At 56.4% G+C, this 40,527-nt stretch carries 35 protein-coding genes; 34 read left to right on the top strand and 1 reads right to left on the bottom strand.

Translation table 11 applies throughout. The annotated features are described in order from the left end of the window. The 19 genes from ACTTKG_RS00645 to ACTTKG_RS00735 all read left to right on the top strand — a co-directional run. Positions 1-1,138 (top strand): ArsB/NhaD family transporter (locus ACTTKG_RS00645; RefSeq protein ID WP_442672330.1); only part of this gene is annotated, 1,138 nt, incomplete at its 5' end. Positions 1,139-1,204: 66 nt separating this feature from the next. Beyond that, positions 1,205-3,679: a leucine--tRNA ligase gene (leuS, locus tag ACTTKG_RS00650; RefSeq protein ID WP_442672331.1), complete on the top strand. Its 2,475-nt coding sequence runs from the start codon at positions 1,205-1,207 to the stop codon at positions 3,677-3,679. Positions 3,680-3,796: 117 nt separating this feature from the next. Further along, a complete protein-coding gene (gene mfd / locus ACTTKG_RS00655; protein ID WP_442672332.1) occupies positions 3,797-7,150 on the top strand; it encodes a transcription-repair coupling factor in 3,354 nt (1,117 codons plus the stop codon). After that, on the top strand, positions 7,151-7,846 hold the full coding sequence (locus tag ACTTKG_RS00660; RefSeq protein WP_442672333.1) for an SAM-dependent methyltransferase: 696 nt from the start codon (positions 7,151-7,153) through the stop codon (positions 7,844-7,846). 120 nt (positions 7,847-7,966) lie between these two features. Then, complete coding sequence (locus ACTTKG_RS00665; protein ID WP_442672334.1) at positions 7,967-8,245, top strand: HU family DNA-binding protein; 279 nt, start codon at positions 7,967-7,969, stop codon at positions 8,243-8,245. A gap of 116 nt (positions 8,246-8,361) precedes the next feature. After that, positions 8,362-9,117 carry an SDR family NAD(P)-dependent oxidoreductase gene (locus ACTTKG_RS00670; RefSeq protein ID WP_442672335.1) on the top strand — a complete coding sequence of 252 codons (756 nt, stop codon included), beginning with the start codon at positions 8,362-8,364 and terminating at the stop codon, positions 9,115-9,117. 120 nt (positions 9,118-9,237) lie between these two features. Then, positions 9,238-10,368, top strand: a complete 1,131-nt coding sequence (locus tag ACTTKG_RS00675; protein ID WP_442672336.1) for an MGDG synthase family glycosyltransferase — start codon at positions 9,238-9,240, stop codon at positions 10,366-10,368. Between the two features lie 26 nt (positions 10,369-10,394). Next, positions 10,395-10,850: a hypothetical protein gene (locus ACTTKG_RS00680; protein ID WP_442672337.1), complete on the top strand. Its 456-nt coding sequence runs from the start codon at positions 10,395-10,397 to the stop codon at positions 10,848-10,850. Between the two features lie 47 nt (positions 10,851-10,897). Continuing rightward, the gene (locus tag ACTTKG_RS00685; protein WP_442672338.1) at positions 10,898-11,215 is read left to right on the top strand and encodes an FtsB family cell division protein; all 318 of its coding nucleotides are present in this window, start codon (positions 10,898-10,900) and stop codon (positions 11,213-11,215) included. A gap of 192 nt (positions 11,216-11,407) precedes the next feature. Further along, positions 11,408-11,863 (top strand): S1 domain-containing RNA-binding protein, encoded by a 456-nt coding sequence (locus ACTTKG_RS00690; protein ID WP_442672339.1) that lies wholly within the window; start codon positions 11,408-11,410, stop codon positions 11,861-11,863. A gap of 92 nt (positions 11,864-11,955) precedes the next feature. Next, positions 11,956-13,446: a tRNA lysidine(34) synthetase TilS gene (gene tilS, locus ACTTKG_RS00695; protein ID WP_442672340.1), complete on the top strand. Its 1,491-nt coding sequence runs from the start codon at positions 11,956-11,958 to the stop codon at positions 13,444-13,446. Then, positions 13,415-13,954, top strand: a complete 540-nt coding sequence (gene hpt, locus ACTTKG_RS00700) for a hypoxanthine phosphoribosyltransferase (protein ID WP_442672341.1) — start codon at positions 13,415-13,417, stop codon at positions 13,952-13,954. Before tilS ends, hpt begins: the two co-directional genes overlap by 32 nt. 384 nt (positions 13,955-14,338) lie before the next feature. Then, positions 14,339-16,330, top strand: coding sequence for an ATP-dependent zinc metalloprotease FtsH (gene ftsH / locus ACTTKG_RS00705; RefSeq protein WP_442672342.1), 1,992 nt, complete (start codon positions 14,339-14,341; stop codon positions 16,328-16,330). A gap of 79 nt (positions 16,331-16,409) precedes the next feature. Then, positions 16,410-17,390, top strand: coding sequence for a biotin--[acetyl-CoA-carboxylase] ligase (locus tag ACTTKG_RS00710; protein ID WP_442672343.1), 981 nt, complete (start codon positions 16,410-16,412; stop codon positions 17,388-17,390). A 61-nt stretch (positions 17,391-17,451) separates the two neighbouring features. Further along, positions 17,452-18,222 carry a type III pantothenate kinase gene (locus ACTTKG_RS00715; RefSeq protein ID WP_442672344.1) on the top strand — a complete coding sequence of 257 codons (771 nt, stop codon included), beginning with the start codon at positions 17,452-17,454 and terminating at the stop codon, positions 18,220-18,222. Then, complete coding sequence (gene dusB / locus ACTTKG_RS00720) at positions 18,219-19,175, top strand: tRNA dihydrouridine synthase DusB (protein ID WP_442672345.1); 957 nt, start codon at positions 18,219-18,221, stop codon at positions 19,173-19,175. Before ACTTKG_RS00715 ends, dusB begins: the two co-directional genes overlap by 4 nt. Before the next feature lie 38 nt (positions 19,176-19,213). Further along, positions 19,214-20,611, top strand: coding sequence for an aminopeptidase (locus tag ACTTKG_RS00725; protein WP_442672346.1), 1,398 nt, complete (start codon positions 19,214-19,216; stop codon positions 20,609-20,611). A 6-nt stretch (positions 20,612-20,617) separates the two neighbouring features. Continuing rightward, positions 20,618-21,787 carry a cation diffusion facilitator family transporter gene (locus ACTTKG_RS00730; protein WP_442672347.1) on the top strand — a complete coding sequence of 390 codons (1,170 nt, stop codon included), beginning with the start codon at positions 20,618-20,620 and terminating at the stop codon, positions 21,785-21,787. 121 nt (positions 21,788-21,908) lie between these two features. After that, on the top strand, positions 21,909-22,538 hold the full coding sequence (locus tag ACTTKG_RS00735) for a hypothetical protein (protein ID WP_442672348.1): 630 nt from the start codon (positions 21,909-21,911) through the stop codon (positions 22,536-22,538). Between the two features lie 65 nt (positions 22,539-22,603). Here ACTTKG_RS00735 and ACTTKG_RS00740 read toward each other — a convergent pair whose 3' ends face one another. Beyond that, complete coding sequence (locus ACTTKG_RS00740) at positions 22,604-24,862, bottom strand: EAL domain-containing protein (protein WP_442672349.1); 2,259 nt, start codon at positions 24,860-24,862, stop codon at positions 22,604-22,606. 335 nt (positions 24,863-25,197) lie between these two features. Here ACTTKG_RS00740 and ACTTKG_RS00745 point away from each other — a divergent pair, with 335 nt between their 5' ends. From ACTTKG_RS00745 to ACTTKG_RS00815, 15 genes are all read left to right on the top strand, one after another. Then, complete coding sequence (locus ACTTKG_RS00745; protein WP_442672350.1) at positions 25,198-25,974, top strand: isoprenyl transferase; 777 nt, start codon at positions 25,198-25,200, stop codon at positions 25,972-25,974. Between the two features lie 31 nt (positions 25,975-26,005). After that, positions 26,006-26,836, top strand: a complete 831-nt coding sequence (locus ACTTKG_RS00750) for a phosphatidate cytidylyltransferase (protein ID WP_442672351.1) — start codon at positions 26,006-26,008, stop codon at positions 26,834-26,836. A 3-nt stretch (positions 26,837-26,839) separates the two neighbouring features. Continuing rightward, positions 26,840-27,997 (top strand): 1-deoxy-D-xylulose-5-phosphate reductoisomerase, encoded by a 1,158-nt coding sequence (locus tag ACTTKG_RS00755; RefSeq protein ID WP_442672352.1) that lies wholly within the window; start codon positions 26,840-26,842, stop codon positions 27,995-27,997. Between the two features lies 1 nt (position 27,998). Beyond that, the gene (rseP, locus tag ACTTKG_RS00760) at positions 27,999-29,036 is read left to right on the top strand and encodes an RIP metalloprotease RseP (RefSeq protein WP_442672353.1); all 1,038 of its coding nucleotides are present in this window, start codon (positions 27,999-28,001) and stop codon (positions 29,034-29,036) included. A gap of 36 nt (positions 29,037-29,072) precedes the next feature. After that, positions 29,073-30,140: a flavodoxin-dependent (E)-4-hydroxy-3-methylbut-2-enyl-diphosphate synthase gene (gene ispG, locus ACTTKG_RS00765; protein WP_442672354.1), complete on the top strand. Its 1,068-nt coding sequence runs from the start codon at positions 29,073-29,075 to the stop codon at positions 30,138-30,140. 58 nt (positions 30,141-30,198) lie between these two features. Then, positions 30,199-31,923: a proline--tRNA ligase gene (locus ACTTKG_RS00770; RefSeq protein WP_442672355.1), complete on the top strand. Its 1,725-nt coding sequence runs from the start codon at positions 30,199-30,201 to the stop codon at positions 31,921-31,923. Positions 31,924-31,977: 54 nt separating this feature from the next. Then, positions 31,978-32,199, top strand: coding sequence for a DUF5348 domain-containing protein (locus ACTTKG_RS00775; RefSeq protein WP_442672356.1), 222 nt, complete (start codon positions 31,978-31,980; stop codon positions 32,197-32,199). Between the two features lie 15 nt (positions 32,200-32,214). After that, positions 32,215-33,165, top strand: a complete 951-nt coding sequence (locus tag ACTTKG_RS00780; RefSeq protein WP_442672357.1) for a patatin-like phospholipase family protein — start codon at positions 32,215-32,217, stop codon at positions 33,163-33,165. 79 nt (positions 33,166-33,244) lie between these two features. Further along, positions 33,245-34,381 carry a cupin domain-containing protein gene (locus ACTTKG_RS00785; protein ID WP_442672358.1) on the top strand — a complete coding sequence of 379 codons (1,137 nt, stop codon included), beginning with the start codon at positions 33,245-33,247 and terminating at the stop codon, positions 34,379-34,381. Next, on the top strand, positions 34,374-34,856 hold the full coding sequence (locus ACTTKG_RS00790) for a hypothetical protein (protein WP_442672359.1): 483 nt from the start codon (positions 34,374-34,376) through the stop codon (positions 34,854-34,856). Before ACTTKG_RS00785 ends, ACTTKG_RS00790 begins: the two co-directional genes overlap by 8 nt. A gap of 49 nt (positions 34,857-34,905) precedes the next feature. Next, a complete protein-coding gene (locus ACTTKG_RS00795) occupies positions 34,906-35,349 on the top strand; it encodes a DUF1934 domain-containing protein (RefSeq protein WP_442672360.1) in 444 nt (147 codons plus the stop codon). A 25-nt stretch (positions 35,350-35,374) separates the two neighbouring features. After that, entirely contained in the window at positions 35,375-37,030 is a 1,656-nt protein-coding gene (gene argS, locus ACTTKG_RS00800; RefSeq protein ID WP_442672361.1) for an arginine--tRNA ligase, read from the top strand. 32 nt (positions 37,031-37,062) lie between these two features. Beyond that, complete coding sequence (rpoE, locus tag ACTTKG_RS00805) at positions 37,063-37,389, top strand: DNA-directed RNA polymerase subunit delta (RefSeq protein ID WP_442672364.1); 327 nt, start codon at positions 37,063-37,065, stop codon at positions 37,387-37,389. A 26-nt stretch (positions 37,390-37,415) separates the two neighbouring features. Continuing rightward, the gene (locus ACTTKG_RS00810) at positions 37,416-39,020 is read left to right on the top strand and encodes a CTP synthase (protein ID WP_442672362.1); all 1,605 of its coding nucleotides are present in this window, start codon (positions 37,416-37,418) and stop codon (positions 39,018-39,020) included. Further along, positions 39,017-40,516, top strand: a complete 1,500-nt coding sequence (locus tag ACTTKG_RS00815; RefSeq protein ID WP_442672363.1) for a protein O-GlcNAcase — start codon at positions 39,017-39,019, stop codon at positions 40,514-40,516. Before ACTTKG_RS00810 ends, ACTTKG_RS00815 begins: the two co-directional genes overlap by 4 nt. Positions 40,517-40,527: the final 11 nt, after the last annotated feature.

Below are 40,527 nucleotides of genomic sequence, written 5' to 3' on the forward strand. Positions count from 1 at the left end.
TCATCACATTGACTTCAACACGCTCGGACTCCTCATGGGCATGATGGTCATCGTAAACATCACGAGCGAGACCGGACTCTTCAACTACCTCGCTATCTGGGCGGCGAAGAAGGTCAAGGCGAAGCCGATCTCGCTGCTCGTCGCATTGTCGATCCTCACCGCCGTTTGCTCGGCGCTTCTTGACAACGTGACGACGGTGCTTCTGACGGTGCCGATCACGTTCAGCATCACGAAGCAGCTCAACGTCGACGTCAAGCCGTTCCTCATCGCGCAGATCCTGTCGTCGAACATCGGCGGCACGGCGACGCTCATCGGCGATCCGCCGAACATCATGATCGGCAGCGCCGTCGGTCTGCAGTTCATGGACTTCATCACGAACCTTGCAGGGATCTGCGTCCTGATCTTCATCATCACGATCGGCATTTTGATCGTGCTCTACGGCAACAAGCTGCACACGACGGATGAGCTTCGCGCGAAGGTCATGCAGCTCGATGAAAAGAGCCAGATCGTCGAGCCGCGCCTCTTGAAGAAGTGCCTGTTCGCACTTGCCGTCACGATCAGCCTCTTCGTGCTGCACGGACAGCTTCACCTCGACACGGCGACAGCCGCCATGACGGGCGCGGGTCTCTTGCTCCTCATCAGCTTCCCGCAGAAGGAAGCGATGATTGCGAAGGTTTTGTCGAAAGTCGAATGGCTCGCCATCTTCTTCTTCGCAGGTCTTTTCATCCTCGTCGGCGCGCTCGTTGAAACGGGCGTCATCAAGATGCTTGCGGAAGAGGCGATCAAGATCACGAACGGCGATCTCACGGCGACCTCGATGCTCATTCTTTGGATGAGCGCTTACGCTTCGGCATTCATCGACAATATCCCGTTCGTCGCGACGCTCATCCCGCTGATTCAGGACATGGGGCAGATGGGCATGACGAACCTCGAACCCGTATGGTGGTCGCTCGCCTTGGGCGCTTGCCTTGGCGGCAACGGCACCCTGATCGGCGCCTCGGCGAACGTCGTCGTCGCTTCGATGGCGGCGCAGCGCGGCAAGCCGATCTCCTTCATCAGCTTCATGAAGATCGCTCTGCCGATGATGACGCTGTCGATTGCGATTTCGAGCGTCTACGTCTGGCTCAGATATTTGTAAAAAAGCAATTTTTGGGGCGCACGGGGATACCCGCACGCCCCTATTTCTCTAGGAGGACTTTGTTGTATGGAGAGATATGCTCCGCAGGAAATCGAAAAAAAGTGGCAGGAAAAGTGGCAGAAGGACGATGTCTACAAGACAGAGATCGACCGCACGCAGCCCGAATATTATGTGCTGGAGATGTTCCCCTATCCATCGGGCAATCTGCACATGGGGCATGTGCGCAACTACTCAATCGGCGATGTCATCGCCCGCTTCAAGAAGATGCAGGGCTGCAACGTGCTGCATCCGATGGGCTTCGACGCCTTTGGTATGCCGGCGGAGAACGCGGCGATCAAGCACGGTGTGAAGCCCGCCGATTGGACGTATTCCAACATCGAGAACATGAAGCGCCAGCAGATGAGCATGGGGCTTTCCTACGATTGGAGCCGCGAGGCGGTGACCTGTCGCCCCGAGTACTACCGCTGGACGCAGTGGCTCTTTGAGCTTTTCTACAAGAAGGGGCTTGCCTATAAGAAGGAAGCGTCGGTCAACTGGTGTGATACGTGCGGCACGGTGCTTGCGAATGAACAGGTCATCGACGGCAAATGCTGGCGCTGTGACTCCGAGGTGCACAAGAAGGATCTCTCGCAGTGGTTCTTGAAGATCACGGACTATGCGGACGAGCTTCTCGCCGACCTCGACAAGCTCAAGGGCTGGCCCGAGCGCGTCAAGACGATGCAGGAGAATTGGATCGGCCGCTCCGAGGGCTTGGAATTCGACATCGACGTGCCCGCGCTCGGCGAGAAGATCGCCGTCTATACGACGCGTGCCGATACGGCGTACGGCGTGACCTTCGTGGCGCTCGCGGCGGAGCATCCCTTGATGGAGAAGATTCTGAGGGATAATCCGAAGGCGGCGGAGCTTCGCGCTTTCGCCGACAAGGTCAAGGCGCAGTCGGAGCTTGAGCGCACGTCGGGCGAGTCGGAGAAAGAGGGCATGTTCACGGGGTTTTACGCCGTCAATCCCTTCAACGGCAGGAAGGTCGAGCTTTGGGTCACGAACTACGTCCTCGCCGAGTACGGCACGGGCGCTGTCATGGGCGTACCGTCGGAGGATCAGCGCGACTGGATGTTTGCGAAGAAGTACGACCTGCCGATCATCGTCACGCTGCGCCCGAAGGATCGTGAGCTGAAGCTTGAAGAAATGACGGAAGCCTACACGGACAAGGACGGCGTCCTCGTGAATTCGGCAGAGTTCGACGGCATGGAGATGCACGAGGCGCTTGCGGCAATCGTCGAAAAGGCGGTCAAGGAAGGCTTCGGCAGGCGCAGGGTCAACTATCGCCTGCGCGACTGGCTCATCTCGCGCCAGCGCTACTGGGGTGCGCCGATTCCCGTCATCTACTGCGACAAATGCGGCGAACAGCTCGTGCCCGAAGAGGAATTGCCCGTCCGTCTGCCCGAGGATGTGAACTTCGAGCAGGGGACCGTTTCTCCTTTGGCGCAGAGCGAATCCTTCGTGCATTGCACATGCCCGAAGTGCGGCGGTCCCGCAAGGCGCGAGACGGATACGATGGACACCTTCATTTGCTCGTCGTGGTACTACATGCGCTACACCGATCCGCACAACACGCACAAGCCGTTTGCGGCGGACAAGGTGAACTATTGGGCGCCTGTCGATCAGTATATCGGCGGCATTGAACATGCGATTTTGCACCTTCTCTACTCGCGCTTCTTCACGAAGGTGCTGCGCGACGAGAAGCTTTTGGATTTCGATGAACCGTTCCAAAATCTTCTGACGCAGGGCATGGTCATCAAGGACGGCGCGAAGATGTCGAAGTCGAAGGGCAACGTCGTCTCCCCCGAGGAGATCATCCAGAAGTACGGCGCTGATACGGCTCGTCTCTTCATCCTCTTCGCAGCGCCCGTCGAGCGTGACTTGGAGTGGAGCGATCAGGGCGTCGAGGGGGCGTTCCGCTTTTTGAACCGCGTCTGGCGCATCGTCGCGCATTTCGAGGACGCGATCCGAGAGGGTATCGATGATTACGACCACTCGACATTGACGGCTGAGGAGAAGGCGCTGCGCCGCACGCTGCACCAGACGATCAAGAAGGTCACGGGCGACATTGGCGAGCGCTTCATGTTCAACACGGCGATCAGCGCCGTCATGGAACTCGTCAACGCCTTCTACGGATTCCAGGACAAGGCGGTTCATCCGGGACTCGTGCGAGAACTCTCGTTTGCGCTTGTGAAGATGCTCGCGCCCTTTGCGCCGCACATTGCGGAGGAGCTTTGGAGCCGCATGGAGGGCAAGGGAAGCGTCCACGACGCCAGATGGCCGAAGTTTGACAGTGCGGCTGTCGTCGAGGACGAGATCGAGATCGTCCTGCAGATCAACGGCAAGGTGCGCGACAAGCTGACGGTATCGGCGGATATGAAGCCGCAGGAGATGGAAAAGCTGGCGCTCGCACAGCCGAAGGTCAAAGAGCTTACGGCGGGCAAGACGGTCGTCAAGGTGATATGCGTGCCGAAGAAGCTCGTCAACATTGTCGTCAAATGATGTTTGAGAACAATAAAAGCGTTTGCACGCGCATGGGGGATAGTGCTCCCTGTGCGCTGCGCAGAGGGGCTGGCGATTCGCCAAGCTCCTTTTCGCGCTTTGCTGGATGGTGAGATCATGAAAGCACTTTTTGAACAAATGGCACGCGGCGCTTCGGTTCGAAAGATCGTCGAGAAGTTTTCGCGCCGAGGCGGCAAGACGCTCGTCTACGGTCTCAGCGGTTCGCAAAAACATGCGCTCTTTGCCGCTTCATGCGATGCTTCTTCGCAGCCTGTGGTCATCGTCACGCACAGCCGCGAGGCGATTGACGCATGGCGCACCGATCTGGCGGCGCTTCTGCCTGCGCGAGAGATCTTAGAATTGCCGGAAGTCGATATGATGACGGTGGAAGCGACGGCGAAGGGTATGGAGCGTACGGCGCTTCGCATGGGCGTCTTGGGCAGACTTCTCAAGAAGGAGCCTGTCATCGTGCTTGCCGAGGCTGCCGCCGCTATGCAGAAGGGCATTTCGCGTCAAGATTTTGAGCGCATGAGTCTGCACCTTGCGGTCGGCGCGACCCTCTCGCGGGAGGTTTTGCTTTCGCGCCTTGTCGAGCTGGGCTATGAGGCGGCGAGTGAGATCGATGGTCTTGGACAGTTCAGTGCGCGCGGCGGCATCGTTGACGTCTACCCGCTCAATGCGTCCTTGCCGCTTCGCTTGGAGTTCTTCGACGATGAGATCGACTCTTTGCGCGAGTTTGATCCCGAGACGCGCCGTTCCATACGCAATGTTCCCAGCGCTGTTGTGCTGCCCGCCGCGCCAAGCGAAAGGGCGGGCGAGGGCGCGGCAGTCCTTTCCTATTTGGCGGGCGAGGGGGTCGTCATCTTTGACGAGCCTTTGCGCACGCGTGAGAACATGCAAAAGCTCGTCAAGGAGACGCCGGAGATTAAGTCTCAGGTATTCTCATGGGATGAGCTTGTAGCGAGCGCTGAAGGAAATGCGACGTTTTTTGCTGCGCTCATGCTGCAGAAGATTTATGGCGCGGAGCCGGATGAGCTTGTGAGCCTTGCTGTGCAGGCGGTAGCTCCTTTTCAGCGCCAGATGGATCTCTTGAAGACCGAGACGCGAAATTGGCTTTCCAACAAGCAGCATGTCGTCATCTTTGTCGGCAATGCAGAAAAGGCGGCGTCGCTTCGCGAGTTTTTCGCAAAATCGCGCATACCGTCCGCCGTGGCGAAGGACGGCGAGCCGCTGAGTGACGCCTATCTGAACATTCTCGTGGGTACGCTTGCAAACGGCTTTGAGATGCCGGATGCGCGGCTCGTCGTCGTCGCCGAAAGGGATGTCTTTGGCAGGCAGAAGAAGAAGATCGTCCAAAAAGCGCCGAAGGAAGAGCGCATCGCACACTTTCGTGAGATCAATGTCGGCGATTACGTCGTTCATGTGAACCACGGCGTCGGCAAGTATCTCGGCGTTGAAACGCTCGACGTGGGCGGCGTCAAGAAGGACTATCTGCACATCAAGTACGGCGGCGACGACAAACTCTTCGTGCCGACCGACCAAGTGGGACTCTTGCAGAAGTATATCGGCTCGGAAGGCTCCGTGCCGCGCCTGCACCGCATGGGCGGCACGGAGTGGATCAAGGCAAAGGCGCGCGCACGCGCTTCTGTCGAGGACATCGCCGATGAACTTATCGCGCTTTATGCGAAGCGCCGCGCGGCGAAAGGCTTCGCCTTTTCGCCCGATACGCCGTGGCAGCGCGAGTTTGAGGACGCCTTTCCTTACGAGGAGACGCCCGATCAGCGCCGCGCCATTGAGGAGATCAAGGCGGATATGGAAAAGCCCGAGCCGATGGACCGCCTGCTTTGCGGCGACGTCGGTTTCGGCAAGACGGAAGTGGCGATCCGCGCCGCTTACAAAGCGGTCATGGATCATAAGCAGGTCGCTGTGCTTGTGCCGACGACCGTTCTTGCCCAGCAGCATTTCCAGACCTTTTCTGCACGCTTCGCTGATTTTGGCGTCAGCGTCGATGTCATCTGCCGCTTTCGTTCGGCGAAGGATCAGAAGGCGACAATCGAGCGATTGGAGGCGAATCGCGTCGATGTGCTCATCGGTACGCACGCCATTTTGAATCAGAATCGGGTGCATTTTTCCGATCTGGGGCTTTTGATCGTCGATGAAGAGCAGCGTTTTGGCGTCAAGCAGAAGGAGAAGATCAAGAAGCTTGCGGCAGGCGTCGATGTGCTGACGCTTTCGGCGACGCCGATTCCGCGGACGCTCCACATGTCGCTTGTCGGGGCGCGTGACATGAGCATCATCGAGACGCCGCCCGCCGAGCGCTTCCCCGTGCAAAGCTACGTTGTCGAGGAAAACGATGCCGTCTTGAAGAATGCCATTCGCCGCGAACTTCGGCGCGGCGGGCAGATTTACTTCGTTTACAACCGTGTCGAGAGCATCGACATCATGCGCCAGCGGCTTGAAGATCTTGTGCCCGAGGCGCGTATCCAGACGGGGCACGGGCAGATGGCAGAAGAGCTTCTAGAGCGCGTCATGGTCGATTTCTACGAGGGACGCTACGACATCCTGCTCGCGACGAGCATCGTGGAAAATGGTCTCGACGTGGCGAATGCGAATACGATCATCGTCTACAACGCCGACTACTTTGGCTTATCGCAGCTCTATCAAATGCGCGGCCGCGTCGGCAGGTCAAATCACATGGCGTTCGCCTATTTCGTTTACCAAGCCGACAAGGTCTTATCCGAAACGGCGGAAAAGCGTCTGCAGGCGATGAAGGAGTTCGCCGAGCTTGGCGCGGGCTTCAAGATCGCCATGCGCGACCTTGAAATTCGCGGCGCGGGCAATCTTTTGGGCGCGGAGCAGCACGGACACATCGCGAGTGTCGGTTTCGAGATGTACTCGAAGCTGCTCGATGAAGCGATGCAGGAAAAGCGCACGGGCAAACCAAGGGAAGAGAAGGCTGAACCCGTCGTCGATATTGAGGCGGAAGCCTATATCGACGGTGAATACATCAATGACCCCATGCACAAGATCGAGATCTATCAGCGCATTGCGGCGATTCGGAAAAAGGAAGAGATACAAGAGCTTCTCGACGAGCTCATCGACCGCTTCGGCGAGCCGAAACCCGCTGTACTGCGCCTCTTAGAAGTCGCGCGCATACGAAACTACGCGCGCTCTCTCGGTATTCGCGCCATCGTAGAAAAGCCGCTGTTTCTGGAAATTTCCTTCATTGAAAAACCTACGTTCGATCCCGATGGAATGCTGAAACTTCTCGGACTTTTCGGCAGGAACGCCAAGATGCTGCCGATGCCGCAGCAGATGCTTCGCATACGGCTTGCCGCACAGTACAAGAAGAATATCACGAACTTCATCACGCGCATCTTGATGCTTTTGTCAGGTGAACAAGAGGCGCTTACGACGAAAAACGGGGTGAATAAAGCGCCGCAGGGCAAGGCGGGAAGGAGACAGGCGTAGATGAAGGAAGCGGGAAGCATTACGGTGGTGGGGCTGGGGCCCGGACGCTTCGGGCTTATCACGCTGGAAAGCATGGCGGCGATGACGAGCGGCAAGAGTATTCTCCTGCGCACGGCGATTCATCCGTCCGTGGCTGAAATCCGGCGGCGCGGCATCGCTTTCACGAGCTATGACGCATGGTACGAAAAGGCTGCGAGTTTCGAAGAACTTTATCATGCGATTGCAGAAGATCTTGCCGCAAGAGTGCGCGCAGGCGAGGCGGTCGTCTATGCCGTTCCCGGCAGTCCGTTCGTAGCGGAACGCACGGTACTCTTTTTGCGCGATTTGTGTATAAAGGAAGGTCTGGCGATTTCCATTCTTCCGGGTATGAGCTTTGTAGAAACGCTCTACGGCGTACTTGGCATCGATCCCGTCGCAGGGCTTTTGATCCTCGATGCGGCGGATGCCGCGCACCTGCCTCTGAACCCTTCGACGAGCGTGCTCTTCACGCAGGTCTACAGCCGTGAGATCGCTTCCGAGCTAAAACTTGCACTGATGGATCGCCTGCGTGACGAAGCGGAAGTCATCTATTTGCACAACATCGCGCTGCCCGATGAATCCGTGCGACCGATACCCCTTTACGAGCTGGATCGGCAGAGGGATACGGATCATCTGACGAGTCTTTTCATCGCGCGTACTACATTTCAAAATGATTAAAAATCCTCGTGAAGGGCGGTTTTTCAAGTTTTTTTGAACTTTTTTGCTGCAGGAAAGAGGATTCTAACGAAGTACAGCGAATAAAGGTAGCGTAACAAATTTGAAAAGGAGGCTACAAACGTGAACAAAACGGAATTAGTGGCTAATGTAGCGGAAAAAGCAGGTCTGACGAAGAAGGATGCCGAGAAGGCTCTGGGCGCAGTCATTGAGAGCATTGAAGAAGCTCTCGTCGAGGGCGACAAGATTCAGCTCATCGGTTTCGGTACATTTGAGGTGAAGGATCGCGCTGCTCGTACCGGCCGCAACCCGCAGACGGGCAAGGAAATTAAGATTGCCGCTTCGAAGAATCCTGTATTCAAGGCAGGCAAGGCTTTGAAGGACGCCGTCAACAAGAAGTGAGCACGGCGGCTCTTTGGGGGCTGGGTTTTTTTACCCAGCCTTTTTTCGTAGCATGTTGGAAGCGCCGCTAAAAGGAAGCTCATGGTTTTATCTGCGATTTCTTGGGAGGAAGGTTGATGGAGCGCGTAGTTCTCATCACGGGAGGTACGTCGGGCATCGGTCTTGCGGCGGCGCATCGCTTTTTGCAGGCGGGGTGCTTTGTTGCCTTGGCAGGACGGTCGAGGGAACGCGGCGAGGCGGCTCTCGCATCCCTGGGCGGTTTGGCGGCGGATGGACACGCCGTATTTTTTGCCGCGGATATTCGATGCGCAAAAGAAGCGAAGCGGCTTGTTGCTGACGTGTATACGCATTTTTCACGGCTTGATGTGCTCGTGAACTCGGCGGGCGTCTATCGGGAGCGTGCGCTTGAAGATCTGACGGAAGAAGAGTACGAGGACATCATGGACACGAATGTCAAAGGCATGTTCTTCACGACACAGGCGGCTCTTGCGTCCTTGAAGGAGAGCGGCGGCAATATCGTCAACCTTTCTTCTGATGCGGGACTGCACGGCAACTTTCTCTGCACGGCGTACTGTGCGTCCAAGGGCGCGGTGACGCTCTTCACGAAGGCTTTGGCATTAGAGCTTGCACCCTTCGGCGTGCGCGTGAATTGCGTGTGCCCCGGTGACGTTGCGACGCCGATGACGGAGATGCAGCTTCAAGCGGCGCCTGACCGTGATGAGGCTCTGCGGCAAATGGCAGGAGTCTATCCGCTCGGCAGGATAGCGACGGCGGAAGAGGTCGCCGCTGTTATTTTTTTTCTCGCATCGGATGCCGCATCGTTCGTGACGGGCGCTGCATGGAGCGTGGATGGCGGTCTTACGGCAGGATGAGGTGAAGTTGCGGAGAACACGCGTTTTGTTGTAACCGTGCTTTTCTTGTGCTAAAATAGAAATCATGGCAAGGAGAAGTTGTTTGACTATTTCATTTTCGAGGGTGAGGAAAGGGCGTTCATGTCGTCTCGCAGCTATCTTATTGTAACCGCATCGATCGGCTCGGGTCACATGAAGGCGGCGCAGGCGCTGGCGGCGGCTCTTTTGGACGAGGAGCCGCAGGCGCGTGTGACAGTCGTCGATTTTACGCGGCGCGATACGGCATGGGTCACATGGTTTATGAAGGCGGTCTATTTGAAGATGCTGCACTTCGTGCCGAACCTTTACCAGCTTCTCTACCGTTTTACGGGATATCGGCAGGGTGCGTCGCCGGTGCAGAAGCTCATCGCCGCCTTGACGAAGCGCAATATGCGCGCTCTCGTGCGCCGCTATGCGGCGGATGTCGTGATCTGTACGCACCCATTTCCCGAGGGGGCGGCTTCGTGCCTCAAGGAGAGCGGTGAGGAGCAGTTTTTTTTCGCTACTGTGCTCACGGATTACAGCGTGCATCGCATGTGGTTCTATCCCGGCGTCGACGCCTTTTTTGTCGCGACGGAAAGGATGCGCCGCAGCCTGTTGAAGGAGGGCTGTGCGGCGGCGGCGGTTCATTCGACAGGCATCCCGATATTGCCGCTCGCATCCGCGCTTTTTGATCGTGCGGCAATCCGTAAGAACTTTTGTCTCAGCGATGTGCTGCCGACCATCCTCGTCATGGGCGGTGGGCTGGGTCTGGGCGATGTGGCGCACTCTCTGGAAAAGTTGGAGGATGTCGCGGAAGAGCTTCAGATTCTTGTTGTCGCAGGGAAGAATGAACGCCTGCTCGCTTGGGTCGAAACCTATGCCGCACGGTCGCATCATGTAATCCGCGCATGGGGCTACACCGATGAGGTGCCCGAACTCATGGCGGTCGCCGCGCTTCTCATATCGAAGCCCGGCGCCTTGACGATCAGCGAGGCGTGGGCGATGGGAGTGCCGTTGATCCTGCACGAGCCGATTCCGGGACCGGAGCTTGAAAATGCGATGATCGCCAGCGAGCGCGGCACGGCGGTCTGGCTCGGTAAGGGTGAAAATCTTGCGGCGCTCGTCACAGGACTGTTGGGTGATGAGTCACGCCTTCGCGCTATGCGCGAGGCGGCGTGTCGGGCAAGCCGTCCGGATGCAGCGAAAGAGATCGCACTTTTTTTGCAGACGGCAGCCGCAAGGGCTGATTGATATGAGTTTTCTAGTTTTTTGCGGAGATGGTTTTTGTGGCGGTATCGAAATTGGAAAAGGATGCGAGCGGCGCATTTCTCTGTCCGCAGTGCGGCAGACCGCTTCGTACGGTTGAGGGCGGTACGGTCAGAATCCGCGGCGGCAAAGCAGATCTTGACAGCGTGAAACCGCGCTACGAGTGTGACAGCTGCAATGTTTTTTACCGTGAGCTTTTGAACTCGGGCTATTATGATGCATTCGACATGCCAAAGCTCAAGGCGGTCGGCGACCTTGCGCCGACGATTTTGCGCGCCGACGCCAATGGACATGCGCCGTGTCCGCGCTGCGGCGGGCAGCTTGACCTCGTCGAGTGGACGCCCGTCAAGCTCGTGGACGGCAAGGCCGATATGGAAAACGTCTCGTCGCATTTCCGATGTGCGAGTTGTGATTCCATATTCCGACGCATAGCGACGACGGAATACTTCCAGTGGTCGGAGAAATAGTGGTTCTTCAAATGCTGCACATGCGCTGAAGGTGTGCAGCGGATGGTTTGCAGAAGGTCGTGATCAAGATGGCAGCGGAAAACAAGCGCAGGGGCAAGGGGCACCGACTCGATTGGTTCGTTGTCGTCGTCCTTTGTGTTCTTGGTTATTTCGCCTACACGATGATCGACCAGCAAATCCACTTGAACGAACTCGACCGCGACTACATCGCAGCGCAGCAGCGCTTGGAAACGGCGCAGCGTGAAAATGCCGCCTTGAAGGAACTCAAGGAAAATCTTGATGATCCCGTCTATATTGAAAAAACAGCGAGAGAAGAACTCGGTATGACGCATGAAGGCGAGCTGCCGTATATCGCGAAGAAATGAAAAGATGCTGCCTAAAAGGCTAAGAACTCATAGGCAGCATCTTTTCTTTTTCTCGTTTCGTGCTGGGATTTTCTTGACAGCGCAAAAGGCGCAAGAGTATAATAAGGAAGCACGCTTGGCGCGGGAGAAGGCGCTGAGAGGTGGGAGCCGACGGCGTCGGTGTTTCCACAGTATAACTAAGGAGGAAATAATTTGTCCATTGAAGTAGGCAGTATTGTTGAGGGTGTGGTGACGGGCATCACGAATTTCGGGGCGTTCGTCGAACTGCCTGAGGGGAAGGTCGGTCTTGTCCATATCTCTGAGGTCGCTGATGAGTATGTGAGGGACGTGCATGATTTCCTCAAGGAGAAGGACAAGGTGAAGGTCAAGGTCTTGACGGTCGATGATCGCGGTAAGATCGGACTTTCCATCAAACAACTGCAGGAAAAGAAGCCGGTGGAAAAGAAGGTCGGGGAAGTTCCGCGCCGTCCGATGCCGCCGCGCCGCAATGCGGGTGGGGACTTTAAGCGGCAGGGGCGGTTCAGTCCTGGCAGCGCCTCCTTTGAAGACAAATTGTCGCGGTTCCTCAAGGACAGCGATGAAAGGCTGACGGATTTGCGCCGCAAGACGGATTCCAAGCGCGGCGGTCGAGGTTCGCGCAGGGATTAACCGCATAAGAAAAGCACTCTTTCCGGGAGTGCTTTTCCTGTTTATGGTCTGGCGAGCGCGATGACTTTTGTGTGCCGGAGGATGTATATGTGATGCGGGGAGTTATGCAAAAAAAGGTCTTGGCTTTTTGCGAGGAGCATGGGCTTCTGGCGCATGGCTCTTCCGTTGTTGTCGCTGTTTCGGGCGGCGTGGATTCGCTGGCGCTGCTCGATTTGCTGCTGCGCTTGCGTGAGGCGCAGGGGCTTTTGGTGTATGCGGCGCACTTCGAGCATGGGATTCGTGGTGCGGCGTCGTGTGAGGATGCGCGCTGTGTCGCGCACTTTTGCCGTATGCGCGGCGTCCCTTGTACGGTTGAGGCGGCAGATGTGCCGCAGTATGCGCGTGAACACAGGCTTTCGCTGGAGACGGCGGCACGCGGTCTGCGCTATGCGTTTTTGCGCCGTGTCAAGGAGCAGGTCGGCGCACGGTCGATCGCCGTTGCGCATCATGCGGATGATCAGGCGGAGACGGTGCTGATGCATATTTTGCGCGGCTCAGGTCTGCACGGTCTTTCCGGTATGCTGCCGCGTGCAGGAGATGTCATCCGCCCGCTTCTGTGCTGTACGAAAGCGGAGCTTACGGCTTATTGCAGGGAGCGCGGCATCGAGGCGCGCCATGATGCGACGAACGATGTGGCGGATGCGCGGCGCAATTATTTGCGATTGGAGATCATGCCGCGCCTTGCCTCGCACATCAATGCTTCGGTGAGCGCGGCGCTCGTGCGTCTTGCCGATGCGGTGCAGGCGGACGAGGCGCTGCTCGATGCGCTGGCGCGTGAGGCCTTCGCGCGTGTGGTGCGGCGCGGGGAAGCGGCGGGAAAGATGACGGAGGGAAAGAGTCTTGCGCTTTCACGGGCGGCGTTTCGCGATGAACCGCTTGCTTTGCAGCGCCGTATTGTGCGCCTTGCCATGTGTGCTTTCGTTGATGAGACGCACGATTGGGGCTATCGGCAGGTCGAGCAAGTGCGCTGCATGATGCTGGGGAGGCGCGGCGGACTTTTTTGGGATCTGCCCGGCAACGTGCGCTTTTTCCTCGACTGGGATCAGGGGGTGTTCACTTCTGGTTCCGTGCGATCCGTTCGTGGGGGAGACGGTGCAGGCGGGCAGGCGCAAAATGCGTCGAACGACGCGGCGCTCGTCGTGCCGCTTCAGACGCCGGGGGTGACGCGCCTGCCTTCGCTCGGCGTCACGCTTGTCGCAGATTTCGTGAAGGAACGCACGACGACAGACGGGCGCACGGAGATTTATTGTGCGGCGCGTGCTCTGGCGGGCGCCCATGTGCGCACGCGCCGTACGGGTGACCGTGTGCAGTTTGCGCAGGGCACGAAAAAGCTCAAAGCGTTTTTTATCGACGAGCATATACCGCGCACCGCGCGTGATCGCGTGCCGCTTGTCGTCTGTGCGGAGGGAATTGCCTGGGCGGTTGGCATACGGCGCTTTTCGCCCGCGATGGCGGAGGATGGAGAGCCGATGGTGCGGCTCGTCGCTGTTTTTGAGAAAGGAGCATACGATCATGCACAACGATTTGGAGAAGATTCTTTTTGATGAAGCTGCGCTTGCTGAGATGGTAGCGCGGCTCGGGCGCGAGATTACACGCGACTATGCGGGCGAGGAGATTTACGCCGTCGGCATTTTGAAGGGCGCAGTGATCTTTTATGCCGATCTCGTGCGCACGATAGATTTGCCTGTGACGCTCGATTTTATGCAGCTTTCGAGCTATGGCGGCGGTACGAGTTCGACGGGAGAGGTGCAGATCCTCCTTGACCTTGCCAAGAGCGTTGCGGGGCGCAATATTCTGCTCATCGAGGACATTGTGGATTCGGGGCTTTCCATGCACTATTTGATGGACAATTTCCGCCACCGAAAGGCGAAGAGCGTCAAACTTTGCTCGCTTCTGAGCAAGCCGTCGCGCCGCAAGGTGGATGTGAAGGTCGATTACTGCGGCGCGGAAGTGCCCGACGCTTTCCTCGTCGGCTATGGGCTTGACTACGATCAGAAATATAGGAATTTGCCGTATCTCGGCGTCTTGAAGCCCGAGATATACAGAAAATGATGCTCTCGCATCTTCCGTGAAATATCTCGAATATCGTGCGAAAGGGTTTGTATAACACCTGTTTTAATGCTATAATGAAACGCTGTAGAGGTTTTTTGTTTTATGAGCCAAAAGGTGCTTCCATTGCCTTTTGCTGAAACATGATATGGGGACTTTGGCGAAATGCCGTGACTTTTCGGCGTTTCCTTAAGGAAACACGGATAGATTCAGTCACCCATCTTCACACATCTGCACTGTCCTCTCGTCGTCAACAAATCCTCGACGTAGCACCGCTACGCCTGCGGTTTGTCTCCTAGATAGGAACAGTGCATCTGTGCAAATCTGGGCGACTTCATTTTATCAGCGTTTCCTTAAAGCATTATTTTGGAACAGGAGGATGACCGATTGAATAAACTTTTTCGCAGCGTGGTGTTCTATCTGCTGATCATCTTGATCGCCATCTCCGCGATTGATTATTTTCAGACGCGCGAGGTCGTGACGAACGAGGTCAACTACTCGGATTTTCTGCAGCAGGTACAAAAGGGTGAGGTCGCGAAGGTCACGCTTGAGCACAATATCGTCAAGGGAACACTCGCAGACGGTACGGAGTTTTTGACGATCACGCCCGATGCGCCGAATCAGGATACAAACTTCCTTAAGACGCTGCAGGAGAAGAATGTTGAGATCAAGGCGGAGCGGCCGGCGGAAGCGCCGTGGTGGTCGACGATGTTTTCGTCGATTTTGCCGATCCTGCTCCTCATCGGCGTCTGGTTCTTCATCATGCAGCAGACGCAGGGCGGAGGCGGACGAGTGATGTCGTTCGGCAAGAGCCGTGCGCGCATGACGGCGAGCGATAAGATGAAGGTCACATTCGAGGATGTGGCGGGCGCCGATGAGGCGAAGCAGGAGCTTGAAGAGGTCGTCGAATTCCTCAAGCATCCGAAGAAGTTCAACGATCTAGGCGCGCGCATTCCGAAGGGGGTGCTGCTCTACGGACCGCCGGGTACAGGAAAGACGCTTCTTGCGCGTGCCGTTGCCGGTGAGGCGGGCGTCCCGTTCTTCACGATCAGCGGCTCCGACTTCGTTGAGATGTTCGTCGGCGTCGGCGCTTCGCGTGTGCGGGATCTCTTCGATCAAGCGAAGAAGAATGCGCCGTGTATCGTATTTATCGACGAGATCGACGCCGTTGGCCGCCAGCGCGGCGCAGGCGTCGGCGGCGGTCACGACGAGCGCGAGCAGACGCTCAACCAGCTGCTTGTCGAGATGGACGGCTTCGCGGCGAACGAGGGCATCATCATCATGGCGGCGACGAACCGCCCCGACATTCTCGATCCTGCACTTCTGCGTCCCGGCCGCTTCGATCGGCAGATCGTCGTCGATAAGCCCGACGTGCGCGGCAGGCTCGCGATTCTGAAGGTGCATTCAAAAGGCAAACCTTTGACGGGCGACGTCGACCTTGATATTCTCGCGCGGCGCACGCCGGGTTTTACGGGCGCGGATTTGTCGAACCTCGTGAATGAGGCGGCTCTTCTGACGGCGCGGCGCGATAAGAAGCGCATCGGCATGAATGAGCTGGAAGAGTCCATCGAGCGCGTCATGGCAGGTCCCGAGCGCCGCTCGAAGGTCATGACGGACAAGGAAAAGGAGCTGACAGCGTATCATGAGGGCGGTCATACGCTCGTCGGTATGCTCTTGCCGAACGCCGATCCCGTACACAAGGTCACGATCATTCCGCGCGGCAGAGCGGGCGGCTACACGCTGATGCTGCCCAAGGAAGATCGCTCTTACGCGACGCGCTCGGAACTCATGGATAAGCTCAAGGTCGCGATGGGCGGCCGCGTCGCCGAAGAGGTCGTCTTGAAGGAGATCTCGACGGGCGCTTCGCAGGACATCCAGCATGCCTCGCGCATCGTGCGCAGCATGATTACGCAGTACGGCATGAGCGACGTCTTGGGGCCGATTTCCTATGGCGAGAGCGCCGAGCATCAGGTGTTCTTGGGACGCGATCTCAATCATCAGAGGAACTACTCGGAAGAGGTCGCGAGCGAGATCGACAAGGAAGTTCGCCGTTACATCGACGAGGCGTACGAGGCGTGCCGCAAGATCATCATTGACAACCGTGACAAACTTGACCTCATCGCACAGGCATTGATCGAGCGCGAAACGCTCGAAGCATCGGAGCTTGAAGAACTCGTCGAAACGGGCAAGATCACGGAGAAGGAAAAGAAAGCCGAGGATCATGCGGATGCGCCGGACGATCACGACGGCGTGATCCTTGAACCGCTGCATCGACCTGGGGGCGTTGAAATCACCAAGCCCGTGGAAGAAGCGGCGGAGGAAGACGTGGAAGTCAAGGACGTCGCGCCCAAGCTCAATGTGACGCGGCATGACGGATAAGGAAAGTCGGGAAGGCGCCCGCACTTTGAAGGAAAGGGCTGTTTCTCTGAAACAGCCCTTTTCGTCGGGGGGGATGAGTTTGCGGTCGAGAATTTTGGAGCTTCTGCGCAGAGCTGGAGAAGAGTACCTTTCGGGCGAGGAGATCGCCAAGAGGCTTGGCGTTTCGCGCACGGCTGTCTGGAAACATATCAAGGAGCTTCGCGAGGCGGGCTATGCGATCAAGAGCCAATCGCGAAGCGGCTACAGCTTGGAGGATGCACCCGATCGCCTCTTGGCTGAGGAGATCAAGAACGGTCTCCAGACGCACTTTGTCGGCAGGAATATCGTCTTTTTCGATGAGATCGATTCGACGAATCAGGTGGCGAAGCAGCTTGCCGCGCAGGGCGCCGCCTCGGGCACAGTCGTCGTAGCGGAAGCGCAGGGCAAGGGGCGCGGGCGCTTGAATCGGTCGTATTTTTCACCGAAAGGCAAGGGAATATGGTTTTCCGTGATTCTGCGTCCCCATATTTTGCCGCAGGAAGCGCCGAAGTGTACGCTCTTAGCCGCCGTCGCCGTGGCGATGGCGATGAAGCGTTTTGGACTTCAAGCAGCGATCAAGTGGCCGAATGACATCCTCCACGAGGGGAAGAAACTCACGGGCATTTTGACGGAGATGAGCGCTGAGATTGATCGCATCAACTATATCGTCATCGGCACGGGCATCAACGTCAATATCAAAGAGGAAGAGTTCCCCGAGGAGCTGCGCGACAAGGCGACGTCGCTCGCCGTCATGAAGGGAGAGAACCTGCCGCGCGTCGCTTTTTTCCAAGCCGTTCTTGAGTCGCTGGATGCACTTTGCATCCAGCTTGATGAGGAAGGGTTTTCGCCCATTATCGCGCGTTGGCGTGCGTGTGCCGTGACGCTTGGGCAGGAAGTTCGCGTCATCAGCGCCACGGGCAAGGAGAGCTTCGACGGCAGAGCGGTCGACATCGACGAGGAGGGCGCTCTGCTCGTCGAGACGGAGGACGGTATGCGCCGCGTGCTTGCAGGCGATGTGTCGATTCGTCCGAAGAATACATAAACCATGAGGAATGTGCCTTTTCTAGCCTGCCTGCGGGCAGCGCAGTCTGGGAGGATGGAGAATGTTACTTGTTTTTGACATAGGAAACAGCAATATCGTGATGGGCACCTATGAAGGGAAAAAACTCCTGCGCCATTGGCGTATTTCGACAGACCGGCAGAAAACGGGCGATGAATATGGTATGCTCATCAATAGCCTTTTCGCCTATCATAACATTCGCATGGAGCAGGTGAAAGCGATCATCATATCGTCCGTCGTGCCGCCTCTGATGGTGCCGATGATCAAGATGTGCGAGCGTTATTTCCATATCCGTCCGCTTATCGTAGGACCGGGCATCAAGACGGGGTTTCGTATTTCCTATGAGAATCCGCGCGAGATCGGCGCCGACCGCATCGTCAATGTCGCGGGGGCTTTCGAGCAGTACGGCGGTCCTTTGATCGTCATTGACATCGGTACGGCGACGACGTTTGACGTTGTTGCACCGAACGGCGATTTCCTCGGCGGCGTCATCGCGCCGGGGCTGTCGAGCTCTGCCGATGCACTCTTTCAGCGCGCTGCCAAGCTGCCGCGCATCGAACTTGTGACGCCGAAACGCATCATCAGCCGCAACACGGTCAGTGGTATGCAGGCGGGGATCATCTATGGATACGTCGGGCAGATTGACGAGATCGTGCGCCGCATGAAGAAAGAGATGGGCTACAATGAGATCAAGGTCATCGCGACGGGCGGCTATGCGCGCATGATTTCGCGCGAATCGAAGATGATCGACAAGATCGACCACTTCCTGACGCTCACGGGGCTTCGCGTACTCTACGAGAGGAATTCGGAATGAGGCTCGGGAAGCTCGATTTTCCCGTGCCTGTCTTTCTTGCGCCGATGGCGGGTGTGACGGATATGGCGTACCGCATCCTCGTACACGAGCTTGGCTGTCCGCTCGTTTACACCGAGATGGTCAGCACGAACGGCATCAACTACCGCAACGAACGCACGCTCAAGATGCTGCGGACGGATCCGCGTGAGCGCCCGCTGGCGATGCAGCTCTTCGGCAATGAGCCGGAAGCTGTGGCGCGTGCGGCTTCTTACGTCGAAAGTCTCGGCGTCGCCGATGTCATCGACTTCAACATGGGCTGTCCTGCGCCAAAGATTGTCAAGAATGGCGAAGGGGCGGCGCTTCTCCTCGATCCTGAACGCGCCGAGCGCATCTTGCGTGCGCTCAGGCGATCCGTCAAGCTGCCCGTGACTGTGAAGATAAGAAAAGGCTGGGATGCAGCGAATGTCAACGCCGTGGATATTGCCGAGCGAGCTGAGGCGGCAGGCGTCGACGCCATCGCCGTACATGGCAGGACGCGCGAGCAGTTCTACAGCGGGCAGGCGGATTGGGCGATTATTCGCGCCGTGAAGGAGCGCGTCGCCATACCCGTCATCGCGAACGGCGATGTCAGAAGCGTCGTCGATCTCGTACGAATCTTTGAGGCGACGGATGCAGACGGTGTGATGGTAGGCAGAGCTGCACAGGGCAATCCGTGGCTTTTTCGTGAGATGGCGAGTTTTTTGCGCACGGGCGAGGTCGTCGCGCCGCCGACGATTGCGGAGCGGCGCACACTCATCCTTCGTCATCTTGACATGCTGCTCGAAACGAAGGGCGATTACGTCGGTCCGCGCGAGATGCGAAAACATGCGACATGGTACACACGCGGCATGAAGAACGGTGCGCGGCTGCGTGAGATGTTCAATCGCGCGGAAACGAGAGAGGATTTCGCCGCAATTTTGGAGGATTTAGTGTAAGGCGGTATACGCCGCTTGGCAAGGAAACAGGTGATATTATGGCAGAAACAAAGGACAAGAAGAAGGAGCTGCCTTGGAGTTCGTATTCCGAGGAGCAAAAGCAGGAATTGGAGAATCTTTCCAAAGGATACATCGAGTTCTTGACAAAGTGCAAGACGGAGCGCGAGAGCGTGCGCGAGATCATCCGTCAGGCAGAGGCGGCAGGTTATGAAGATCTTGAAGAAGTCGTGCGCACAGGAAAAAAACTTGCACCGGGAGCAAAGGTCTATTGCGCCTATATGAAGAAAGCCGTCGCGCTCTTCCACGTCGGCACGGATCCTGTCGAAAACGGCTTGGCGATCCTTGGCGCGCACATCGATACATGCCGTCTCGACGTCAAGCAGAATCCGCTCTACGAGGACAGCGGGCTTTCTTACCTTGACACGCATTATTACGGCGGTATCAAGAAGTACCAGTGGGTTACGGTGCCCCTGGCGCTGCATGGCGTCGTCGCTAAGAAGGACGGCACGCTGCTTGATGTCGTCATCGGTGAGGAGGCTTCCGAACCGACTTTTTGCGTGACCGATCTCCTCGTTCACTTATCGCAGGAACAGCTGAAAAAAACGGCGGATAAAGTCGTCGAAGGCGAAAAGCTTGATGTGCTCGTTGGCACGCTGCCGCTTGCCGACGAGGACAAGGATGCCGTGAAGAAGAATGTGCTTCATCTGCTGCAGGAGAAGTACGGCATCGAAGACGATGATTTCCTGTCGGCGGAGCTTTCTTTCGTTCCTGCAGGCGCCGCTCGTGAGATGGGCTTTGACCGCAGCATGATTCTCGGCTATGGGCAGGACGATCGCGTTTGCTCCTACACGTCGCTCGCTGCCATGCTTGAGACGAAGCCCTCAAAGCGCACGGCGTGCTGCCTGCTCGTCGACAAGGAGGAGATCGGCAGCGTCGGTGCGACGGGAATGCGCTCGCACTTCTTCGAGAACATGCTCGCCGAACTTATGAACGCGCTCGGGCAATATTCGGAACTGGCTGTGCGCCGCGCACTCGCAGCGTCGAAGATGCTTTCTTCCGATGTTTCCTCGGGCTACGATGCGCTCTACGCCGAGGCTTTCGACAAGCGCAACGTCGCCTATCTCGGGCGCGGCATGGTATTCAACAAGTTCACGGGTTCGCGCGGCAAATCCGGCTCGAACGACGCAAACGCCGAATATTTGGGGGAGCTTCGCGCCATGCTTGACAAACATGATGTGCGCTATCAGTCCGCTGAACTCGGTAAGGTCGATCTCGGCGGCGGCGGCACGATCGCCTACATCATGGCGCTCTACGGAATGCAGGTCATCGACAGCGGCGTCGCCGTGCTCTCGATGCACGCGCCGTGGGAGGTCACGAGCAAGGTCGATGTCTATGAAGTGAAGAAAGGGTACGCCGCGTTTCTCGCGGAGGCATAAAGACGCATGTATGAAAGTCTTTTCCGCCGTTTTGTCAAGGATTACGATAAGACGACGCTGCCCGAGGTGCGCTTCGCCTACGGCAATTTGAGCGGGCGCGTAGGCATCACGGTCAATTTCATCCTCAGCGCCGTCAAACTCTTCCTCGGCGTCATGAGCGGCGCCGTGTCCGTCGTCGCCGACGCTGTGCACAACCTCGCGGATGCGGCGGCGTCCGTGGCGACGCTCCTCGGCTTTCGTCTCGCGGCGAAACCCGCTGATGCCGAGCATCCATTCGGGCATGGCAGGGTAGAATATGTTGCGGGCTTTTGCATCGCAGGGCTGATTCTTCTCATCGGGTTCAAATTGCTCGAAGCGTCCATCGAGAAGATTCTCGCGCCCGAGCCGCCCGAGGTGAGCGTTTCCATGCTCGTGATTCTTGCCGCATCCATCGCTTTGCAGCTTTGGCTCGGCCGCTTCAACCAGACGATCGGCGAGCGCATCGATTCAGCAGCGATCCGCGCGGCGGCGGCGGACAGTCTCAACGACTGCATCGCAACCGTCGTCGTCGTTTCCAGCCTTGCGCTGCACTATGCGGTGGGCATCGACATCGACGGCTGGGCGGGCATCCTCGTCGCGCTCTTCATCCTGCACAGCGGTTGGGAAGCGGCGAGCGACACCTTGCAGCCGCTCTTGGGACGGGCGCCCGATCCCGCGCTCGTCAAGGGCATTGAAAAAACGGTTCTCAAGCATCGCGCGATCACGGGCGTACACGATATCATCATCCACGACTACGGTCCGGGGCGTACATTCGCATCTGTACACGCCGAAGTTCCCGCCTCGATGGATTTCCTCGAAGCGCATGAGGTCATCGACGGTATTGAGGAGCTTTTGCGCAGGAAATATCAGATCATCGTGACCGTTCACATGGATCCTGTCGTCACGGACGATCCGGAGGTCGAGCGCGTGCGTGCGGAGATTGAAGCCATCATGCACGAAAACAAGCTGGGCGAATCCATCCATGATTTCCGCATGACGACGGCAAAGGGCGGCGGCAAGAAAATCATCTTCGATGTCAAAGTTGCTGATGACTGCAAGATGACGAACGCTGATGTCGGCTTCTTTCTCGCGCGTGAGATCAAGGCGCACAATTCCGCTTATCAGCCTGTAATTCGCGTCGATCGCTTCTTTTGCTGATAGGGCAGAGCTTCCTTAAAATTTGGGTAGTTTAGGCAAAGAAGCAGGAGTTTAAACCTTGATGAAGAATAAAAAAGATGTTGACAGCAGTGCTGAACGTAGAATTTAGGAGGCAGAAAACATGAAAAAATTCCTTGCTGCAGCGCTTTTCGCGTGTTCGCTCTTTTTGGCGGCGCCGCAGGCGCAGGCATATTCCGAGTTGGATTTTCTTGAGGGCAACTGGTATGACGACAACGGCAATCTCTTTGCCATCGTGCGTGACGGCAAGCTCAATACGTTTCGCATGAACATGATCACGATGGCGGGCAGCCCCGGCAACTTCGCCGCCGCCGTGCAGGTGGAAGAACCGAATGGCTTCCGCAACGTCCCCGTCGAATACTCCAATGCAGCGGCAGACAAAGCGGATAGAAACAACCCGTTTTTCCGCCCGACGGTGCAAATGAACGGTGTCAGCGTCCATAAGGAATGGTTCCAAGTGCCTGACGCCGCCTATGACTATCTTGATGGTCACTGGTACGACGCCGACAACAACCTTGTCGCGTTCTTTAGAAACGGCACGTTCAACACGTATCCGATGACGTTTTTGAGCTTCTACGGTGTCGGCGGTCATTTCGACAGCATCTTCAAGATCAACGACCACGGCACGGAGAAATATTTCGCGCTGTCCCTGCATCCGACGAACGCCGGCAAGCGCATCTCGATCCGTATGCTCGGCGTTGACGATTGGGCATATGACGCTCTGCATCAGTAAACAGGCAAAAGGAAACCGCACGGCGCGATGGACCGTGCGGTTTCTTTTTGCCTGTTTACTGTCTGTCAGCGATCGCTTTTCGACGGCTGTTCGAGTAAATTGAAAAAATCCGGAATCTCAAGCGGCCGATAGAAGTAGAAGCCTTGGATGTAGTCGCAGCCCGCTTCGAGGACGGTTTGAAGTTCCTGTTCCGTTTCTACGCCTTCGACGCAGACTTTTTTGCCGAATTTATGGCACGAGTAGACGATGCTTGAGATGAAGTCACTGCTGTTCTTTGAGTACGCCATCTCTTTCATGAGACTGCGGTCGAGCTTGACGATGTCAGACGGATGTTTCAAGAGAAGTTCGAGCGAGGAGTAGCCGGTGCCAAAATCGTCGAGTGCGAGACGGATGCCGAGATCGCGGCACGCCTCGATGAACTTCTGCAAGGTTGCGGGGCTTTCGTTGTAGTTTGTCTCCGTGAGTTCGGCGACGAGATTTTTGCCGTCCATCGCGTGACGTGCAAGCGTCTGGCGCATGCAGGGCAGAAATTCCGGGTCGAGTACCTGATAATAGCTGACGTTGAAGCTCAGGGAAAAGCGCGGGTTTGTGCGGCGTATGCGCTTGGCGTGGATGACCGCCTGTTCGAAGATCCAACGGCCGACAGCGCGGATCTGCTGACTGCGTTCCAAGATGGGGATGAATACGCCCGGCGAGATGTTCGTACCATCATGCGACCAACGGCACAGGAGTTCACCGCTGACGATGCCGAAGCCATCGGCGGAGACCGCCGGCTGTATGACCGTGCGGAAGTTGGCGCAGCCGCGCTCGACATCTTCATTGATCGCGAGCAGAAAGCGGCTGAGATTTTTGCGCGTTTCAAGATTCTGCGGGGAGAAGATGATGTAAGGTTCATCTTGCGCTTCCTTCGCGAGATCCAAGAGACTCAGCATATTGGCGATGATCTCATCCGACGCCGTATCGCTTGGTATGTCCTCCATGAGGGCAAGCGAAGAGGGCGTCTGTACGGCAAGCCCGTAGACGGCATAGAGGTTTCGCACGGTCAAGCTGATGAAGTCGAGGATCGTTTTGGGATCTTCATGGGTGCCCGGCGAAAGAATGGCAAGAAAGCGCAGACCATCAAGGCGATAGATCAGCAAATTGTCGCGGAACCGATTGGTAAGACCGGCTGCGATGTCCTTGAGGAGCGCGTCGGAATGACCTCTGCCGCGAAGTTCGTTGATTTCACGGAAATTGTTCAAGCGGAAACCGATGAGGGAAAGGGCGGGATGATCCTTCTGCAGCTCCTGCAATTTGAGTTCGGCGCCCTTTTCGCGAGCAAAGCCTGTGATAGGGTCGACGACGAAATCAATCGCGAGACGCGCGATGCTTCCGGAGAAGAACAGCGGCGTTTCATGTGTCGGATCCCACTTCAAGATGCCGCAGCAGCGAATCCAGAATTCATTTCCCGCATGATCGGTCACGCGATAGCGCAGATCGTGGATATCGCGCTTGTTCTCGATGATGTCGGCGATGTCCGCGCGATAGGTTGCGAGATCGTTGGGGCGGCGTATGCACCTTTCCCATTCGCCGAGGAAATTTTTGACGATGTTGCTCTTAAAGGCGAAGGTTTCGCGCATCTGGTCGTTGATATAGAAGAGATTTGTCTGCATGTCGCCGAAGTAGATGTATTGATCCGCAAGCTCGATGGAATCGAGGAAGTTCGGGAAGTCAAAGAAATTCTCCCGCAAAAATACGGAAAGCAGCCCCTTGTCAGCGTCCGCGTCGATTTCTGCTGCAGTGCCGCCCGTGCTGCGCAGGATGTCGCGCATACGCAAGATGCGCATGGCAAAGCGCCCGGCGAGATACAAGGCCGCCGTGATGTCGTGCGCGTTGCTCCAATCCGGCACATCGCAGGTGATGAATCCGGACGGCGCATCGTCACGAAAGAGCGGTACAGCGGAGAGGGTGTAAAGTCCGAGCGAGGCGAAGCAGCGACTGGCGAGAGGGTGCTTCTCGGCGAAAACCTGCGTGTCCTTGAAGAGGACGTGCCTGCCGTTCGTCAGCCTGCCGCTCGTCAAGGCGACAGCGGCGCGGATAAGATCATCCGCAGGTTGCCTGTACGGTGTCGTGTCCTTGGCGCTCCATGTGTAGGTAGGCGCGTAGCGTTCCCCTTTGTATTCAAAGACGATGATGCGATGCAAAGAAAAAATCTCGCCCATGTATTCGAATAGTGAAAGGATACCTTCATCAGATTCTTCCGTGTCGACGATTTTTTTCAGGAAAGCTGCAGAAAGATCGCTTTTCTCACAAAATTCATCAAGCCATTCCGAAACGGAGTCCATGATTCTTCCCAACCCCTTTATCAATGTCTATTTGGACGATATTATTATACATGAACTTTCCCCATTCGTCTATTGCTTATAGGAAAAAAGTTTTTGTTTATTGAAAAAATGTTTGGATTTTGTTTATAATTTTTTGCAGACGCTCGGCAAGATTTCGAAAGCTGTGTCAAGGTTGATGCCGATGACACAGGAAGGCGTGCGTAAGGAATGCGGGGATTCGCTCGGAAATGACACTCTTTTGTTTGGGAATATTTCGTGTTATAATGGCTTCATGAAGTTTTTGCGGCAAAATGTGAACGTCGTTGAAAAGCCGTTGGGGTTGTTAGGGGAGAACTATGTGGAAGAAGATTTTTGGCAAAGCGCCTTTGCCGAAAAACGAAGCGGCGCTTCTTGACATCGAGCGTTCGCGCCTGCCGCGCCATGTTGCTGTCATTATGGACGGCAACGGACGTTGGGCGAAAGGGCAGGGCTTTTTGCGCACGGTTGGTCATCGTGCAGGCGTTGATACGCTGCACGACATTTTGGCTACGGCGATTGACTTGAAGCTTGAGGTGCTGACCGTTTATGCTTTTTCGACGGAGAACTGGAAGCGCCCACATGAAGAAGTCGATTTCCTTATGCGTCTTTTTTCGGAATATCTCGATAAAGAGGAGCGGGAAATGCACGAGAAAAACGTGCGCATCCGCTTCATCGGGCGCGTTGATGAGCTGACGCCCGAGCTGATTCAGCGTGTGCGTCATGCCGAAGCGTTGATGAAGGACAACACGGGAGTGAACTTCTGCGTTGCTGTCAATTACGGCGGACAGGATGAGATTTGCCGCACGGCGCAGGAATTGGCGCGAAAGGTGCAGGAGGGCGCGCTTTCTCCCGAGGAGATCACGCCGGAGTCTTTTGAAACGGCGCTCGATACGAAAGAACTGCCGCCGGTCGATCTCGTGATCCGCACGAGCGGCGATATGCGTCTGAGCAACTTCCTGCTTTGGCAGACGGCGTATGCGGAGTTCTGGTTCACGGAGACGAATTGGCCCGATTTCAAGCCCGCTTGCTTTTTGGAGGCGATCCGCGACTATGCGGGCCGCGAACGGCGCTTCGGCGGAATTAAGGGAAAATGAAGGGGATTGCCCCGTTAAAGAGGTGCGTGGTTTGCTTACAAGGATTATTACGGGCGTCGTCGGCATGGCTCTCGCTGCTTTTGTCATTATGCAGGGGGATTGGCTCTATGCCGTCTGCGCCATTTTGCTTTCGTTTGCCGCATGGTACGAGTATGTTTCGGCATTTGAGCATGTGGGAAAGCCTCTCGCAAGGCTCGTGGGCTTCGTCGTCATTTCCCTTTTCGGTACCGCCGCTTGGCTTTGGGGCAGTGCGTGGCTCGTCGCCATCGCGACGCTTGCCGTACTGTTGGTGTTTGCTGAGGCGGTTTTCCGTCATCGTCGTTTCGCTGTCGATCAGGTATGCTTTTCTCTTGCGGGTATTTTTTATGTCGGCTTTTGTTTTGCGCACCTCATTTTGCTGCGTTTTGCGGCGCAGGATGTCGTGCTGGCGACGCCCGTCGGCGATATGACGCTTGGCTGTGCGTTCCTTTGGATCATGTTCCTCGGCACATGGTCGAGCGATACTTTCGCTTACTTTGCAGGCTCCTTTTTCGGCAGCCGCAGACTGTGTCCGGAGATCAGTCCGAAAAAGACGGTCGAGGGCTTTTTGGGGGGGCTTGTCGGGACGACGGCAGTCGTTGCGGCGCTCGGTGGGGCGCTCGGATTTTCCGTGCCGCTGATGGCTTTTTTGGGCGTGCTTCTCGCATGTGCCGCGACGGTCGGCGATCTTGCAGAATCGCTCATCAAACGCTACGCGGGCGTCAAGGATTCGGGGCGCTTCTTTCCGGGACATGGCGGCGTTTTGGATCGGTTCGACAGTGTGATGTTCACGGCGCCCTTCGTTTATTATTTTATCCAAGTCGTTGGCTTGGCGGGAGTTTGAGATATGAAGAAACTTGCGATTTTGGGTTCGACCGGTTCGATCGGTCGTCAGACGGTCGATGTGGCTCTCGCGCACCCGGAACTTTTTTCTGTGTCCGTGCTTGCGGCGAACGCGAACGATGCGCTGATCGAAGAGCAGATCCGGGCGCTTTCTCCTGAGCTTGCCGTGCTCGCCGATGATGAGGCGGCGGCAAGGCTCAAGGCGCGGTACGTTGGCAGGACGCGCATCGAGGGGGGACGCGAGGCTTTCGTCGCGGCGGCGGCATATCCGTCCGTCGATATTGTTGTCACGAGCATGATGGGATTTGCTGGTCTTGCACCGACGATGAAGGCGCTCGATGCGAAGAAGGACATCGCGCTCGCGAACAAGGAAACGCTTGTCGTCGCGGGTGAGCTTGTGATGGCGAAAGCGCGCGAGGTCGGCGCGGCGATCCTGCCGGTCGACAGCGAGCATTCAGCGCTTTTTCAGTGTTTGCAGGGCGAGAAGGCGCGGTGCGTCGAGCGTATCATCCTCACGGCTTCTGGCGGGCCTTTCCGCGGCAAGACGCGCGATGCGCTCAAAAAAGCGACGGTCAAGGAGTGCCTTGCCCATCCGACGTGGCAGATGGGACAGAAGATCACGATTGATTCGGCGACGCTCGTCAATAAGGGGCTTGAGGTCATTGAGGCGCATTGGCTCTATGATGTATCTTACGATGCGATTGAAGTCGTCGTGCATCCCGAGAGCATCATTCATTCGATGGTCGGCTTCACGGACGGCGCCGTTATGGCGCAGATCGGTCCTGCCGACATGCGTCTGCCGATTCAGTACGCCCTGACGTATCCGACGCGTCAGCCGTCGAATTTCGAGCGGCTTGATTTTTCTAAGATCGCCGAACTTTCTTTTGAAAAACCCGACAGGGAGACGTTTCGCGGTCTTCCTCTCGCGTATGAGGCGGGGCGCGCAGGCGGTACGATGCCATGCGTCTTGAATGCTGCGAATGAAGTTGCTGTCGCAGCGTTTCTCAGAGGCAGGATTCGCTTCCTTGATATTTATGCGATCATCGAGAATACGATGGAAAAATGCGGTGTACGGAAGGCGCCGACGCTTGATGATCTCTTTGCCGTCGATGAGGAAGCTCGCCGCGTGGCGCAGGGCTTCTTGCAGCAAATAGGGGGTTGAGATGGTTTTAACGCTTTTTGCCGCTGTTTTTGTATTCGGCATCCTTGTTATCGTGCATGAACTTGGACATTTCGCTGCGGCGAAGCTCACGGATATGCGCGTGGACCGTTTTGCCATCGGCTTCGGTCCGAGAATATTCAAGTATAAGCGCGGTGAGACGGAGTATTCGCTGCGCGCTTTGCCGTTGGGCGGTTTCAACGATATCGCAGGCATGGATGCGGCGAGCAATATGGCAGGGGAGCGCGGCTACTGCGCGAAGTCTATACCTGCGCGAATGATCGTGATTCTTGCAGGTTCCTTTATGAATCTCATTTTGCCGATTTTTCTTTTTTTCGGCATTTTCTTTTTCGCGGGCGTTTCGACGCCTTCGCCGGAGCCTGTGCTTGGTACTGTCGTGGCGGGGCATCCGGCAGCTGGCGCGGGGCTTCTCGCGGGCGACCGCATCGTAGCTATCGAGGGGACGCCGGTGACGTCGTGGCAGGATATTACATCTCTCATCAAGGACGCCGGCGGCAAGGTTTTGCGCGTCGAGTACGAGCGTGCGGGTGAACGACAGACGACGAGCGTCATTCCTGTCTACAACGCACAGGAAAAGCGTTCCCTCATCGGCATCAGCGCATCGGCTGTGACGCGTATGCCGGGCTTTTTTGAATCCGTAGAGCTTGCTTTCACGCGCACGGGAACGACGCTCATGATGATGCTTTCGATGCTCGGACAGATCTTCACGGGTGAACAGCAGGCGGATCTTGCAGGACCCATCGGCGTCGCACAGATCGCAGGCGAGGCGGCGCAGATCGGCATCGTGCCGCTTTTGAGCCTCACCGCGCTCTTGAGTCTCAATCTTGCGATCATCAACTTGTTCCCGATTCCGGCGCTCGACGGCGGTCACTTTTTGACGCTTGTCGTCGAAGCTGTGCGCGGCAAGCCGCTTTCCGGCAAGGCGATGCATTATGCGCAGATGTTTGGCATATCGCTGCTCGTACTTTTGATGCTCTATGCGACGAAGAACGACATCATGCGCATCTTTGTAGGCGGTTGAAGGGTTTTTGCCGCCGAAGATAAAGAAGGGTAGATCATGCAGAGGAAAATCACACGGCAAATCCATATTGGCTCGGTCGCAGTCGGCGGCGGTGCGCCCGTCTCCGTGCAGTCGATGACGAATACAAAGACGCAGGATGCGGCGGCGACGGTTGCACAGATCGAAGCGCTCGCCGCTGCGGGCTGCGACATCGTGCGCATCGCCGTGCCCGATAAGGCTGCGGCGGCGAACATCGGTGCGATCAAGGCGCGTACGAAGGTGCCGCTCGTTGCCGATATCCATTTCGACTATCGCCTGGCGCTCAAAGCGATCGAGCAGGGCATCGATGCGCTCCGGCTCAATCCCGGCAATATCGGCGGTGCGGAAAATGTGCGTCGTGTCGCCGAAGCGGCGAAAGCGCACGGCATACCGATCCGCATCGGTGTCAATGCCGGCTCTTTGGATAAGCGTCTCTTGGAAAAACATGGCGGCGTCACGGCGGAGGCTCTCGTCGAGTCCGCCTTGGAACATGTGCGCCTCTTGGAAGAGCAGGATTTTCATGATATGAAGATTTCCCTCAAGGCGCACGACGTACCGCTGACGCTCGCAGCGTATCGATTGATGAGCGAGCGATGCGATTATCCGCTGCATCTCGGTATCACGGAAGCAGGTACGGTGCGCTCGGGCATCGTCAAGTCGGCGGTCGGTATCGGCGCGCTTCTTGCTGAGGGCATCGGCGACACGCTGCGCGTTTCTTTGACGGGCGATCCTGTCGTCGAGGTGCGCGTCGCGCGTGAGATCTTGAAGGCTTTGGGGCTGCGCGATTTCGGCCCTACTTTGATCTCCTGTCCGACATGCGGCAGGACGGCGATCGACCTTCCTTCGATAGCCGAGCGCGTGGAGGAGAGACTCAGCGGCATCGCGCAGCCGATACATGTCGCAGTCATGGGCTGTGTCGTCAACGGTCCGGGCGAAGCGCGCGGCGCCGACGTTGGCATTGCGGGCGGCAAGGGCGTAGGACTTGTCTTTCGAAGGGGCGAGGTCGTGCGTCAGGTCAAGGAAGAAAATCTCGTCGAGGAGCTGTTTTGTGAAATCGACAGCATCTTGGCAGAACAGGAAAATTGAGAAAACGAGCCTGTTTTGAGCGTAGGCTTGTCGGTATAGAGCAGGGCATCGCGCCCAAATGAGGAGGAGCTTTTCATTGCTTACATCGAAATTATACGCACCGACGTTGCGCGAAGTGCCGTCTGACGCTGAGATCACGAGCCATCGGCTCATGCTGCGCGCGGGAATGATCCGCAAGGCAGCGGGCGGTGTCTATACATATTTGCCTCTTGCATGGCGTACGATCCGAAAAATCGAGCAGATTATCCGCGAGGAAATGGACGCGGCGGGCGGACAGGAGCTTTGTATGCCGATCATGCAGCCGGCGGAGATATGGCAGGAGTCGGGACGTTGGAGTGTTTTTGGCTCGGAGATGTTTCGCTTGAAGGACTGTCATGGTCGCGAGTTCTGTCTTGGTCCGACGCATGAGGAGATGATTACGACGCTTGTGCGCGATGAGGTGCGTTCTTACAAACAGTTGCCGCTCCTCTTGTATCAGATCCAGAACAAGTATCGCGATGAGATTCGCCCGCGTTTCGGATTGATGCGCAGCCGCGAATTTATCATGAAGGATCTCTATTCCTTTGACAAGGACGAGGCGGGCGCCGATCTTTCCTATAAGAAGATGTACGACGCCTATACGAATGTATTCACGCGCTGTGGCTTAAAGTTCCGTCCTGTAGAAGCGGATTCGGGCGCGATCGGCGGCAATCATACGCACGAGTTCACGGTGCTCGCCGCCGCGGGCGAGTCGGAGATCGCCTGCTGCACGTCATGTGATTACGCCGCGAACGTGGAAAAGGCGGAGCTTCTTCCCATCGACACGCCGGAAGAAGAGCCGTTGCCTTTGAAGAAAGCCGCAACGCCTGCTTGCAAGACCATCGAGCTTGTGGCTGAGTTTCTGCACGCGCCGCTCGAAAGGACGATCAAGGCGGTTGCTTTTCAGGATGAAAATGATGCGCTCGTGCTCGCTTTCGTGCGCGGCGATCACGAAGTCAACGATGTGAAGCTGCAGAACACCGTCGGCGCGACGGAGCTTCGTATGGCGGCTGAGGCGGCGATTGAAGCGGCGGGCGGCGTTGCGGGTTTCATGAGCCCCATCGGCATTAAAAAAGGCACGAAGATCGTCGTTGACAGCACGGTCATGAACATGAAGAACGCTATCGCGGGTGCGAATGAAGTCGATGTGCATTATACGGGCGTGAATCCTGTGCGCGACTTTACAAACGTCATCGTCCGAGACATCCGCCTCATGACGGCGGACGATCCTTGCCCGCACTGCGGAGCGCCCGTCAAGATCACGCGCGGCATTGAGGCGGGGCAGGTCTTTAAGCTCGGTACGAAGTACAGCGAGGCGCTCGGCGCGACGTTCCTCGATGAAAATGGCAAGGAAAAGGCGCTCTTCATGGGCTGCTACGGCATCGGCGTCGGCAGGACGATGGCGGCTGCCATCGAGCAGCACAATGATGAGCACGGCATTATATGGCCGCGTTCTATTGCGCCGTACGAAGTCGTCATCGTTCCCGTCAACGCAAAGACGCCCGAGCAAATGACGCTCGCTGAAAAGATCTATAAGGAGCTTCGTTCGGCAGGCATTGACGTTATTCTTGACGACCGCAAGGATCGTGCGGGTGTGAAGTTCAAAGACGCGGACCTTATCGGCTATCCGCTGCGCATTACGGTCGGTCCGAAGGCTTTGGAAGAGGGAAAAATCGAGCTTAAGGTGCGCCGTTCGGGCGAGAGTGTTGACTGCACGCAGGAAGAGTATTTGAAAAAGGTGCAGGAAATTTTGAAAGAGCTTTGATTTTACTGAGGTGCATGGGGCAGAACAGCTCGCTGAGAAAGGGGAAGGAACATCATGGAAGGGGAAATCCTTTGGAAGAAGGATCACTATGTCATACGTTACTTCGAGGGCGGCAATGAGCATTTGCAGCCGCTTGCTTTGGGCGATGAGATCGAAGTTTTCGTCAACGCCGCATGGAAAAAGGTAAAGGTGGAGGAAAAGAACGGTGAACCTGTTCTCGTCGGCGTCGGCTACGGCGACGGCATCGGCTGCCAGGCGCGTTTTGAAAAGAAGTAGCCGGAGGCGATAAGCATGGAGAAAATTGGCATAGTTTTTGCCGGCGGCAACGGCAACAGCGCTTATCAAATGGGCGCATGGAAAGCGCTGCGCAGCTATGAGCTTGAGACTGCCGTGAGCGTCGTCTCGGGGACGTCTTTTGGCGCCCTGAACGCCATGATGTTTGCGGCCGACGGCTATGGACATGCGGAAGCGATGTGGCAGAATGCCGCAAAGCTCAAGATTTCGAATGTGCCGATCACGAAGCTCAAGGAAATTTATGACATTCTTTTGACAAGCGGGCTTTCCGGCGTGTCGTTTGAGCAGTTCCTCGCACTCTTTGGTCACGGTCTTTTTGATGAAAAAAGTTTTTCTGAATTTCTGACCGAGCATTTGGAACTCTCGAAGGTGCGCGAAACGATTGAGCATATCTTCATCGGTACGACGAAATTTCCTGAGTTCGAGCCGAGCTATTATGATCTCCTTCGCTATCCGGAAAAGATGCGGCGCGTTCTTTTGACAGCGGCGAACGCGCTGCCGATTCTTTATTCGCAGCTGCGTTTTTCGAGCGGCGTTGTGCTCTGGGAAGGCAGTTTTACGGATCTTTCGCCGCTTCTTCCCGTCTATGAAGCTGGCGTACGCCTGATCTTCGTGCTTCATTTGTCGCAAAGAAGTTCTGTGCAGAAGAGCCTTTATCCCGATGCGAAGATTTATGAACTTTTCCCGCGACCAGATTTTTCCGACCGACCGGGCTGCGTCGATTTCACGCGTCTCGCTGTTGAAAAACGCATGAAAGAGGGCTACGGCGATATGGTGGACTTGATTCAAAAGCTTACGAAAGAGGGGATCGTAAGCTGCCCTATCGGCGATAAGCTCAAGGAGGTCAAGGCGAAGGAAGGAGACTTTTTGAAGCAGGCGAAGCGGGCGGAGGATCGGGAAGCGGATAGAAAGCGCGGCGAGATCGTGAATCTTTTGACGGAGAAGTGAAGGATAGATGCGCCTTTTTACGGTTCGCCTGCCGCATGTATGCCTGGTTTGGAATACTTTTGCGTAGAGGGGGTTGAGCATGAGATACGGAAGGTCTGCAGAGTGGTTCTTGGCGGCAGTTCTGGCGGCATTGTCGTGGACTTCGGCAGTTTCTGCTGAAAGTATGGAAGCGGCTGGCAAAGCCGTCGCTGCGAATCCGCCTGCTGCTCAAAATGCCGGAACTGGTACGAATGCCGCCGGAACGGCGATGGATGAGGCTGCATGGGAAGCGGCGCTCGCGGCCGGTGCGGCGGTGAGCGCTGTACATGGGACAGTGCCGCAGGAGACGACGACTGCACCACAGGAGGAAGCTTCAACCGCCGTGAGCAGTGAAAGCGGCGCAGCCGCCGCCGTACCGCAGCCGGATGCCGCAGCGGCTGCAGCGCCATCACAACCGATGCAAGAGATGCAGCCGACACAGGAAATACAGCCGACACAGGAAATACAGCCGGCACAGGAGCTGAAAGCTGCGCAGGAAGTGCATACGGTACAGGAAGCACAGCCCAAACAGGCAGAAACACAAGCCGAAAATGCAGCGCTTACGCCAAATGCAGCGTCGCGCATCAAAGAACTCATGCAGAAGTTTCGGCTTTCAGGCGATCCGAAGAGCGGCGCCTACAGCTGGATATATACCTCGCCGACTTGGACAGCGGAAGCCGTCAGCCGCCCTGCCGCGGGCAGCAGCTACTTCCTGCTTGCAGGAGCAGAGAGTCTGCGGTTTCAATCCCTCGACTGCGATGAGGTATGGTATTTCCATGAAGGCTGCGGCATGAAGATGACCATACTTCTTGCTGACGGTACGGTGCGCACTTTTGAATTGGGCGTACAGGGGCAGGCGATGCCGATGATTCTGCTTCCCAAGGGACAGATTTTTGCGGCGGAAAATATCGTTCCCACAGGCTATAGTTTCATCAGCTGCATGACAGTTCCCGCTCTGGCGACGACGGGGATTCGCGTCTGGCAGCGTGAGGAGCTTTTGCTGCGCTATCCGCAGGCGAAGGAGCTGATCGAGCGCTACACCGATGCGCCGCTCGTGCAGGGGACTGTATCCAATGGTGCGAGCGACGCGGGCATGGCGGCGAACGGAACGCAGTCATATCCGCCGGACGGAGCAGCGGCAAAGACGCTGCCGCAGATAAATGCAGCGGCGCAAACAGGGGGCGAGATTCATGGCTGAAATGGCGCATATAAAGACTTTGGAGAAGATTCGTGAGGATTGCTATAAAAGTGTCAAACGGTATGCCGTCCTGGGGGCGGCGAACGCGATCAACCCGATTCCCGGAATTGACATCGGTGTTGACGCGGGGCTTTGTCTGCGCATGATGGCGGATATGCGAAGCCGCTTCGGACTTTCCAAAGAAGCGGAAGGCAAGCTGCGTCGCTACGACATTCTCGTGCCGCTCGTGAAGAAGGTGTTTGATTATGCCACGAAAGAGGGCGTGATGATTCTTTTGAAGAGCTTTGGCAAGCGCTATCTCGGCAAAGCGACGGCGAAGTATGTGCCTTTTCTGGGGCAGGGAATCGCCGCAGCGGCGGGTTATGGCATGATGCGATGGTTTGCAAGGCGGTATATTGATGATTGCTATGAACTCGCCTGTTTAGCGCATGACAACGATATTACGATTACCGTGGATGCGAAAGTCGTATCTTAGCCACATGGAAAGATTCATTCATCAACCATCAGAAAAAAGGGGCGACGGCGTGAATAAGGTGATCGTGAAAGTCACAGGCGAGCAGACGGATGCAGCGGGAGATGTCAGCCGCATAGAGATGACGGCTCTGGGTGAGCATTATTTCCGTAATGGCAAGCATTATATCATCTATGAGGACACTTCACTTGCCGAGGGGGTGCCGGCGTCAACGATGCTCAAGGTCGCATCAGATTCTCTGACGCTGACGAGACGCGGCGCCGTGGAGCAAGAGCAGCATTTCTCGCCGCAGTCTGAGAGCCGCAGCCGCTATCAGACGCCCTTCGGTGATCTCGATCTCTGCGTTGCGACGCAGCGTCTTGACATCGCTTACGGATCTGTTTCGGGCAGCATTGATGTCGCTTACGATATGCATATCAATGGCGAGTGGCAGTCGGCAAATGAACTGCACATCGAGGTTGAGGCGGATATATCGGAACGGCAGAAGCTGAATTAAGCCTTTTTGATTTAGGAGGATTTTTTTGGACATCAAAGAACAGTTGGGCGCGGCGATTCGGCAGGCGGCAGAACGGGCGATCGCTGACGGTGTATTTCCATCAGCCGAGCTTGCCGACATCCTGCTTGAAGTGCCGCCGGAGAAGAAATTCGGCGATTTCGCCACGAACTTTGCCATGCAGTCGGCGCGTGTTTTTCGCATGAATCCGCGAAAGATTGCTGAAGAGCTCATGGTGCGCATCGAAGGCGATTGGCTCGATCATGCGGAGATCGCAGGTCCTGGCTTCATCAATTTTTATCTCAAGGGCAATGTACTCTATGATCTGCTGCGTGCGATCTACGAGCGCGGAGAATCGTACTTCCATCTGCCGCAGAAAGATACGGCGCCCATCATGGTCGAGTATGTGAGCGCAAACCCGACAGGGCTTCTGCACGTCGGACACGGACGCGGCGCGGCGGTTGGCAGTGCGCTCGTCAATTTGCTGCGTGCGGCGGGCTATTCCGTCCACAGCGAATACTATATCAATGACGCAGGGCATCAGATCGACAACCTCGCGGCTTCCGTCAATGCGCGTTATCTGGAGCTTTTGGGAAAGGATGCGCCGTTCCCCGAGGACGGCTACCACGGCGCGGATATCATTGATACGGCAAAAGGCATTGTGGAAGCTGAGGGCGAACGCTACCTTTCGATGCCGGAAAGAGAGCGTCTTGCCGCCTTCAAGGAAATCGCGCTCAGAGAAAAGCTCGGGCGATTGAAGGAACATCTGGTATCGTTCAATGTGACGTTTGATGAGTGGTTCAGTGAGCGTACGCTGCATCCTCAGGCTGTGCATGATGCCTGTCAGGCGCTCAAGGAGAAAGGGAAGGCTTACGATAAAGACGGCGCTCTGTGGCTGCGCTCGACGGAATATGGCGATGACAAGGATCGCGTCGTCATACGCGACAATGGTGTGCCGACGTATCTTGCGGCGGACATCGCCTACCATCAAAACAAGTTCGAGCGCGGCTTCGGTCATCTCATCAATATATGGGGCGCCGATCACCACGGCTACGTCTGCCGTGTCAAGGCGGCGATGCAGGCGCTTGGCTACGATCCGACGCACTTGGAAGTTTTGCTCTTGCAGATGGTCAGCCTGTACCGAGGCGGCGAACTCGTGAAGATGTCGAAGCGCACGGGCGAAAGCGTGACGCTCGAAGAGCTTATCGAAGAAGTCGGCACGGATGCGGCGCGTTACTTCTTCCTCATGCGCTCATTGGACAGCCAGCTCGATTTCGATCTTGATCTTGCGAAGTCACATTCCAACGAGAATCCCGTTTACTATATTCAGTATGCGCACGCGCGAATCGCCAGCATCTTTCGGCAGGCGAAAGAGGCCGGGATCGCTGCAGACGATGCGCCGGATTTCTCGCGCCTTGTCGACGAGGCGGAAATCGCACTCATTAAGAAGATCGAAGAATACACGGAAGAGATCGAACGTGCGGCGAAAGAGCGCGCACCGCATCGCATCGCGCGCTTTGCTTATGATACGGCGGGGCTTTTTCACAGCTTTTACAATAAGTGCCGCATCGTGGGCGTGGAGCCTATGTTGTCGAGCGCTCGCTTGGCGCTCGTCACGGTGGCGGGAAATATTTTGCGCCATGCGCTGGGAATTCTTGGCATTTCCGCGCCGGAGAAGATGTGACGGGGAAGCAGGAGGTTATGATTTTGGAAAATATGGAGTACGCGAATCGTTCGGAAACAGACGTGGCTCATGATATTTTGAGTGAAAAAAATGAAGCGATGTACTATAAGGAACTTGTCATGGAAGTTATCGACAAGAAGCGCAAGCCTGTACAGTCGCTTGCTCAGGCGATATCGGAAGTCTATACGCTGATCAATATGGACAGCCGCTTTCACTACGAGGGCGAGGGGAAATGGGGCTTGACGGAATGGAATCCGCCGGAAGTCAAGCGTACGCATACCACGCGTGCGGGCGCAGCAGCGGGCTCTAAGACTTCGCGCCGCCGTGAGAAATTATTGGAGGGCATACAAGAGGAGTAAGGCTTTCGTAAGATCAGGAGGAAAACATGGCAAAGTATATTTTTGTTACGGGCGGCGTCGTTTCATCTCTTGGCAAGGGTATCACGGCGGCTTCTTTGGGGCGGCTTTTGAAAAATCGCGGCATCAAAGTCACGATTCAGAAGTTTGATCCTTATATCAATATTGATCCCGGAACGATGAGTCCGTACCAGCACGGCGAGGTCTTTGTCACGGACGACGGCGCGGAGACGGATCTCGATCTAGGGCATTACGAGCGCTTTATCGACATCAGTCTCACCAAAAATTCCAATATCACGGCGGGCAAGGTATATAACAATGTTCTGACGAAGGAGCGCCGCGGCGACTATCTTGGCAAAACGGTGCAGGTCATTCCGCACATCACGAACGAGATCAAGCAGCGCGTCTATGATGTGGCGGCGGCGGACGGCGCCGATGTCGTTATCACAGAGATCGGCGGCACGGTCGGCGATATCGAGAGCCTGCCTTTCCTCGAAGCGATCCGCCAAGTCAAGAAAGAGGTTGGCCGCTACGACGTCCTTTACATCCATGTGACGCTTGTGCCGTACATCTCAGCGGCGGGCGAGCTCAAGACGAAGCCGACGCAGCACAGCGTCAAAGAGCTGCGCGGCATCGGCATTCAGCCGGACATTCTCGTATGCCGTGCAGAAAAGGCGATATCAAGCGATATGAAGGAAAAGCTCGCGCTTTTCTGCGATGTGGATAAGAACGCCGTCATTGAAAATCTCACGGCGCCGACGATCTACGAAGTGCCTTTAATGATGGCGAAGGAAGGACTCGACAAGATCGTATTGGAAAAGCTCCACATGGACTACAGTCCGGCGAATATGGAAGAGTGGGAGAAGATGGTCTTTAAGATCAAGCATCCTGCGAAGAAGGTCAAGGTCGCTATTGTCGGCAAGTATGTAGATCTGCCCGACGCTTACATGTCGGTGACGGAGGCTCTGCACCATGCGGGAATTGCGAACGATACAGATGTCAAGATCGCTTGGGTCAATTCGGAGGCGATCGAGGCGGCGGATGTCGATCTCAGTGAAGTATTTGCAGGGTGCAAGGGCGTACTTGTGCCGGGCGGCTTCGGTGACCGCGGCGTTGAGGGCAAGATTCGCGCTGTGCAGTATGCGCGGGAGAACGGCATCCCGTTCCTCGGTCTTTGCCTTGGTATGCAGTGCGCCGTCATTGAGTTTGCGCGTCACGTCTGCGGCATGACGGACGCACACTCGACGGAGTTCAACCACGAGACGAAGCATCCCGTCATCGATCTCATGCTTTCCCAGAAGGACGTTGAGGACAAGGGCGGAACGATGCGTCTGGGCGCTTATCCATGCAGTCTCAAGGACGGTTCGAAGAGTCTCGCAGCTTATGGCGCCAAGGAGATCAGTGAGCGTCATCGTCATCGCTACGAGTTCAACAACGATTTTCGTGCCGACCTTGAGCGTGCAGGTCTTGCCGTCGCGGGGACTCTGCCCGATGACAGCCTCGTTGAGATCGTCGAGGTCAAGGATCATCCGTGGTTTGTCGGCTCGCAGTTTCATCCCGAGCTAAAATCGCGTCCGAATCATCCGCATCCGTTGTTCCGCGATTTCGTCAAAGCGGCTCTTGAGGTAAAATGAAAAAACTTTTGCAGCTGTTTTTGGCGGCGCTTTTTTCCAGCGCCGCCGTTTTTTCGGGAAATACTGCGGCTTTGGCGGCTGAACAAAGAGCGGAATGCGGCATCGTCGAGGGCTTCTACGGCAGACCGTGGACGGAAGCCGAGCGGCGTGCGATGCTGCATTTCATGGGGGCGCACGGCATGAGTCTCTATGTCTATGCGCCGAAGGACGATCCGTACCATCGCGAGAAGTGGCGCGAGCCGTATCCGCTGCAGGAAATGCTCGCATTGAAGCGTTTGGCTGCTGAGGCGCGCGCGGCGGGCGTCGAGATTGTTTTTGCCGTATCGCCGGGGATTGACCTGCGCCTTTCGGGCTGGGCGGGCGAAGCGGATTTTCAGATGCTGATGCGAAAATTGGAATCGGTGCATGTGCTGGGCGTCCGTCGGTTTGCCGTATTTTTCGACGATATTGAGCATAAGGACGGCGCAGAGCAGGCACGTTTCCTCAATCGCGTGAATGAAGAAGTTTTGACGCGTCATCTTACGGAAAAGCCGCTGCTTGTCGTGCCGACAGAGTATTTTTTGCGCGATATGAAAGACGGGAATCGAGCGAAAGCCTATACGCGCGAATTTGCCGCACGATTGGATAAGGACATCATCGTACTCTTCACGGGTGCGGAGGTTGTGCCTGAGGGCATCAGCGCTGAGGATATGGCGGATGCGCAACGTCTTTACGGGCGGCCGCTCGGTGTTTGGTGGAACTACCCGGTGACGGACTATCTGCCGGGGAAGCTCGCGCTTGGTCCCATACAGGGGTTGGACGAGGTCACAGCACAGCGTGCGCCCGTATTTTTGATGAATCCGATGGAAAAGCCGTATCTGTCGCGTATCGCCTTGGCAACGGGCGCGGCATGGCTCTCGTCGCCGTCGTCGTATGATGCGGAAGCGGCGTGGCGCGAGGCGATTTATGCGCAATACGGCAGTCTGGCGGCGGATATGGAGCTGTTCGCGCTCCACTCGCGGCGCATGGAGAAGAATTGGGCGCATACGGGCGCTCTCGATGCGCCTGCGCTCAAAGCGCAAATGGATGCATTTTGGCGAAAGGCGGAACACGGGGAACCTGCAAAAAAGGAAGCGGAGGTTCTTGCGCACGAGTTTGCACGTTTAAAGCAAGCCGCCAAGCATTTGGAGGAAAAATTGCCGCTTGAGATCTCCGCTGAATGTCTGCCTCAGATCAAGCTTCTTGCACGCTACGCGGAAGCTGGCGAAACGGTACTGGCGATGGAAAAGGTACGGCGCGAGGGAAGCGTCGCACAGGAGACGGCGCTTTACGAAAAAATTCGAGAGATTCCGACCGCAGGACAGGAAAAAGATGAGCCGCGCATCTCCGAGCAAGTGCTTGCCGACTTTATTGCAAAAGCGAAAATATGGCATGATAGGGGAAAGGAGATCGGGAGAGTCCCTCTGTCACGTGACTTTGCAAAGCGAACGACGGCGGGGGCGGGATCCGTTCCATAAAAAAAGGGCGG

The organism is Selenomonas sp. (assembly GCF_052169755.1).
GTDB lineage: Bacteria > Bacillota > Negativicutes > Selenomonadales > Selenomonadaceae > Selenomonas.

Bases quoted from the DNA above. Each gene is read 5' to 3' on its own strand.
- ACTTKG_RS00680 (WP_442672337.1), top strand. From the start codon at position 10,395: ATGGTTTTTGTGGCGGTATCGAAATTGGAAAAGGATGCGAGCGGCGCA.
- ACTTKG_RS00785 (WP_442672358.1), top strand. From the start codon at position 33,245: ATGAGATACGGAAGGTCTGCAGAGTGGTTCTTGGCGGCAGTTCTGGCG.
- ACTTKG_RS00735 (WP_442672348.1), top strand. From the start codon at position 21,909: ATGAAAAAATTCCTTGCTGCAGCGCTTTTCGCGTGTTCGCTCTTTTTG.
- ACTTKG_RS00740 (WP_442672349.1), bottom strand. From the start codon at position 24,862: ATGGACTCCGTTTCGGAATGGCTTGATGAATTTTGTGAGAAAAGCGAT.
- tilS (WP_442672340.1), top strand. From the start codon at position 11,956: ATGCGGGGAGTTATGCAAAAAAAGGTCTTGGCTTTTTGCGAGGAGCAT.
- ACTTKG_RS00810 (WP_442672362.1), top strand. From the start codon at position 37,416: ATGGCAAAGTATATTTTTGTTACGGGCGGCGTCGTTTCATCTCTTGGC.
- ACTTKG_RS00770 (WP_442672355.1), top strand. From the start codon at position 30,199: ATGAGGAGGAGCTTTTCATTGCTTACATCGAAATTATACGCACCGACG.
- ACTTKG_RS00775 (WP_442672356.1), top strand. From the start codon at position 31,978: ATGGAAGGGGAAATCCTTTGGAAGAAGGATCACTATGTCATACGTTAC.
- mfd (WP_442672332.1), top strand. From the start codon at position 3,797: ATGAAAGCACTTTTTGAACAAATGGCACGCGGCGCTTCGGTTCGAAAG.
- ACTTKG_RS00730 (WP_442672347.1), top strand. From the start codon at position 20,618: ATGTATGAAAGTCTTTTCCGCCGTTTTGTCAAGGATTACGATAAGACG.
- ACTTKG_RS00745 (WP_442672350.1), top strand. From the start codon at position 25,198: ATGTGGAAGAAGATTTTTGGCAAAGCGCCTTTGCCGAAAAACGAAGCG.
- rseP (WP_442672353.1), top strand. From the start codon at position 27,999: ATGGTTTTAACGCTTTTTGCCGCTGTTTTTGTATTCGGCATCCTTGTT.
- ACTTKG_RS00790 (WP_442672359.1), top strand. From the start codon at position 34,374: ATGGCTGAAATGGCGCATATAAAGACTTTGGAGAAGATTCGTGAGGAT.
- ACTTKG_RS00815 (WP_442672363.1), top strand. From the start codon at position 39,017: ATGAAAAAACTTTTGCAGCTGTTTTTGGCGGCGCTTTTTTCCAGCGCC.
- dusB (WP_442672345.1), top strand. From the start codon at position 18,219: ATGAGGCTCGGGAAGCTCGATTTTCCCGTGCCTGTCTTTCTTGCGCCG.
- ACTTKG_RS00725 (WP_442672346.1), top strand. From the start codon at position 19,214: ATGGCAGAAACAAAGGACAAGAAGAAGGAGCTGCCTTGGAGTTCGTAT.
- leuS (WP_442672331.1), top strand. From the start codon at position 1,205: ATGGAGAGATATGCTCCGCAGGAAATCGAAAAAAAGTGGCAGGAAAAG.
- ACTTKG_RS00675 (WP_442672336.1), top strand. From the start codon at position 9,238: ATGTCGTCTCGCAGCTATCTTATTGTAACCGCATCGATCGGCTCGGGT.
- hpt (WP_442672341.1), top strand. From the start codon at position 13,415: ATGCACAACGATTTGGAGAAGATTCTTTTTGATGAAGCTGCGCTTGCT.
- ispG (WP_442672354.1), top strand. From the start codon at position 29,073: ATGCAGAGGAAAATCACACGGCAAATCCATATTGGCTCGGTCGCAGTC.
- ACTTKG_RS00670 (WP_442672335.1), top strand. From the start codon at position 8,362: ATGGAGCGCGTAGTTCTCATCACGGGAGGTACGTCGGGCATCGGTCTT.
- ACTTKG_RS00715 (WP_442672344.1), top strand. From the start codon at position 17,452: ATGTTACTTGTTTTTGACATAGGAAACAGCAATATCGTGATGGGCACC.
- ACTTKG_RS00660 (WP_442672333.1), top strand. From the start codon at position 7,151: ATGAAGGAAGCGGGAAGCATTACGGTGGTGGGGCTGGGGCCCGGACGC.
- rpoE (WP_442672364.1), top strand. From the start codon at position 37,063: ATGGAGTACGCGAATCGTTCGGAAACAGACGTGGCTCATGATATTTTG.
- ACTTKG_RS00755 (WP_442672352.1), top strand. From the start codon at position 26,840: ATGAAGAAACTTGCGATTTTGGGTTCGACCGGTTCGATCGGTCGTCAG.
- ACTTKG_RS00780 (WP_442672357.1), top strand. From the start codon at position 32,215: ATGGAGAAAATTGGCATAGTTTTTGCCGGCGGCAACGGCAACAGCGCT.